The following is a 55079-nucleotide window of genomic DNA, read 5'->3' on the forward strand; positions in this document are numbered from 1 at the left end:
TCCGATCGCGCCATCGCCTTACCAGGGCAAATGCCGCGCTCGCAACTCATAGGGTCACAAGCTCTGAGGTGCGAGCCCTTGCGAGCCTCGAAGGATGCACGGCCCCACTCCGGCCGATCCATCCTTCGAGGCTCGCCCAGCGGCGCAATTGCGCCGCAAGGCTCGCACCTCAGGATGACGGACCTAACATGTCACTCCGCCGCTTGCTCCCGCAGCCGCTGCGCGTAGACGTTGATGATCAGCGCCGCGAGCAGGATCAACCCGCGGATCAGGATCTTGAGGAAGCTGTCGATATTGATGTGGTCGAGGCCGTTGTTGAGCACGCCGAGCACGAACAGGCCGACGATGGTGTTGCCGATGCCGCCGCGGCCGCCGAACAGGCTGGTGCCGCCGACCACCACGGCCGCGATCGAATCCAAGAGATAGGTATCGAATTCGTTCTGCTGGGCGCTGCCGAAATGGGCGACGCCGAGCATGCCGCCGATCCCGGAGCAGACCGCCGAGATCACCATCACGCTGCCGAGGATGAGCTTGACGTTCAGCCCGGCGAATTCGGCGGCCTCGCGGTTGCCGCCGACCATGTAGACGTAGCGGCCGAACCGCGTATAGGTCAGCACCAGATGGCCGCCGAGCAGCATCACCGCGGCGACGATCACGATCCAGGGGATGCCGCCGATCGATCCGGAGCCCAGCGTCGTGATCAGGTCCGGCACCTTGTAGGCGATCTGGCCGCGCACCAGCAGCGCCGAGACGCCGGCCGCAATCTGCATCATGGCCAGCGTCATGATGAAGGAGGGGATGCCGATCATGGTCAGCCCCAGCGCGTTGACGAGGCCGAGCAGTGCGCACAGCGCCAACGCCAGCAGGATCGCGACGATGCCCGGCATCGGGACATTGGCGATGTTGACGTAGGATTCCTGCAGCGTGAAGTACGCCACGGCAATGCCGGTGACGTTGGCGATGCTGGCGATCGACAGGTCGATCTCGGCGCACAGGATCACGAAGGTGAGGCCGACGGCGATGATGCCGGTGACCGAGACTTGCGTGAGGATGTTGCCGACATTGTCGATGGTGGCAAACGACGGGCTCGCGATCGCGAAGAAGGCGCTGAGGAAGATCAGCGTCAGGAACGGCGCGATGTTGCGCATCTGCGAGCGCAGGAAGGGCGCCAGCCCGCGCGACCGCCGGTGATCCGCTCGCGCCGTCGCGCCGTCACTGCTTGCCATCATGTCTCTCCATCAAGCGCGATGAGGTGGTCATCGCGCTTTCTCTGTTTGTTTGAGCATGATCTCATCGGAAAACCGCTTCGCAATTTTCCGGATCATGCTCTAGGCGGCCTCCAGCAGCCGGTCCTTGCTGACCGCTTCGCCCGCGAATTCGCGCACCACCGCGCCGCGCTTCAGCACCAGGATCCGGTCTGCGAGCGACAGCACCGTCTCCGGCTCGGTCGACAGCACGATGATCGCCAGTCCCCTGGCGCGGAGATCGCGCACGATGTTGATCACGTCGTTCTTGGCGCCGACATCCATGCCGCGGGTCGGCTCGCACAGCACCAGGACGCGCGGCGGATAGGCGAGCCATTTCGCCAGCGCCACCTTCTGCTGATTGCCGCCGGACAGCATGCCGAGATCGAGGCCGACCACTGGCGGCCGGATCTGCAATTGCTCGACCTGGCGCTGGGCGATCGCGCGCTCGCGCACCGGCTTGAGCAGCAGCGCCGAGATCCGCTCGAGGATGCTGATCGAGATGTTCTTGTAGACGGGCTCCTGGTGGAACAGCATGGCGCGGCGGCTTTCAGGTACCAGCGCAACGCCGGCCCGCCGGGCGGCTGCGGTGCTGCGGAAGGTCTTGGCGGCGCCGTCGACCACCAGCGTTCCGCCGTCGGGCCGGAGCTTGCCGAACAGGATGCGCGACAGCTCCAACTGCCCGCAGCCCATGAAGCCGTAGATGCCGAGCACTTCCCCGGAGCGGGCCTCGAACGTGACGTCCTGCAGGCTGCGGCGGAGCGAGAGCTGATCGACCTTCAGCACCGCCGCGCCGCCGCCCGGTTGCGGGAGCATGAGGTCGTCGGTGTAGCTGTGCTCCAGCGCCTCGCCGCCGCGGCCGATCATGGCCTCGATCAGCGCGCCCTTGGTGGTGTCCGCGGACGCCGTCTCGGCGATCTTCCGTCCGTTGCGGAACACCGTCACCACGTCGGAGACCCGCAAAATGTCCTCGATGAAATGCGAGATGAAGACGATGCTGGTGCCTTGGTCGCGCAGCTTGTGGAGCGTCGCAAAGAGGCGTTCCACCTCGGGTGGGGAGAGGGCGGAGGTCGGCTCGTCCAGGATGATGATGCGTGCGCCGGAAAACAGCACGCGGGCGATCTCGATCAGCTGCTGCAGGCCGATCGGCAAATCGCCGAGCCGCGTCATCGGGTCGACGTCGATGCCAAACCGTGCCAGCTGCTCGCCGGCCTCGCGCGCCATCCGCCGCCACTGCACGAAGCCGAGGCGGTTGGTGAGCTGGTTGCCGAGGAACACGTTCTCGGCGACCGTGAGATCAGGCGCGACGCTGAGCTCCTGATGCACCATGCCGATGCCGGCGGCGTGTGCGTCGCGGGTGGAGCGGAAGCGGGTCTCCTTGCCGTCCAGCATGAAGCGGCCGGAGAACTCGGGGTGCACGCCGGCGATGATCTTCATCAGCGTGCTCTTGCCGGCGCCGTTCTCGCCGACGAGACCGTGGATCTCGCCGGCGTGCAGCGCGAAGTCGACCCCACGAAGGGCTTCGACGCCGCCGAAGGCCTTCGTGATCTGGTGCAATTCGAGGATCGCCGAGCGTCCCTGCGTCATGAGGCCCGCTCAGATCAGGAAGTGATCCTCCATCCATTGCATGCCGGCGGCGTTGGCCTTGGTCACGACGGGACCGTCGGTCACGACGTTCTTCGGAATGCCCTGGCCGCTCTTCTCGCCGCCGACCACGGCGGCGACACCCGCGACGATCGCGCCGCCATGGATGCGGCAGGACGGATTGCGGACGGTCGCGAACATGCGGCCTTCGCTGACCGCCTGGATCGCCGGCGGCATGGCGTCGACGCCGCCGATCAGGATGTTGGTGCGGTTGCGCGCCTTCATGATGTTGTAGGCGGCGAGCGCCATGTCGTCGTTGTGGAAGAAGGCGGCGTCGATCTGCGAATACTTCGTCAGATAGGTTTCCCAGAGCCGGGCGGTCTTGGAGACGTCCCAGTCGGCGGGCTGGGTATCCAGCACCTCGATGTTCGGGAACTGCTTGATGACCGAGTTGAAGCCCTTGGCGCGGCCCTGCGCGCCGGTGTGGCCGAGCGCGCCCTGGGTCATGATGACCTTGCCCTTGCCGCCGATCGCGTTGCACAGCGCCTGCGTCACCGAGGCGCCCATGAACTCGTTGTCGGGCGCGAGGAACGAGTGGACGTTAATTTGATCGAGAGGAGCAATAAGCGTATCCATGTCGATTACGGGAGTGCCGGCGTCGATCATCTTCTGCACCGGTTGGGTCAGCGTGCCGATACCGAACGCCTGGATGGCGACGAAGTCCCATTTCTGCGACGCCATGTTGTCGATCGCGGCGCGCTGCTTGACGGCATCGAGCTGGCCGTCGAACCAGGTCACCTCGACGTTGAACAGCTTGCCCCAGAACTCGGCGGCCTGCTTGCCCTGTGCGCACCATGTTGCCTGCAGTCCGGCGTTGGAGAATGCCGCCTTCAGCGGCTTTTCCGAGCGTCCCATTTCGGCGGCGAGCGCGGACGTCGTCATGCCCATTCCGCCGAACAGGCCGGCCGCAGCTCCACCTGCCGCCGCCATTTGCAGAAGGTCGCGCCGCGTCGTCGACGCCTTGTCCATCCCCTTGTCGGTCCCTGGCATTGCTTGCTCCCTCTTCGTTTTTCTGACCGTCGGCGTCAGTTGCACGCGCCGCGGATAAGACAAGTGTGTCACAATCGGAACGGTGACGCTACGGCCTCCCGTCCACGAGATGTTTCTGCTGCAGCACGATGGCTTCGATGTCGCCGAGCAGCTTGTGCCACGCAGCATCGATCTCCGCAGTCCACTGCTCGCCGAGAATTTCGCGCAAGCTGTCGGCAATCACGGCGAAGAACGCCACGAACAGTTCGCGCGGCGTGCCGTAGGCGTCGTGCGAGAACACTTCCGATTCGATCAGGCGAAAATGTCCGCGGCGCTCGCCGGCGAAATCGAGGAGGGCTTCGATCGTCAGCTGCAGCATCGAGCCTTTCACAGGCTCGCTGCCTTCGGTGCGAAACATCGCCTGCGTCTCGGGATGTTCGCGAAACAGGCGGCGATACACGAATGGCGTCAGATCATCGCAAGCCGCGGCTGCGAGTTCAAAGCTGCGTTCGATCGGATTCGATGATGGAGTCATAGCGGATTGCGATCATCACATAAAAAAAGAGCAGGGCTGAAAGCCCTGCTCCAAAAATTGTGTCGACCCTATTTGCCCCAAAAATTCGATTTGATCTTGATTGATGGGGTGACGCTGCTTGTGCGCGTCGGGCTCCTCCCGAGACTTGGACCACCAGGACACACCTCGCGGCTGGCCTGAGCCCGAATTGGTAGACTATCTTTCCAGCCTTGTCATCATTTTCGGCAACGATTGTTCAATTTTCGAGCAATTTGCGAAATGATTGGGATGGCGCCACTGGCGGTTGTGACAGGAGATGTAAAACACGTGGCAGGGTAAGGGGATACGACTGATTTCGGAGCCGCCGTGACGCAAGTGCCGCGCTCGGCTATTTCCGTCGGCTGGAAGAAACCGGACGCGTCGGCGATCTCGACTTCCGGCGCTCATGGTGGTTAGTTCCGTCCCGGATGGTTTTGCGATGCGCCGGCGGCTGAAGAATTTTCTGCCCATCGTCCTGGTTGCCCTGCTGGTGCAGATTCTTGCGCCGATCGGGGCCTGCTGGGCGGCGAGCCTTGCCGCGTCCGATCCGCTCGCGGCCGCCACCATCTGCCACGGCGATGCCGGCTCCGGAGCCGGGCAGGGTGACCAGACCAGTCACGACGCCCATGACGGCTGCTGCTCGGCCTGCAGCGTGCTGCAGACAGGTGCGCCGGTTGATAGCCCGCAAGTTGCGGCCCAGGCCGTCGAACGCCTGCCGAGCCGCATCGCCTGGCTTGATTTCGCCTCCGAGCTCGATCGTTCGCGCGCCGGCCTCTCGGCGCAAGCCCGCGCGCCGCCGCTGTTTTCCTGACGACCTTGTCGCTGCCGGTGCGTCCCGCGCCAGCAAGTGCCCTTGAGCAAGCCGGCCGGAGCGCCGGTGTCAGGATTCATCCATGTTTCGCTATCATCCGCTGGAAGCGGCAAGCGTGCTCGCGCTAGGCGCGACGCTTTGCGCATTGCCGTCCGCTGCCGAAGCCCAGGCGCCCAGCACAGAGCTACCCTCCGTCACCGTCGAGGCGCCCCGGACGGCGGTGCGCGCCAAACCGGCGGCGCAGAAGCCGCGCGTTCGTGCGGCGTCCGTCCGGCGGCCACCGAAGCCGGCGGCAGGGCCGGCCGTGACGGCGGCCCCGGCGGCCGGCGCGACGCCGGGGGAGACGCTAGCCGCGATCCGCGACGGTTTGAACCGGGCGCCCACAGGCCAGACGCAGACGACCATCGACCGCAGCCAGTTCGACAACCGACCGGCGTTCTCCGTCGCCGATGTGCTGCGGGACAGTCCGGGCATCTCGATCAAGCAGGGCAACGGCCCGCGTGATTTCGGCATCTCGATCCGCGGGTCGAATGCGCGGAACGGCTTCGGCATCCGCAACCTCGTCATCTTCGACGACGGTTTCCCGGTGACCCAGCCGGACGGCCTGTCGCGCAGCGACCTGATCGATCCGCATGCCTATGGCGCGATCGACGTGGTCCGCGGGCCGTCATCGGCGCTCTACGGCAACTACGCGACCGGTGGGGCGCTGAATTTCCGGACCCGACCGGGCGGCACGATCGACGGCGTCGAGTATGGCGTCGACGGCGGCAGCTTCGGTTACCTCAACAACTATCTCGCCGCGGGCAAGAAGGTCGGCAATTTCGAGGGCTCGCTGTTCGCGAGCGACGCGCGCGGCGACGGCTACATCGGCAATAGCTGGTTCAACACCCAGACCGTCAATTTCCTCGGTACGCTGCAGGTCACGCCGGACGATCGCTTCACGGTGAAGCTGATCAATAACGACCTGACGACGCGCCTGCCGATCCGCTCTTCGCTGAACCAGTTCTACCAGAACCCGTTCCAGCAGGGTTGCACGACCGGCGCGACGGCCGCGCCGGGATGCGCCACCGTGACGTTGTTCAACAACGGATTCAATGCGGCGGCCGGGACCGACAGGGAGACCGCGGTTCAGGCCGGCCTCGGGCGCGACGACCGACGTACCATCGTCGGCGGCCGGTGGGAGCACGACTTCGACAACCAGACCACCTGGCGCAACCAGTTCGTGTTCGACGACCGCAATATCAATCAACCGACGGGATCGACGAGCGCGATAGGCGACTTCCCGTCCTACAACTACATGAGCGATGTCGTCAGACGGGGCGAAATCTTCGGGCTGGATTCGATGACCTATTTCGGCGGCTTCTACAATACGCTCACGGCTTCGAGCGATACGCGCAATGTGATGCCGGGCGGAAATGCGACGCTCGGAAGCCTGTCCAGCAATTTGCTCAGCACGACGACGAATTACGGTGTTCGTGCGCGGGAGGAGCTGAAGCTCACATCTGCGCTGACGGCCGTTGCCGGCATCGGCTGGGAGGCCACCAGTCTGACGGGGCGGAACACCGCCTATAGCTACGCCGGCGCGGCCGGAACCACCACCACGGCGATCACGACGGCGGACCGGCAATTCCAGAATACCGCGCCCGAGCTCGCATTGCTCTACCGGTTGAATAGCGAGTGGCAATTCCGCGGGCGCGTCGCAACCGGATATGGCACGCCGCAGGTCGGCAATTTGTTCGTCCTGCCGAGCGGCGCCTCGGGCAATAACACCCAGCTGCGGACGCAGAAGAATCTCGGCTACGACGTCGGCGCCGACTGGACACCGAACAACGCGCTCAAGCTCAGCGTCACCGGCTTCTACGAGTTCTTCAAGGACGAGCTCGTTTCCCAGGCCACGCCGCTTGCGGGCATCTCCTACACGTTCAACGCGCCGCGATCGGAGCATCGCGGCGTCGAACTGGCCGCCGACTGGAAATTCCTGCCGGGCTGGCGGTTCTCGGCGGCCTACACCTATCTCGACGAGGTCTACACCGAATACGTCGAGAACATCACGAACGGCGCGGTGTTCAGCTTCAATCGCGCCGGCAACAAGATCCCCGGCATCTCACCCAACGAGCTCACGGCGCGGCTAGGCTACGACCAGTTGTCGGGTCCGTTGCAGGGACTTGGCGGGTTCGTCGAAGTCCAGTGGAAGGACAGCTTCTACATGGACAACGCCAACCTCTTGAAGGCGCCGGGCTATGAGCTGGTCAACCTCAACCTGCACTACAAGACTGATCTCGTCTCCGATTACTTCAAGGCGCTGAACCTGTACATCGAGGTGAGGAACGTCTTCGACCGGACCTACGTGGCGTCGGCGAACAACATCTCAAATTCGGTGACCGCGGCCGGCATTCAAAATCCCGCGAGCGTACTGGCGAACTCGACCAACTCGATCTATGCCGGATCGCCGCGCGCCTTCGTGGCGGGCATGAAGATTGCGTTCAAATGAGGAGCGCATCGATGACCTATCGCAAACCGGTCGCCCTGACGCTGCTTGCATCGCTCGTGCTCGCGGCCCTGCCGAGCCTTGCCGTCGCACAGATGAGCCATCAGCACGCCTCTGAAGCTGCCTGCGAAGAGACGGCCCTGCGCTGCGCGACCAAGGTCACGCCCGCCTTTGGGCGGGATGGGACATTGTGGCTGGTGTGGATGGCCGGCGGCCAGATCTCCGTCGCGAGCTCAAAAGACCAAGGCAAGAGCTTTTCCACACCGGTGCAGGTCACCCGGGAGCGGCTCAATCTCGATTGGGGACCGGATGCGCGGCCGAAGCTTGCGATCGATGCCAAGGGCAACATCGCTGTGGCCTTCTCGATCTTCCGCGATCAGAATTTCAACGGTCAGGTGCTGACCACGCGATCGACCGATGGCGGCCGCAGCTTCGATGCGCCGAAGCCGATCACCGCGAGCAATGAGAGCCAACGGTTCGAGGCGATCGGTTTCGATCCTGTGGGGGCGGTGTTTGCCGCGTGGCTCGACAAGCGCAACCGCGTGCCGGCGCAGCAGCGCGGCCAGAAATATGACGGCGCCGGATTGTTTTTCGCGTCATCAGGAGATGGCGGAGCAACTTATTCCGACGCGCGGCTCGTCGCCGACAACACCTGCGAATGCTGCCGCCTCGCTTTGGCGTTCGACGGCGCGGGCCATCCGGTGGTCGTATTCCGGAACATCTTCGAGGGCGGCGTGCGCGACCATGCGATCGTGACGTTCTCCGACCTGGCCACGCCCGGCGAGATACATCGGGTGAGCCGTGACGACTGGCAGATCGCGGCCTGTCCGCATCACGGTCCGAGCCTGACCATATCGCCCGAAGGAACCTACCATGTGACGTGGTACACCAACGGCAAGGCGCGCAAGGGATTGTTCTATGCGCGCTCGCGCGATGGCGGCAAAACCTTCTCCGATCCGCTTCCGGTCGGTCAGCCGAACCGCAGCCCATCCCGGCCGCAGATTATCGCGGGGCCGCAGGGGCTTGTCATGGCCTGGAAGGAATTCGACGGGCAGAAGACGACAGTCGACCTCATGACATCGCACGACGATGGAGCGACATGGTCGAAGCCAACGGTGATTTCGGACACCGCCGACAGTTCCGACCATCCGCTGCTCGTCTCGGACAGCCGGCAGACCTATCTGTCGTGGATGACGAAGGCCGACGGCTACCATTTTCAAGCGATCGAGGGCGAACCATGAAGCGTCATCTGCTCGCTGCGCTGATCCTGTTCGCAACGCTGCCGACCGCATTGGCGGCGGGAGAGGGGGCGCCAAAGCCGTTCGAACGCGGCAGCTGGCAAAAGCTGCTGCATGCGCATGCCGGTCATCCGACCCTGGTGCACTTCTGGGGAGTGACCTGCGGACCATGCAAGGTCGAGCTGCCGCAGCTTGGCAAGTTCATGAAGGATCATCCCGGAATCGATGTCGTCACGATCAGCGCGGATCTGGTTCCCAACCTACCGGAGGCGACGCGATCGATGCTGGATCGCGCCGGCCTCGGCGCGGCCGAAAACTGGATCTTCGACGACGGCTTTGCCGAGCGGTTGAGATTTGAGATCGATCCGGCCTGGCAAGGCGATATCCCGCGAACCATGCTGATTGCGCGGGATGGAACGATCACGACGATCGAAGGATCGGCCGAAATTGCCGATCTGGACAAATGGTCCAGCGCCCAGTCGGCAGCTGCTCGATGACACTTGAATTTCAACTTGAAAGGAAATCCGTCACCATGAAGACGCTCCCCCGCATCCTTGCCCTCGCAGCGCTGACCGCTGCACTCGTGTCGACGTCCGCACGCGCCGAGGACGTCAAGGCCGGCGACCTCGTGATCACGCAGGCCTGGACGCGCGCAACGCCGAACGGCGCCAAGATCGGCGGCGGCTACCTGACGATCGAGAACAAGGGAACGACGCCCGACCGGCTGGTGTCAGGCTCCGGCGATGTTGCCGGCAAGATCGAAGTCCACGAGATGTCGATGGACAATGGCGTGATGAAGATGCGAGCGCTCGACAAGGGCCTCTCCATCGAGCCCGGCAAGACCGTGAAGCTCGCGCCGGGCGGCTATCATCTGATGATGTTCGACCTGAAGAACCCGCTGAAGCAGGGCGACAAGGTACCGGTCACGCTCGAATTCGAAAAGGCCGGCAAGGTCTCGGTCTCGCTTGACGTGCAGGCCGTCGGCGCGCAGGCGCCGGGCGGCGGCGATCGTTCCGGCCATGGCGAGCATTCCGGTCACATGGACATGAAGAAGATGTGAGGGAGCCATGCGATCACAGACGCTCCTCATTGCCACGGCGGCGCTGCTCGCAGCGCAGCCGGCGATCGCGCATATCACGCTCGAAGGAAAGCAGGCGGCGGTCGGATCGTACTACAAGGCGGTGTTCGCCGTGCCGCATGGCTGCGCGGGCTCGGCGACGATCAAGATCCGGGTGCAGATTCCGGAGGGCGTGATCGGAGTAAAGCCGATGCCGAAGGCGGGTTGGACTCTCGATACGGTCACCGGCAAATACGCCGCCCAATACGACTATCACGGCGCCAAGCTTTCCGAGGGCGTCAGGGAAGTCGCCTGGAGCGGTGGCAAGCTTTCGGACCAGAACTACGACGAGTTCGTGATGCAGACGTTTCTCACCGATACCTTGAAGCCCAACACCACGTTGTACTTTCCGGTCGTGCAGGAGTGCGAGCAGGGCGTCAGCCGCTGGATCGATATCCCGGCCGACGGGCAGGGCGGCGGGCACGACCATGGCAGCAAGACACCGGCTCCCGGCGTCAAGCTGCTGCCGAAGTCGTAAGCGATGCGGCTGGTCGCAAACTTCGCAGCGCTGCTCGTGGCGCTGTGTCTTGCGACCTCAGCCCATGCGCATGCCGTCCTGATCGGCGCTGAACCGGCCGACGGTAGTGTGGTGGCTGAAGCACCCAAGATGGTGGTGCTCCGCTTCAACGAAGCGGTGGCGCCAACGGCGGTCAGCCTGCTCGACGCTGCGGGCAAGCCGCGCGACGTCGCGATCCGCGCCGTCGACCAGTCGGTGATGGTGACACTGCCGGCGGGCCTGCCGAAGGGCACGCAGGTGGTCAGCTATCGCGTGGTGTCGCAGGATGGCCATCCGGTCGCGGGCTCGCTGCTGTTTTCGATCGGCGTCGTCACCGGCTCGGCGGCGCCGTCAAGCGACGGCGTGCTCGATGTGTTGATCTGGCTGGCGCGGCTCGGGCTCTATCTGGGGCTGTTTGCCGGCGTCGGCGGCGTGTTCTTTGCGGCCTGGATCGGGCAGGGCTCGGCCGGCGAACCGCTGATCATGTGGTCGCTGAAGATCGGCCTTGTCGGCGCGATCGCGTCGCTTGGATTGCAGGGCGTCGACCTGTTGAACCTGCCGCTCTGGGGCATCGTGACGTGGGCGGCATGGGCCAGCGCCGCCGGCACCAGCCTGTTTCCCGAGCTGCTGCTCGCGATCGCCGCGATGCTGATCGCGGCGATCGCCTGGCGCAGCCCGTCGTTCGGTGCAGCTTTCACCACTGCGATCGCAATGATCTGTGTCGGGCTGTCGTTTGCGGTCAGCGGCCACGCCGCCACCGCCTCGCCGCAATGGCTGACGCGAACCGCGCTGTTCATCCATGGCGTGGGCCTGGCGTTCTGGATGGGCGCGCTGGCGCCGCTCGCGGTACTCGCCTGGCAGCGCAAGGATTCGCTGCTGCGGGTGCTGCGGCATTTTTCGACGCTTGCCGTGCCGGTTGTCGCGTTGATCGCCTTGTCGGGTCTGGCGCTCGCGATCGTCCAGCTCGAAAGTTTCCACGCGCTGATCGACACCGGGTACGGCAACATCCTCGTTGCGAAACTGGTGCTGGTGGTGCTGCTGCTCGGGCTCGCTGCGCTGAACCGGTTGGTATTCACGCCGGCCATCGCGCGCGAGTTTCATCGGACACGACCGCTGCAGCGCTCGATTGCGCTCGAATTCGTGCTGATGATCGCCATTCTCGGCCTCGTCGCACTCTGGCGCTTCACGCCGCCGCCGCGCGTGCTGGCGATGTCGGCCGATGTTCCGCTCGCGGTCCACATCCACACTGATGCCGCGATGTTCCAGGTCCTGATCGCGCCAGGCAAGGTCGGGCCGAACGACTTCGTGCTGCAGCTGATGAGCGGCGATGCCAGCCCGTTTGCGGCCAAGGAGGCGACGCTGACGCTGAGCCTGCCCGAGCGCGGCATCGAACCGATGGAACGCGCCGCCGCGCGCGGTGCCGACGGCTATTGGCACGTGCGCAAGGTGCCGCTGCCGGTCCCGGGCCGCTGGCACATGCAGATCGACGCCCTGGTGACCGATTTCAAGAAAGTGACGCTGGAAGACGATTTCGAGGTGAGGTAAAGCCGCGGTCAGCGCGCTCGGCGCTTCGATGGGACGCAATTCGTTCAAATGGCCGAAAATCGCCTGATTTGAAGGGTTTTTCTTATTTGGCGGCCTTGTGTTTTCACAGCCGATCCGGTTTCACTGCAGCTCTTCCCACGCTTTCCTGATTCCCGAGTAACGCCATGCGATTGTCGCGGTTTTTCCTGCCCATCCTGAAAGAAAACCCGAAAGAGGCGGAGATCGTCTCGCATCGGCTGATGCTGCGCGCGGGCATGATGCGGCAGGAGGCGGCCGGCATTTATGCCTGGCTGCCGCTCGGCTTCCGGGTGCTGAAGAAGATCGAGCAGATCGTTCGCGAGGAACAGGACCGCGCCGGCGCGCTCGAGCTCCTGATGCCGACGCTGCAGCTCGCCGATCTCTGGCGCGAAAGCGGCCGCTACGACGCCTATGGCCCGGAGATGCTGCGCATCCTCGATCGTCACAAGCGCGAGCTGTTGTACGGGCCGACCAACGAGGAAATGATCACGGAGATTTTCCGCTCCTACATCAAGTCCTACAAGAACCTGCCGCTCAACCTCTACCACATCCAGTGGAAATTCCGCGACGAGCAGCGTCCGCGCTTCGGCGTGATGCGCGGCCGCGAGTTCCTGATGAAGGACGCGTATTCGTTCGACCTCGACGAGGCCGGCGCGCGGCGCTCCTACAACAAGATGTTCGTGGCCTATTTGCGCACTTTTGCGCGGATGGGCCTCAAGGCGATCCCGATGCGGGCCGAGACCGGCCCGATCGGCGGCGACCTCAGCCACGAATTCATCGTGCTCGCGGAGACCGGCGAGTCCGGCGTCTACATCAACCGCGATGTGCTGGACCTGCCGGTGCCGGGCAAGGACGTCGATTATGACGGTGATCTGACGCCGATCATCAAGCAGTGGACTTCGGTCTACGCCGCGACCGAGGACGTCCACGAGGCTGCGCGCTTCGAACAGGAAGTGCCTGAGGCAAAGCGGCTGAAGACGCGCGGCATCGAGGTCGGCCAGATATTCTATTTCGGCACCAAATATTCCGACACCATGAAGGCGATGGTGGCCGGTCCCGACGGCGTCGACGTGCCGATCCATGGCGGCTCCTACGGGGTCGGCGTGTCGCGTCTGGTCGGCGCGATCATCGAAGCGTGTCACGATGACGCCGGCATCAAATGGCCCGAGGCCGTCGCGCCGTTCCGCGCCGCGATCCTCAATCTCAAGCAGGGCGATGCCGCGGTCGATGGCGCCTGCGAGCAGCTCTATCGCGAACTCTCGGCGAAGGGCGTCGACGTGCTCTACGACGACACCGACCAGCGTGCCGGCGCCAAGTTCGCCGCGGCCGATCTGATCGGCATCCCGTGGCAGATTCTCGTCGGGCCCAAGGGGCTTGCGGACGGCAAGGTCGAAGTGAAGCGTCGCAGCGACGGCTCACGCGACAACATGAGCCCCGCCGACGTGGTCGCGAAGCTCGCGGGTTAAAGTTTATTCACGCCGCGCTGATCGGCGGGGTAATCCGGCCACATTTGGCCCGAATCATGGGATTATCGACAGATGGATGAGACCATGAGCGAGCCAGTCCGTACCCCGCCCTTTGCGCCATTCGAATGGCTGCTGTCCGGACGCTATTTGCGCGCGCGCCGCAAGGAAGGGTTCATTTCGGTCATCGCCGGCTTTTCGTTCCTCGGCATCATGCTCGGCGTCGCCACGCTGATCGTGGTGATGGCGGTCATGAACGGCTTCCGCAAGGAATTGCTGGACAAGATCCTCGGCCTCAACGGACATATTCTGGTGCAGCCGCTGGAATCGCCGCTGACCGACTGGAAGGATGTCGCCGACCGCATCAGCCAGGTGCAGGGCATCCGCCTCGCCGCGCCCGTCGTCGACGGGCAGGGGCTCGGATCTTCGCCGTTCAACGCCGCCGGTGTCTTCATCCGCGGCATCCGCGCCGACGATCTCAACAACCTCACCTCGATCGCCAAGAACATCAAACAAGGCTCGCTCGAGGGCTTTGATGAGGGGCAGGGCGTCGCGATTGGTCGCCGCCTCGCCGACCAGCTGTCGCTGCATGCCGGCGACATGATCACGCTGGTTTCGCCGAAGGGCGCGGTGACGCCGATGGGCACCACACCGCGCATCAAGCCCTACAAGATCACTGCGGTGTTCGAGATCGGCATGTCGGAATATGATTCGACCTTCGTGTTCATGCCGCTGACCGAGGCGCAGGCCTATTTCAACCGCAACAACGACGTGTCCTCGATCGAGGTGTTCACCACCAATCCGGACAAGATCGAGACCTATCGCAAGCTGGTGACCGAGGCGGCCGGCCGGCCGGTCTTCCTGGTCGACTGGCGGCAGCGCAATTCGACCTTCTTCAACGCGCTTCAGGTCGAACGCAATGTGATGTTCCTGATCCTGACCATGATCGTGCTGGTCGCGGCGCTCAACATCGTCTCGGGATTGATCATGCTGGTGAAGGACAAGGGCCAGGACATCGCGATCCTGCGTACCATGGGCGCCTCGCAGGGTTCGATCATGCGGATATTCCTGATCACCGGCGCATCGATCGGCGTCGTCGGCACGCTGGTCGGTCTGCTGGTCGGCTTGCTGATCTGTTTCAATATCGAAACCATCAGGCAATTCCTGTCGTGGCTCACCAATACGGAACTGTTCGATCCCACGCTGTATTTCCTGTCGAAGCTGCCTGCTGAAATCGATTTTGGCGAGACGCTCGCCGTCGTGATCATGGCGCTGACGCTGTCCTTCCTTGCGACGCTCTACCCGTCGTGGCGCGCCGCGCGCCTCGATCCGGTCGACGCGCTCCGGTACGAATAAGGAGCGCACATGGCGGAGGGGGCGGAAGACACACCGGTCGTCTATCTTCATGACATCAAGCGGGAATATCGGCAGGGTGAAGCGACCCTGACGGTCCTGAACGGCGCCAAGCTCGCGCTGTGGCCCGGTCAATCGGTGGCGCTGGTGGCGCCGTCGGGATCCGGCAAGTCGACATTGCTGCACATCGCGGGCCTGCTGGAGACCCCTGATGACGGGGAAGTCTATGTCGCGGGCACGCCGACCTCGCAGATGTCCGATGTCGACCGCACCCAGATTCGCCGTTCCGATATCGGCTTCGTCTATCAATCGCACCGGCTGCTGCCGGAGTTCTCGGCGCTCGAGAACGTGATGCTGCCGCAGATGATTCGTGGCCTCAAACGCTCCGAAACCGTGAAACGGTCGACCGAGATTCTCTCCTATCTCGGGCTCGGCGACCGCATCACCCATCGTCCGGCCGAACTCTCGGGCGGCGAGCAGCAGCGTGTCGCAATCGCGCGCGCGGTCGCCAACGCGCCCCGGGTGCTGTTCGCGGACGAGCCGACGGGCAATCTCGATCCCGGCACCGCCGACCACGTCTTCAACGCGCTGATGCAACTCGTGAAGGCGACCCGGGTCGCGATGCTGATCGCGACCCACAATCTGGATCTCGCCGCGCGAATGGATCGCCGGGTGTCGCTGTCGAACGGACAGGTTGTCGAGCTCGAATAGTGCGTCATCGCGCGAACCGGGTAATTGTTCGCATGAAGAATGCGCGCTAAGAGCTGGAATCCGTAGCCTTTTTCGCCCTGCTTCACGCGGCTCGGAAAGCGCTTGATCCTCAATAGGCGGGGCGTCTGCCGGGCTGCCTCGGCCGACGGTCGATCGGCGGTCCGGCATAGTAGGGGTTATTGATGCAGATCGCCGCCAGGCCGGACGCCGAGGCCTGGCACTGCGCGATCGACGTGTAGCCGCAGTCGGTATCCTCACCGCCCCATCGGTAGTTGGTCTTGCAGACCGGCGAGGTCGAATCGTATTTCTGGGCGCTGGCAGGTGCCGGCGCCGCCAAGGCCAGGAATGCCGGCAACAGTGCCAGAATCAGACTGCGCATCAGAAATCTCCTCGTCGGTCAGGCGTCGGCAACGCTCATACCGAGCGCGCGCGAATAGGCACCCGCGCGCAGCGCTGGATCAACTCACATTCCCGCGCCGGTGTTTGCCGGATCGGGCGTCAGTGGATGAACAGGTCGAAGAAATTGCCCTCACGGCGGTCCCGCGGGGACACGTGAAGATAGGAGCGCGGGTCGTTGTCGCCGGCATAATAGGGGTTGGCGACGCAGTTCTGCCCGATGCCCGAAGCAGTGGCCAGGCACGCCTCATACGACGGATAGGAGCAGTTGCTCAGGCCGGGATAGCGGTCGCCCTGAATGCAGAACGGGTAACGCACGCCGACGGCATGCGCGGGCGCACTCCCCAGCGTTGCGAGTGCGGCCACCGACGCTGCAGCAGCAAGAATCATCGTCCGCATGTGCATTCCTTTTGCTGCGAAGATTCGACCTTGGCGACGATCCAAATCGGACAAGCCGGTTTCGGTCAACACGATCTTGCGCGCAGCTGCGCAGGCGGACCTGAATTGTGAAGATTGTGCGGCAATTATGTGGCAAAAGTCCCAGGAAGTGCCCGTAATACAGTATTAACTTCAAATTTGAGCGAAGTCGTTTGGCCCTGCCTGTTGCCGCGAAGTTACAGCAATTCCGCCGGGGGCTGCTATGACGGTGTCTCGCGGCCTTGGGGGCCTGTAGAAAAAGTTGGAACGGGAAAATGAAAAAGATTTTGCTTGTCACCGCCAGCATGATCGCGCTCAGCGCGACTGCTGCTTCCGCGGCTGACCTCGCGGCTCGCCCTTACACCAAGGCTCCGCCGCCCATGGTTGCCGCTGTTTATGATTGGACTGGCTTCTACATCGGTATCAACGGCGGTTGGGGCCAGAGCCACGACAACCGTTCGGTCGACGGCTTCGGCGGCGTCGGAAGCTACGACGCCAACGGCGGCACCGTCGGTGGCCAGATCGGCTACCGCTGGCAGGCCGGCGGCTGGGTGTTCGGTCTGGAAGCTCAGGGCAACTGGGCTGACTTCTCCGGCAGCACCGGCAACCTGGTCGTCCCGGGCGGCATCGTTCGCTCGAAGACCGATGCGTTCGGCCTGTTCACCGGTCAGATCGGCTACGCCTGGAACAACGTCCTGCTGTACGCCAAGGGCGGTGCTGCGGTCACCGATCGCAACTACCAGTTCCTGGCTCCCGGCGGCGGTCTGGCGTCCGAAACCGGCTTCGACACCCGTTGGAGCCCGACGGTCGGCGTTGGCCTCGAATTCGCCTTCTCGCAGGGCTGGTCGCTCGGCGTCGAATACAACCACATCTTCGAAGACACCCACGGCGCGACCTTCGTCACCCCGGCTGGTGTTGCAGTGGCTGGCTTCCACACCGGTGGCGACACCGACATGGTCCTCGGCCGTCTGAACTACAAGTTCGGTGGTCCGGTCATCGCGAAGTACTGATCGCTCGCTTAATTCAAGCGGCATCGAAAACCCCGGGCTTCGGCCCGGGGTTTTTTGTTGGCTTGGCGGCGCAGCTCGTCGGCCAGTAGCAGGGGGGTGGGCTTTGCTCGTCCGCTCCGGGATTCGGGTCAGGTTTGATTGGGCGGGGCTTTCCAACCGAACGGTCAGCACCGCATATTCGGGGCATGACGAACGTGCAGCTTATCTCCGAACTGACGTGCCCATCCTGCGGCCATGTCTCCATCGAGACGATGCCGACCGATGCCTGCCGGTTCTTCTACGACTGCAAGGGGTGCGGCACTCGCCTGAAACCGAAAGCAGGAGATTGCTGCGTGTTTTGCTCATACGGAACAATCCCGTGCCCGCCCAAGCAGGCGGGGAATTGCTGCGGTAACTAGCTCCCCGGAACCTCCCGACCAGCTCGCCATCCGGATCAGTTGGCGGCGAGGCATCAGCCGGTCGGGAATTAACCACAGAGGCTGGGGTCTCTGAGGCGTTTAGGGGTCATTTGTGCGCCGCAACGATTCGGACGATCTCATCGTCATCGGTGGTCAAGTAACCAAAGGCCATCCACCCGGCGCACATGCCGAAAATGATCAAGGCAGTTTTTAGCCAGTGGCTCATGGAGCAAATATGCACCCTGTGCCAGCCAATTTCCACCCCGGCCGACTGCCACAATCAAACCGACCCACTACCCAAGCAACGCTGGCAGCCCAGTTTGAGAAGTGATTCAGCACGTCCTACGCTGAGCGCAGCAACGCTTCAAACTATCGAGTCGCTGCCACTTCCTACCACGATTAACCAAGGGAATTCTTTCGCGGGCAGTTTTCAATCTGACCCACGGACCGTTGCTTGACTCCGAGAACAAAAAAGGAACAGTGTTCTGCATACGTTCCAGTTCAGGGAGAGCGGCCATGTTGAAGATTTTCGTGCAGGAAGCTGCAGCGCTGGCATCGATCACGCTGTTCGTCGGGATGATCGCGGTGTGGGCCCAGCTGATCACCCAATTCTGAAAATGCGCCCGCGGGGACTGGGGCATAGCCGACGGCATGGCTTGCCCTTGGGGAAAAGCGGGAGGACTTGCCGCCAGGCCGCGTTCGGCGTGGACTTGGCAGGGTTCAGGCCCCACGATGGGATCGCGAGTCGGGTCTGACGCTTCGAGTTCCGGCCCAGGCGCTCGCTCCATCCCTGACCCAAGAGCTTCCGTAAGCAGCCATGCCGAATGCCGGATTCGTTCATCTTCACGTTCATTCCGCCTATTCGCTGCTGAAGGGCTCGATCAAGATCGCCAAGCTGGGCGAGCTCGCGAAGGCCGACCGCCAGCCGGCGCTGGCGCTGACCGATACCGACAACATGTTCGGGGCGCTGGAATTTTCCGACAAGATGGCCGGCTACGGCATCCAGCCGATCGTCGGCTGCGAGCTGGCGGTGGATTTCGGCGACGTCGATCCGAACACGCGGAGCATCCTTGCGACGACGGGCCCGGCGCGAATCGTGCTGCTGGCGGCGCGCGAGCGCGGCTACCGCAGCCTGATGCGGCTGAACTCGCGGGCGTTCCTGGAGACGCCGGTCAACCAGACCCCGCACATCAAGTTCGATTGGCTCACCGACGACGCCGAAGACCTGATCGCGCTGACCGGCGGCCCCGACGGGCCGATCGCGCTGGCACTCCGGGCCGAACAGGCGGCGCTGGCGACCACCCGCTGCGAGCGCCTCGCCAGCCTGTTCGGCGATCGCCTCTACATCGAATTGCAGCGCCACGGCGCCGACAAGGAACGCCGCACCGAGGGCGGCCTGATCGATCTCGCCTACAGCAAGGGCCTGCCGCTGGTCGCGACCAACGAGCCGTATTTCGCCAGCAATGACGACTACGAATCGCATGATGCGCTGCTCTGCATCGCCGGCGGCCACCTGATCGCCGAGACCAACCGCGAGCAACTGACCCCGGATCATCGCTTCAAGACCCGCGCGGAAATGGCGGTGCTGTTCGCCGACATCCCGGAGGCGCTGGCCTCGACGGTGGAGATCGCCGAGCGCTGCTCGTTCCGGCCGAAGACCCGCAAGCCGATCCTGCCGTTCTTCACGGTGGGGGCCGCCGCCAGCGCCGATGCCGCCGCCGACGAGGCCGCCGAGCTGAAGCGCCAGGCCGAGGAGGGGCTCGCGAATCGCCTGCGGGTGCACGGTCTCTCGCCGGGAATGACCGAGGAGGACTACAGCAAGCGGCTTGCCTTCGAGCTCGACGTCATCACCCGCATGAAATATGCGGGCTACTTCCTGATCGTCTCCGACTTCATCAAATGGGCGAAGGCGCAGGGCATTCCGGTCGGACCGGGCCGCGGCTCCGGCGCGGGCTCGCTGGTCGCCTGGGTGCTCACCATCACCGACCTCGATCCGATGCGGTTCGCGCTGCTGTTCGAGCGCTTCCTCAATCCCGAGCGCGTCTCGATGCCGGACTTCGACATCGACTTCTGCCAGGACCGCCGCGGCGAGGTGATCCAGTACGTGCAGGAGCGCTACGGCCGCGACCAGGTGGCGCAGATCATCACCTTCGGTACGCTGCAGGCGCGCGGCGTGCTGCGCGACGTCGGGCGCGTGCTGCAGATGCCCTATGGGCAGGTCGACAAGCTGACCAAGCTGGTGCCGCAGAATCCCGCAGCACCGGTGACGTTGGCGCAGGCGATCGATGGCGAGCCGAAGCTGCAGGCGTTCCGCGACGAGGATCCGGTGGTGGCGCGTGCGTTCGATATCGCGCAGCGCCTCGAAGGTCTGACGCGCCACGCCTCGACCCATGCCGCCGGCATCGTGATCGGCGACCGGCCGCTGAGCGAGCTGGTGCCGCTCTACCGCGATCCGAAATCCGACATGCCGGTGACCCAGTTCAACATGAAATGGGTCGAGCCGGCGGGCCTCGTGAAATTCGACTTCCTCGGCCTGAAGACGCTGACCGTGCTCGACGTCGCGGTGAAGCTGCTCAAGCAGCGCGACGTTGATGTCGATCTCGCGACGCTGCCGATCGACGATGCGCCGAGCTATCAGATGCTGGCGCGGGGCGACGTCGTCGGCGTGTTCCAGGTGGAAAGCCAGGGCATGCGGCGCGCGCTGATCGACATGCGGCCGGACCGCTTCGAGGACATCATCGCGCTGGTGGCGCTGTATCGCCCGGGCCCGATGGCGAACATCCCGACCTATTGCGCGCGCAAGCACGGTGACGAGGAATCGGAATATCTGCATCCGATCCTGGAGCCGATCCTGAAGGAGACCTTCGGCGTCATCATCTATCAGGAACAGGTGATGCAGATCGCGCAGCAGATGGCGGGCTACTCGCTCGGCCAGGCCGACCTGCTGCGCCGCGCGATGGGCAAGAAGATCCGCGCCGAGATGGACAAGCAGCGCGACATCTTCGTCGCCGGTGCGATGAAGAACGGCGTGGCGAAGGGCCAGGCCGAGACGATCTTCGAGCTGCTCGCCAAGTTCGCCGACTACGGCTTCAACAAGAGCCACGCGGCCGCCTATGCGCTGGTGTCGTACCACACCGCCTATATGAAGGCGCATTACCCGGTCGAATTCCTGGCGGCGTCGATGACGCTCGAACTCAACAACACCGACAAGCTCTCCGAATTTCGTTCCGAGGCGCAGCGGCTCGGCATCAAGGTCGAGGCGCCCAACATCAATCGCTCCGGCGCAACCTTCGAGGTCAGCGACAACACGATCTACTACGCGCTCGCGGCGCTGAAGGGCGTCGGCATCCAGGCGGTCGAGCAGATCATCGAGGAGCGCAACAGGAAGGGCGCCTTCACCTCGCTCGCCGATTTCGCAGCAAGGGTGAGCCCGCGCGCGGTCAACAAGCGGATCATCGAGAGCCTTGCGGCGGCCGGCGCCTTCGACACGCTGGAGCCGAACCGCGCGCGCGTCTTCGCCGGTGCCGATGCGATCCTCGCCGCCTGCCAGCGCAGCCACGAGGCGGCGACCTCGGGCCAGAACGACATGTTCGGCGGCGCGGCGGATGCGCCGAGCATCATGCTGCCGCAGATCGAGCCGTGGCTGCCTGCGGACCGGCTGCGGCGCGAATACGACGCCATCGGCTTCTTCCTGTCGGGTCATCCGCTCGACGATTACGCGACCGCGCTGAAGCGGCTGCGCGTGCAGTCCTGGGCGGAATTCTCGCGCGCGGTGAAGACCGGCGCCACCGCTGGCAAGGTAGCGGCAACCGTGGTGTCGCGCATGGAACGGCGTACCAAGACGGGCAACAAGATGGGCATCATGGGCCTGTCGGACCCGACCGGCCATTTCGAGGCGGTGCTGTTCTCGGAAGGCCTCGCGCAATACCGCGACGTGCTCGAGCCGGGGGCGGCCGTGCTGTTGCAGCTCGGCGCCGAATTGCAGGGCGAGGACGTGCGGGCGAGGGTGCTGCACGCCGAGCCGCTGGATCACGCCGCGGCCAAGACGCAGAAGGGCCTGCGCATCTTCGTCCGCGACACCAAGCCGCTGGATTCGATCGCCCGCCGCCTCAACATGCCGGAAGCCGCGCCCGCCCCGGGCGGCGGCGCCAAGGCACCGGCCGTGAAGCCGGTCGCCGCGCCGCCACCGGCGGCAGGGGCCGATGGCGACGTCTCGCTGGTGATGATGCTGGACCTCGAAACCGAGGTGGAGATGAAGCTGCCCGGCCGCTACAAGGTCTCGCCGCAGATCGCCGGCGCGATCAAGGCGGTGGCGGGCGTGGTCGACGTGCAGACCCTCTAAAGGGGGATTTCGGGCGCCAAACAGGGCCGTTTCGGCACGATTTGAGTCAGGCCGGCCGGTGTAACCGGCCGTATTTCCTTGCTTCTCGCGCAAATCGCGCTATATAGCGCGCCATCTCACACGGAAACATGGCTCTCAAGGCCGTCCGGTGGCAACCGGGCCATTCAGGCACGTTTGCTCACACGTTTCCGGAGGAACCAACCGGAGAATTAGATCTATGTCGCTGCCCGAATTCAACATGCGTCAGCTTTTGGAAGCCGGCGTTCACTTTGGCCACCAGGCCCACCGCTGGAATCCGAAGATGCAGGATTACATCTTCGGCGCCCGCAACAACATCCACATCATCGACCTCGCGCAGACCGTGCCGATGCTGCACCGTGCCCTGCAGGCGGTCAGCGATACCGTCGCCAAGGGCGGCCGCATCCTGTTCGTCGGCACCAAGCGTTCGGCCCAGGACGGCGTTGCCGACGCTGCCAAGCGTTCGGCGCAGTATTTCGTCAACTCGCGCTGGCTCGGCGGCACGCTGACCAACTGGAAGACGATCTCGGCCTCGATCAAGCGCCTGCGTCATCTCGACGACGTGCTGTCCTCGGGCGAAGCCAACTCCTACACCAAGAAGGAGCGGCTGACGCTGCAGCGCGAGCGCGACAAGCTCGACCGTTCGCTCGGCGGCATCAAGGACATGGGCGGTCTTCCCGACATGATCTTCGTGATCGACACCAACAAGGAAGACATCGCGATCCAGGAAGCCCAGCGGCTCAACATCCCGGTCGCCGCGATCGTCGACACCAATTCGGACCCGAAGGGCATCACCTATGTGGTGCCGGGCAATGACGACGCCGGCCGCGCGATCTCGCTGTATTGCGATCTCGTGGCGCGCGCCGCCATCGACGGCATCTCGCGCGCTCAGGGCGATTCCGGAATCGACATCGGCGCGTCGGCGACGCCCGTGCAAGAAGACCTTCCGGCGGCTGCGCCGTCCGGCTTCCAGGGCCTCGCCGGCCCGCGCGGCACCGCCGACAACCTCAAGAAGCTCACCGGCGTGTCCGGTGCGATCGAGAAGAAGCTCAACGACCTCGGCATCTTCCACTACTGGCAGCTCGCCGAGCTCGACCACGACACCGCGCACAAGATCGGCGAAGAAGTCGGTCTGCCGAGCCGTGCCGACGCCTGGGTCGCCCAGGCCAAGACGCTCGCCGAAGCGGAATAAAGGTTACGCGGCGTGGCCGGGTCTCGCCCGGCCGCCGCTTCTATTCCACGAACAACGATTTCCCTGTCGCAGACAGCGGCGCCATCGGGCGCCGCGGTTTCTGTACAGGCAAGAAGGGCATTGAACGATGGCAACGATCACAGCAGCGATGGTCAAGGAGCTCCGCGAGTCGACCGGCGCGGGCATGATGGATTGCAAGGCGGCGCTGACCGAGAACAACGGCGACATGCAGGAAGCGCAGGATTGGCTGCGCAAGAAGGGCCTCTCCAAGGCCGCCAAGAAGGCCGGCCGCGTCGCGGCCGAGGGCCTGATCGGCGCGCTGACCTCCGGCACCAAGGGCGTGCTCGTCGAGGTCAATTCCGAGACCGACTTCGTTGCGCGCAATGAGCAGTTCCAGGGCTTGGTCAAGATGATCGCCCAGGTCGCGCTGCACAACGGGGCCGATGTCGAGACCATCAAGGCGGCCAAGGTCGGCGACGTCACCGTCGAGACCGCGATCTCCGACGCCATCGCGACCATCGGCGAGAACATGACGCTGCGCCGCGCCGCTTCGCTCGAGGTGAGCAAGGGCGTGGTGTCGAGCTATGTCCACAACGCGGTCGTCGAGGGCGCCGGCAAGATCGGCGTGATCGTGGCGCTGGAGTCCGCCGGCAAGGCCGACGAGCTCGCGGTGCTCGGCCGCCAGCTCGCCATGCACGTGGCGGCGGCGAAGCCGCTGGCGCTCGACCCGGCCGGGCTCGATCCGGAGACCGTCAAGCGCGAGAAGGACGTGCTGGCCGACAAGTACCGCCAGCAGGGCAAGCCGGAGAACGTCATCGAGAAGATCGTCGATTCCGGCCTGAAGACCTACTACAAAGAGGTCTGCCTGCTCGATCAGGCCTTCATCCACGACAGCGGCAAGTCGGTTGCCCAGGCGGTGAAGGAAGCTGAGGGTAAGGTCGGCGGGGCGATCAAAATCGCTGGCTTTGTGAACTATGCTCTCGGTGAGGGAATCGAGAAGCAGGAAAGCGACTTCGCCGCCGAAGTCGCGGCCGCCAGCGGCAAGAAGTAACCGCTGACACCAGAGGGCCTCCGGCGCTTTGCGCCGGAAGCCTGCCTGCGCGGGATAGGAAAGCGATCGCATCATGGCTGAGCCGATCTATCGTCGCGTGGTGATCAAGCTGTCCGGCGAATATCTGGCCGGTTCCAACGGGTTCGGTATCGATCAACCGACGGTCGATCGCGTCGCCGACGACCTGATCGCAGCCCGTAAGCTAGGCATCGAGGTCGCCGTCGTGATCGGCGGCGGCAACATCGTCCGCGGCGTCGAGGTGTCCTCGCGCGGCGTCTCCCGGCCGACCGGCGACACCATGGGCATGCTTGCCACCATGATGAACTGCCTCGCGCTGGAGGCGGCGATCGAGCGCAAGGGAACCCCGGCGCGGACCCTATCGGCATTCGTGATGCCGGAGATCTCCGAGCTGTTCACCCGTAGTGCAACGCACAAATATCTCGCCGAGGGACGCATCGTCCTGCTCGGCGGTGGAACCGGCAACCCGTTCTTCACGACCGACACCACAGCCGTGCTCCGCGCGGCCGAAATCGGCGCGCAGGCGGTGCTGAAGGCCACCAATGTCGACGGCGTCTACAGCGCCGATCCGAAGAAGGACCCCAAAGCCAAGCGCTTCGACCGCCTGACCCATTCGCAGGCGATCGAGGGCGGCTACAAGGTCATGGACGCGACCGCTTTCGCGCTTGCCCGCGAGACGTCGCTGCCTATCATCGTGTTCTCGATCGCGGAGCCCGGTTCGATCGGTGCGATTCTGCGCGGTACCGGACACGGCACGGTCGTCGCCGGCTGATGCCGCGCCTCCGGGCGTCGACAGCCGGTTTCTAGGGAAGGGAGAACGTCATGGCCGCACCTGGTTTTGACATCAACGACGTGAAGCGCCGCATGCAGGGCGCCACACAATCGCTCAAGCACGAGCTCGGCGGTTTGCGCACCGGCCGTGCTGCGGCCTCCATGCTGGAGCCGGTCCAGGTCGAGGCTTACGGCTCGCATATGCCGCTCAACCAGGTTGCGACCATCAGCGTGCCCGAGCCGCGCCTGCTCTCGGTGCAGGTCTGGGACAAGACGATGGTGAAGGCGGTCGAAAAGGCGATCGTCGATTCCAATCTCGGCCTGTCGCCGGCGACCGAAGGTCAGGTGTTGCGCTTGCGGATTCCCGAACTCAACGAGGAGCGCCGCAAGGAGCTCGTCAAGGTCGCGCACAAATACGCCGAAGCGGCAAAGGTCGCGGTGCGCCACGTGCGCCGCGACGGTCTCGACGTGATCAAGAAGCTCGAGAAGAATCACGAGATCTCCGAGGACGATCAGGAGCGCCTGTCGAACGAGGTGCAGAAGGCGACCGACGGCATGATCGCCGAAATCGATCAGCTGCTCGCCGCCAAGGAAAAGGAAATCCTGACGGTCTGAAGGCCTACGGGAACCAGCCGATGTCGAATGCCGCCGCCCCAGCAACTGATGGACCGGATCGCTCCGGCAGTCCGTTGCATGTGGCTGTTATCATGGACGGCAACGGGCGCTGGGCCAAGTCGCGCGGCCTGCCGCGCGTCGAGGGCCACCGCCGCGGCGTCGAGGCGCTGCGCCGCGTGGTGCGTGCAGCCCATGAAATCGGCATCGTCTATCTCACGATCTTTTCCTTCAGCTCGGAGAACTGGTCGCGGCCGGCCAGCGAGATCGGCGATTTGTTCGGCCTGTTGCGCCGCTTCATCCGCAACGATCTGGCGACGCTGCACCGCGATGGGGTGCGGGTACGCGTGATCGGTGAGCGTGACGGCCTTGACGCCGACATCTGCGCGCTGCTCAACGAAGCCGAGGAGCTGACCAGGAATAATGACAAACTCAACCTCGTGGTCGCCTTCAACTACGGTTCGCGCGCGGAGATCGCTTCCGCAGCGCGGCGCCTTGCGCGCGAGGTCGCCGAAGGCAAGCGCGACGCCAGTTCCATCGATGCCGACACGCTCGGGCAATATCTCGATGCGCCCGACATCCCGGATCCTGATCTGATTATCCGCACCAGCGGCGAGCAGCGTCTGTCCAACTTCCTGATGTGGCAGGCGGCCTATAGCGAGCTCGTGTTCGTGCCGATTCACTGGCCGGATTTCGACAAGGCGGCGCTCGAAGGCGCGATTGCGGAATACGGCAGGCGCGAGCGCCGGTTCGGCGGACTCGCTGCGAAAACCGGATCGTGACCGAGGGCGAGGCCGCGCCGGCGGCAGCAAACGAACAGGCGCCGGCGGCTACAAGCGAGCAGGGGTCGCGCAATCTCGTGATGCGCGTGGTTGCCGCGCTGGTTTTGGCGCCGATCGCGATCGCACTAGCTTATCTGGGTGGCGTCGCGTGGTCGCTGCTGGTGACGTTGGTGGCGATCGGATTGTACGTGGAATGGCTCGTTGTCACCGGGCTTGGGAGGGACCTGCGCGTCACGGTGCCTGGTGCTCTCGCGCTGCTGCTTGCCGGACTTTGCCTGATGGCCGGCCGCATTGATGCGGCCCTGGACATACTCCTGGTCGGTGTGGTTGCCGTCGCACTGACGTCCGGCGCGCGGCGCAACTGGGCCATTGCGGGATTGCTCTATGCGGCAGGGGCCGAGATCGCATCGGTCCTGCTGCGCCTCGACGCGGCGAAGGGCTTTGCTGCGCTGATGTTCGTGTTGCTGATCGTGTGGGTCACCGATATCGGCGGCTACTTCGCCGGCCGCAGCATCGGCGGGCCGAAGCTCTGGGTCCGGGTCAGCCCGAAGAAGACGTGGGCGGGCGCGGTCGGCGGCTTCGTGGCGAGCCTGCTGATCGCTGCCGGCTTTGCCGCCTTCGAGATCGGCTCGACCGGTCCGCTCTTGATCCTCGGCGCCGTTTTGTCGGTGGTCTCGCAACTCGGCGATCTCTTCGAATCCGCGGTGAAGCGGCGGTTCGGCGTGAAGGATTCGAGCCACATCATTCCCGGTCACGGCGGCCTCCTGGACCGCCTGGACGGATTTGTCGCGGCCGTCATTGTGGCGGCGATTTTCGGGTTTCTCCGTGGTGGCGCCGATGGCGTCGGGCGCGGTCTTATGGTTTGGTGATGAGATGAGCGCAGTTCCGTTGCGTAACAACAAGGCCGCGGCGGTGTCCGCCGTGCGGACCGTAACCGTCCTCGGTGCCACCGGCTCGATCGGCGACAGCACCATGGATCTGCTGCGCGGCGCGCGCGACCGCTACCGGGTCGAGGCGCTGACCGCGAACAGCAATGTCGAGGGCCTCGCCAAGCTGGCCAAGGAATTCGGCGCGCGGTTCGCCGCCATTGCCGACCCGGCGAAGCTTTCGGAGCTGAAGGACGCGCTGGCCGGAACCCGGACCGAATGCGGGGCCGGGGAGAGCGCGATCATCGAGGCGGCCGCGCGGCCTGCCGATTGGGTGATGGCGGCGGTCAGCGGCGCGGCCGGGCTGAAGCCCGCGCTTGCCGCGGTCGATCGCGGCGCCACCGTCGCGCTCGCCAACAAGGAATGTTTGGTCTGCGCCGGCGATATCTTCATGGAGCGGGCCAAGAAGGCCGGCGCCTGCATTCTGCCGGCGGACTCCGAGCACAATGCGCTGTTCCAGGCGCTGGCTTCCGGCAATCGCGAGGAACTGACGCGGGTGATCATCACCGCGTCCGGCGGGCCGTTCCGCACTTGGGCGCCCGCCGACATCGAGCAGGCGACGCTGGAACAGGCGCTGAAACATCCCAACTGGAGCATGGGGCAGAAGATCACGATCGATTCCGCGTCGATGATGAACAAGGGCCTCGAGGTGATCGAGGCGTCCTATCTGTTCGCTTTGGCGCCCGACGAGATCGACGTGCTGGTGCACCCGCAGTCGATCATCCACGGCATGGTCGAGTTCTCCGACCGTTCGGTGGTGGCGCAACTCGGTACGCCCGACATGCGGATCCCGATCGCGCATTGCCTCGGCTGGCCCGACCGCGTCGTCGGCCCGTCCGCCAAGCTCGACCTCGCCAAGATCGGACAGCTCACCTTCGAGGCGCCGGACTTTGAGCGCTTCCCGGGACTGCGGCTGGCATATGAGGCGCTGCGGATGGGGCACGGCGCGACGACGGTCTACAACGCCGCGAACGAGATCGCGGTCGCCGCGTTTATCGCCGGCAAGATCAAGTTCGGCGCGATCGCCCGGCTGGTCGAGGCGACGATGAACGATTGGATCAAGTCAGGGAATCAGCCACCACTGCGCTCGGCGGATGATGCGATTTCCGTTGACCATATCGCGCGAAATAAAGCTGCCGCCCTATTGCCTCAAATTGCCTTAAAGGCAACCTAGAGGGTTGGGGGCGGAGCCTTTGGCTCTTGTCGAGGGAAATCGAATGCCCGAGTATTTTATTCATAGTATCAATGCGTTGAGTCATGGGCTTCTCGGTACCATCGTTCCCTTCCTCTTCGTCTTGACCATCGTCGTCTTCTTCCATGAGCTCGGCCACTTCCTGGTCGCGCGCTGGGCTGGCGTGAAGGTGTTGACGTTCTCGCTGGGCTTCGGGCCGGAGCTCGCCGGCTTCAACGACCGGCATGGCACGCGCTGGAAGATCTCGGCGATACCGCTCGGCGGTTACGTCAAATTCTTCGGCGACGACAGCGAGGCATCGACGCCGTCGACCGAGACGCTCGCCGCCATGACGGCGGAGGAGCGCGAAGGCAGCTTCCATCACAAATCGGTCGGAAAGCGCACTGCCATCGTCGCGGCCGGGCCGGTGGCGAACTTCATTCTCGGCGCCCTGATTTTTGCGGGCATGGCGCTCTACTACGGCAAGCCGAGCACGATTGCCCGGGTCGACGGCCTGGTGGCCGAAAGCGTCGCCGCGAACGCCGGCTTTAAGGTCGGTGATGTCGTCGTGGATATCGACGGCAGCGCGATCCAGAGCTTCGCCGACATGCAGCGGATTGTAGCCTCGAACGCGGGTTCAGAGCTTGGGTTCAAGGTGAAGCGCGATGGCGCGATCGTCGCGCTCAAGGCGACGCCGGCGCTCAGGGAGGTCAAGGACCCCTTCGGCAATGCCCACCGAATCGGCGTGCTGGGAATCGAGCATAAGGCTCAGGTCGGCGAGGCGACCAGCGCCTCGGTCGGCGTGCTGGAGGCCCTGAAGATCGGCGTCGAGCAGGTTTGGTACATCATTTCCAGCACGTTCAAGTTCCTCGGGTCGCTGTTCGTTGGAACCGGCAATCCAGCCGAGGTGAGCGGGGTCATTGGAATCGCGAAGCTGTCGGGGCAGGCCGCGAGCGCCGGGTTCCAGTTCGTGATCAATCTTTGCGCCATCCTGTCGGTCTCGATCGGCCTGCTGAACCTGTTTCCGATCCCGCTTTTGGATGGCGGACACCTGCTTTTCTACAGTGCGGAGGCGCTGCGGGGACGCCCGCTGTCGGAGCGGACGCAAGAGGTGGGTTTCCGAATCGGGCTGGGTCTGGTCCTGATGTTGATGGTGTTTGCGACGTATAACGACATCCTCAGGATCGCCGGGTCCTGAAACGGGCTTTTTTGTGGCGTTGCCAATGGGCAACGTCTTGGAACGAAAATGGAAATGTTCAGCTCTAGTAAGTTTGCCCCCTTGGCAAATTTGGTTACAAGCTGAGCGGCAGGTTGGGAATCTGTCGGGTCGTTGGGGAACGATCTGGCATCGTTAAGATAAGGGCGCGTTGCGCATGATGTTTGGAATGCGAGTGAGGGGGGGGCTGTTCGCCGCCTTGGTCATGTTCGCCGCGCCGGTGGTTGCCACCTTGGCGACCGTAGCTGTGTCTGTGTCTGCGTCGGCGCAGACCGTCGATTCGATCACGGTGGAGGGGAACCGCCGTGTCGAGCTTGAAACCATCCGCTCCTACTTCCATCCCGGGCCGGGCGGTCGGCTGGGCCAGGCCCAGATCGACGACGGTCTGAAGGCGCTGATCGAGACCGGCCTGTTCCAGGACGTCCATATCGACCAGCGGGGCGGGCGCCTCGTCGTGGTCGTGGTCGAGAACCCGGTGATCGGCCGCGTTGCCTTCGAGGGCAACAAGAAGATCAAGGACGAACAGCTCACCGCTGAAGTGCAGTCCAAGCCGCGCGGCACGTTCTCGCGTCCGATGGTCCAGTCGGACGCCCTGCGCATCGCCGAAATCTACCGCCGGTCCGGCCGCTATGACGTGCGGGTCAATCCGCAGATCATCGAGCAGCCGAACAACCGCGTCGACCTGATCTTCGAGGTCAATGAAGGCGTGAAGACTGGCGTCCGGTCGATCGAGTTCATCGGCAACAGCGCCTATTCGGCGTCCCGTCTGCGCGACGTCATCAAGACCCGCGAATCGAACATCCTGAGCTTCCTCGGCGGCAACGACGTCTACGACCCCGACCGGGTCGAGGCCGATCGCGACCTGCTGCGTCGCTTCTACCTCAAGAACGGCTATGCCGACGTCCAGGTCGTGGCCGCGCTGACCGAATACGATCCCGACAAGAAGGGCTTCCTGGTTACCTTCAAGATCGAGGAAGGCCAGCAGTACCGCGTCGCGTCCGTCAACTATACGTCGTCGATCGCAACGCTCGACCCGAACGCGCTGCGCACCTACTCGCGCGTCAATGTCGGCTCGCTCTACAATGCCGAGGCGCTGGAGAAATCGGTCGAGGAGATGCAGATCGAGGCATCGCGCCGCGGCTACGCCTTCGCGGTGGTCCGGCCGCGCGGCGATCGCAACTTCGACAATCACACGGTGTCGATCACCTTCGCGATCGACGAAGGTCCGCGCACCTATATCGAGCGCATCAACATCCGCGGCAACAGCCGTACCCGCGACTACGTGATCCGCCGCGAGTTCGATATCTCGGAAGGCGACGCCTACAACCGTGCGTTGGTCGACCGTGCCGAGCGCCGGCTGAAGAACCTCGACTTCTTCAAGACGGTGAAGATCACCACCGAGCCGGGCTCCTCCAGCGATCGCGTCATCCTGATTGTCGATCTCGAGGAGAAGTCGACCGGCGACTTCTCGGTGTCGGGCGGTTACTCGACCACCGACGGCGCGCTGGCCGAAGTCAGCGTCTCCGAGCGCAACCTGCTCGGCCGCGGCCTGTACGCGAAGGCGTCGGTGACCTACGGCCAGTATGCCCGCGGCTACTCGCTGTCGTTCGTCGAGCCCTATCTGCTCGACTACCGCGTCGCGCTCGGCCTCGACCTCTATCAGCGCCAGCAGCTGTCCAACAGCTACATCGCGTACGGCACCAAGACGCTGGGCTTCAGCCCGCGGCTCGGCTTCAGCCTGCGGGAAGATCTGTCGCTGCAGCTGCGCTACTCGATCTACCAGCAGGAAATCACCCTGCCGTCGACGCTGAACAACTGTAACAACGTGCCGCTCCTGCCGGATGGAACGCCCAATCCCGCGTTCAATCCGAGCCCGGCCTATGCGAACCTGAACGGGATCAGCCTGGTGTCGACCAATGGTCTCGGCTGCTTCTTTGACGGCGAAGCCTCCCTGCCGGTCCGCAAGGAGCTGGCGGGCGGCAAGACCCTCACATCGGCGCTGGGTTACACGCTCAACTACAACACCCTCGACAACAACAAGAACCCGACCGACGGTCTGATCGTCGACTTCAAGCAGGACTTCGCCGGTGTTGGCGGTGACGTCAGCTACATCAAGACCGCGATCGACGCGAAGTACTACACCCCGCTGGTCTCCGACATCGTCGGCGTGATCCACGCCCAGGGCGGCATCCTGAACAAGCTCGGGACCTCGGATCTGCGCATGCTCGATCACTTCCAGATGGGCCCGAACCTGGTCCGCGGCTTCGCGCCGAACGGTATCGGTCCGCGTGACATCAACCCGTACGGCACCATGGACGCCATCGGCGGCACCAAGTACTGGGGCGTGTCGGCGGAACTGCAGATGCCGTTCTGGTTCCTGCCGAAGGAAGTCGGGCTCAAGGGCGCGGTCTATGCCGACGCCGGCGGCCTGTACGATTACCAAGGCCCGACCTCGTGGGCGGCGACCGGCGAAGTCAACGTGCCTGGCTGTATCAGGCCGACGAACAATCCGCCGTCCCCGGGTACGTGCCTTGGCCTGAGCTACGACGACAGCAAGGTTGTCCGTACCTCGGTCGGTGTCGGCCTGATCTGGCAGTCACCGTTCGGTCCGCTGCGCTTCGACTACGCGGTGCCGCTGACCAAGGGTGCGTTTGACCGCACGCAAGAATTCCGGTTTGGCGGCGGTACGACGTTCTAAGACCGATTGCCAACCGGACTGCGACGGATGGAATGGCGCAGCCGATCTTCTTCAAGAGTCCTCCTTCGTCATCGCTGGCTGAAATAGCCGCGCTGACGAAGGCGCAACTGGTCGACCCCGAGAGGGGCGCGCTTCAGATCAGGGGGCTGGCCTCGCTCGACGAGGCCGGTCCGATGCATCTCGCCTTTTTCGACAATCTGAAATACGCCGACCAGCTTGCCGCGACCAAGGCCGGCGCGTGTCTGGTCAGCCCGCGCTTCGAGGCGCAGGTGCCGAAGGGCACCGCCGTGCTGCGGGCGGCGAAGCCGTTCCAGGCGTTCGTCGAGCTCGCCCGGCAATGGCACGCCGATGCCCTGCGGCCGCAATCCTGGTTCGACACCGAGGGCATCGCGCCGTCGGCAATTATCGATCCCACCGCGCGCCTCGAGGACGGCGTCATTGTCGATCCGCTGGTCGTGATCGGCCCGCGGGTCGAGATCGGCTCGGGCACCATCATCGGCGCCGGCGCGGTGATCGGGGCCGACGTCAAGATCGGCCGCGACTGCAATGTCGGCGCCAAGACCACCATTCAGTTCGCGCTGATCGGCAACAACGTCCTGATCCATCCCGGCTGCAATATCGGCCAGGACGGCTACGGCTTCATCTTCTTCGGGCCGGCCGGCCATGTGAAGGTGCCGCAAACCGGCCGCGTGGTGATCCAGAACAATGTCGAGGTCGGCGCCGCCTCGACCATCGACCGCGGTTCCCTGCGCGACACCGTGATCGGCGAGGGCACCAAAATCGACAACCAGGTCCAGATCGGCCACAATGTGACGATCGGCCGGCACTGCCTGCTGGCGGCCCAGATCGGGCTCGCCGGCAGCCTGACGATCGGCGACAATGTCGCGCTCGGCGCCAAGGTGGGCATCAACAACCACCTCAAGATCGGCGACGGCGCCCAGGTGACGGCGATGAGCGCGGTCAAGGACGACATCCCGGCCAACGGTCGCTGGGGCGGGCATTTCGCCAAGCCGACCAAGCAGTGGTTCAGGGAAATTATCGCAGTGGAGCGTCTGGTGCGCGACAACGAAGCCAAAGGTGAGGGGCAGGAGTGATGGAGGAGGCACCGGTCAAATTCGAGCTGGTGGATATCAACGATATCCTGAAGACGCTCCCGCATCGCTTTCCGATGTTGCTGATCGACCGGGTGATCAAGATCCGCACCGACTACAGCGGCATCGGCATCAAGAACGTCACCTTCAACGAGCCGCCGTTCCAGGGGCATTTCCCGGACCGCCCGGTCTACCCCGGCGTGATGATGATCGAGGCGATGGCCCAGACCGCCGGCGTCATCGGCATCAAGTCGGTCGAGGGCACCGAGAAGCCGCGCGCGGTGTATTTCCTCACCATCGACAAGTGCAAGTTCAGGAAGCCGGTGATGCCCGGCGACACCATCGAGTATCACATGCGCTCGCTCGGCCGGCGCAAGACGATGTGGTGGTTTCACGGCGATGCCAAGGTCAACGGCCAGGTCGTCGCCGAGGCCGATGTCGGTGCGATGCTCACGGATTAGGCCGCGCCGGGCTCACGACGTTGTGCAGCTGTAGCGGCCGTCCGCGCCCGCGATCCGCAGGACGCGATTGAGGAAGACGCCCATCGACGGCGCGTTCATCAGCGCGTCGTAGGTTTCGGCAGGGACGCCGCAATAGTGCTGGTAGCTGCCTCGGACCGCGACCAGCAGCGCGCGCTGATCCGCCCTGTAGCAGACCCGCTGGACGATCGTGCTGCGGTTGATGTCGCGGCATTCGAAGCTCGAGAGATCGACCGTCGTGCTGTGGCCGAGATCGACCGTCTCCGGGCCGACTGGCGCAGAAAGCAGGCTGAGGATCAGCGCGGCGGCCCGGACCATGATTGGTTGCGACCTTCTCGTTTGCAACAGGCGGTCATGATACGTCACTGGACAGGGCGGGCAAAGTCGCGCTAACGACCGCCCCAATCGACAGCCTGGTGCCTCGATAGCACCTTGGCGCCATTAACGAATTCCGGACCGAAACTTCATGAGCATGATCGACCCGACTGCGCGGATTGCCGATGGCGCTGTGATCGGGGCCGGCACCGAGATCGGTCCGTACTGCATCATCGGCCCCAACGTCGTGCTCGGCGAGAACTGCAAGCTGATCGCGCATGTCACGATCAGCGGGCATACCAGGATCGGCGCCGGCTGCATCATCTCGCCGTTCGCGGCGCTCGGCGGGCCGCCGCAGGATCTCAGTTATCGCGGTGAGCCGACCCGCCTCGAAGTCGGCGAAGCCTGCACCATCCGCGAGGGCGTGACGATGAATGTCGGCACGGTCAAGGGCGGCGGGCTCACGCGCGTCGGCGATCGCGGCTTCTTCATGAACAACAGCCACGTCGGCCATGACTGCATGGTCGGCAATGGCGTGATCTTCGCGACGTCGGCGACGCTCGGCGGCCACTGCGAGATCGGCGACTTCGTCTATATCGGCGGCCTGTCGGCTGTGCACCAGTTCACCCGCGTCGGCTCGCAGGTGATGATCGGTGGCGTCTGCGGCGTACGCGGCGACATCATCCCGTTCGGCCTCGCCAACGGTCAGTACGCGGTGCTCGAAGGACTCAACATCATCGGCATGCGGCGCCGCCAGTTCACCAAGGCGCGGCTGGCGACGGTGCGCGCGTTCTATCAAAAGCTGTTCCACGGCCCCGGCATCTTCGCCGAGCGGCTGGCCTCGGTGCAGCCGCTGGCCGGCGAGGATCCCGCGATTGCGGAAATCCTGGCCTTCATCGAGGGCGGCAAGCTGCGCCCGCTCTGCCTTCCCGCCGATACCGATTGAGCAGGGGATGGCCGCCAGCATGACATCAGCGGCTCCCTCGCTTTCCTCGCCGGTCGGCGTCATCGCCGGCGGCGGCGCCATGCCGTTCGCGGTCGCCGAGTCCCTGGCTGCGCGCGGCATCACGCCGGTGCTGTTCGCGCTGCGCGGCGCCTGCGATCCGGCGCGCGCGCAGCGGTTTCGTCACCGCTGGATCTCGGTCGGCCAGCTCGGGCGGGCGACCCGGCTGTTCCGTGACGAAGGCTGCCGCGATCTGATCTTCATCGGCACCCTGGTGCGCCCCGCGCTGTCGGAGATCCGGCTCGACTGGGGTACGCTGCGCCTGCTCGGCCACGTCGTTCGCGCTTTTCGCGGCGGCGACGATCATTTGCTGTCGAGCGTTGGCCGCATCCTCGAGCAGCAGGGATTCCGCATGGTCGGGATCAAGGATGTCGCGCCCGATCTGTTGATGCCGGAGGGTGCCGTGACGCGCGCGGCGCCCGACAGCACGGCGCTCGCCGATATCGCGCGCGGACGCGGCGTGCTCGACGCGCTCGGCCCGTTCGACATCGGTCAGGCGGCCGTCGTGATCGACGGTCATGTGGTGGCGGTCGAGGATATCGAGGGCACCGACGGGCTGCTCGCGCGCGTCGCGCGGCTGCGCACCGAGGGCCGTATTCGTGCCAAGGCCGGCCGCGGCGTGCTGGTGAAGGCGCCGAAGAGCAGGCAGGATTTGCGCTTCGATCTGCCGACCATCGGCCCGCGGACGGTCGACGGCGCGGCAGCCGCCGGTATCGCCGGCATCGCCGTGATCGCCGGCAATACGCTGGCCGCCGAGCCGCAGGCTTTGGTCGAGGCCGCCGACGCCAGGGGGCTGTTTGTCATCGGACTGGCGGGCTGATGCAGCTGCGCAGCCCCGGCACCGCTCGCAAGATCTTCCTCATCGCGACCGAGGAATCCGGCGACCGCCTCGGCGCGGCGCTGATGCAGGTGTTGCGCCAGCGCCTCGGCGATGCCGTGCAGTTTTCCGGCGTCGGCGGCCAGGCGATGGCTGCTCAGGGCATCGCCCCGCTGTTTCCGATCGAGGAACTCTCGATCATCGGCTTTGCCGCCGTCGTGAAGCAACTGCCGAAAATCCTGCGATTGATCCGGCGCACAGCCGATGCCGTGCTCGCCGACGCGCCTGACATGCTCGTCATCATCGACAGCCCCGATTTCACCCACCGCGTCGCCCGTCGTGTCCGCGCCCGCAACCCGAACATTCCGATCGTCGATTACGTGTCGCCGTCGGTCTGGGCCTGGCGGCCGGGCAGGGCGCGCGCGATGCGACGCTATGTCGATCACGTGCTGGCGCTGTTGCCGTTCGAGCCGGAGGAATATCGCAAGCTGCAGGGACCGCCGTGCAGCTATGTCGGCCATCCCCTGACCGAGCAGCTTGCCTCGCTGCGGCCGAACGAGGACGAGCAGAAGCGGCGCGATGCGCAGCCTCAGGTCCTGCTGGTGTTGCCCGGAAGCCGGCGCAGCGAGATCAGGCATCATCTCGCGCTGTTCGGCGCGGCGCTCGGCCGGCTCAGCAAGCAAACCCCGTTCGAGCTCGTGCTCCCCACCCTGCCGCATCTCGAGGCGATGGTGCGCGAAGGCGTCGCGTCGTGGCCGGTAGTGCCGCGGCTCGCGATCGGCGAGACCGAGAAGCGCGCCGCGTTCCGCGTCGCCCGCGCTGCGCTCGCGAAGTCGGGCACGGTGACGCTGGAGCTCGCGCTGTCAGGCATTCCCATGGTGACGGCCTATCGCGTCGGCGCCGCCGAGGCGTTCATCCTGCGCCGCGCGATCCGGGTGTCCTCGGTGATCCTCGCCAATCTCGTGATCGGCAGCGATATCATTCCCGAGTTCCTGCAGGAGGACTGCACACCGGACAAGCTCGCGGCGGCGCTGGGCGACGTGCTTGCGGATTCGCCCGATCGTCTGCGGCAGCTCGTGGGGTTCGCGACGATGGACGGGAAGATGTCGACTGGCGACCAGCCGCCGAGCGTCCGCGCTGCCGACATCGTGCTGGCGGAGATGGACCGCCGTTCGGCCTAGCCAATCGATCGTGTCCTCGTTCAGTGGCGACATGCCGCTGCAACGATCCCGCTTGCGTTGAATATTTAGACCGTACTAATATTAGCAGAAGGTAATATTGACACGGAGCCAGCCATGAAGATCGACCCGGTCGCCTATGTCGGAGCCGTCATTCGCGAAGTCGCCTTCCGGGAACGCGACGGCAAGCCGGCGCGGGCGGTGATCGCGACCCGCAGCTACGACACCGAGATCGCCGATCTCTGGGATGTGCTGACCAACCCCGAACGCATTCCGCGCTGGTTCCTGCCGATCTCGGGCGACCTGAGGCTTGGCGGCCGCTATCAGTTCCAGGGCCACGCGGGCGGCGAGATCACGACGTGCGAGCCGCCGCGCCGGCTCGCCGTCACGTGGGAGTCCATGGGTACGGTCAGCTGGGTTACCGTGACACTGGTCGAGAATGGCCCGGACGCCACGCGCCTGGAATTGGAACACCTCTCAGTAATCGAGGGCGACTTCTGGGACCGCTACGGGGCCGGTGCTGTCGGCGTCGGCTGGGATCTCGCGCTGCTCGGGCTCGCGCTCTATCTGGCCATGCCGCCCGGCGAGGAATTCGACCGCGCCGCCGCGTCGGCGTGGCCGGCCACCGACGACGGCAAGGAATTCATCCGCCGCTCCAGCGAGGACTGGTGCCGGGCCTCGATCGCGGCGGGCACCGAGGAGGCAGCGGCGCGCAGATCAGCCGCAAATACCACGGCGGCCTATTGCGGCGAGCCGGAGCCGGTGAGCGGAGGCTAGAGCATGATCCGGAAAAGTGTGAAGCGGTTTTCCCTCGCGACAAACGCGAAGCGTTTGCGCGGAGATCATGCTCAAACAAAGAGCTAAAGCGGGATGACGATGCAATCTCATCGCGCTTTAGCGACCTTGCACGCCTTCGACATCCTCGGAGATCCCGTCCGCCGGCGCATCCTGGAATTATTGGCGACCGGCGAGCACAGTTCGGGTGACGTCGTTGCGGTCGTGCAGCGCGAGTTCGGCATCACCCAGTCGGCGGTCTCGCAGCAATTGCGGATCTTGCGCGACGCCGGTTTCGCGTCGGTGCGCGCCGAGGGCACCCGCCGCATCTACGCGGTCGAGCCGGCGCGGCTGCGCGAGGTCGATGACTGGCTCGACCGGTTCCGGGCGTTCTGGCTGCCGCGCCTTGACGCGATCGCGACCGAAGTCGCGCGGGGCAAACGAAAACGGCGCCATCAGGAATGATGGCGCCGTCCCGGATTCTCTTGAGCGATGCAGCTTACTTGCGCTTGTCGATCTGCACATAGTCGCGGCGCGCGACGCCGGTGTAGAGCTGGCGCGGACGGCCGATCTTCTGCTGCGGATCCTCGATCATCTCGCTCCACTGGCTGATCCAGCCGACGGTGCGGGCGACCGCGAACAGCACGGTGAACATCGAGACCGGGAAGCCCATCGCCTTCAGCGTGATGCCCGAATAGAAGTCGACGTTCGGATAGAGCTTGCGATCGATGAAGTAGGGATCGCTGAGCGCGATCTTCTCGAGCTCCATCGCGACCTTGAGCATCGGATCGTCGCCGTGGCCGGTCTCCTTCAGCACCGCGTGACACATCTTCTGCATGATCTTGGCGCGCGGATCGTAGTTCTTGTAGACGCGGTGGCCGAAGCCCATCAGGCGAACTTCGCTGTTCTTGTCCTTCACCTTGGCGATGAAGTCCGGAATGTTTTCGACCTTGCCGATGCCGTAGAGCATGTTGAGCGCGGCCTCGTTGGCGCCGCCATGCGCCGGGCCCCACAGGCAGGCGATGCCGGCCGCGATGCAGGCGAACGGGTTGGCGCCCGAGGAGCCGGCAATGCGCACCGTCGAGGTCGAGGCGTTCTGCTCGTGGTCGGCGTGCAGGATGAAGATCTTGTCGAGCGCGTCGGCGAGCACCGGGTTGATCTTGTAGTCCTCGCAGGGCACCGCGAAGCACATGTTGAGGAAGTTCTCGGCAAACGAGAGCGAGTTCTTCGGATACACGAAGGGCTGGCCGACCGTGTACTTGTAGGCCATCGCCGCCAGCGTCGGCACCTTCGCGATCATGCGCATCGAGGCGATCATGCGCTGCCGCGGATCGTTGATGTCGGTGGAGTCGTGATAGAACGCGGCCAGCGCGCCGACGGCGGCGACCATGATCGCCATCGGATGAGCGTCGCGGCGGAAGCCCTGGAAGAACCGCGCCATCTGCTCATGCACCATCGTGTGATGGATCACGCGATGGTCGAAGTCCTTCTTCTGCGCCGGGGTCGGAAGATCCCCGTACAGCAGCAGGTAGCAGGTCTCGAGGAAGTCGCCGTGCTCGGCGAGCTGCTCGATCGGATAGCCGCGGTATTCGAGCACGCCGGCGTCGCCGTCGATGTAGGTGATCTTCGACTGGCAGCTGCCGGTCGAGGTGAAGCCGGGGTCGTAGGTGAACACCCCGGCTTGGCCGTAGAGCTTGGCGATGTCGATGACATCAGGCCCAACCGTGCCGCTCAGGATCGGGAAATCGTAGTTCTTGTTGCCGATGGTGAGTGTGGCTGTCTTGCTGGATTTTGCGTCCATCGTGATATCCCCGATGAATTCGTTGCGAAAACCGACCTTGCCCAGTCGCTAAATTGCGGCCCATGGCGGGGCGGAACGGCTTGTGGAGAAAGCGTCCGGGATTGGGTAGCTCATTGCCATGTGCGCTGCAAGATGGACCCTGGAGGGGGTCCATGCAGGATCACGCCGCCTGATCGGCGAGGCGGGCAAGGCACTCCTGGCGTCCCAGCACGGCCAGCACGTCGAATATGCCCGGCGACGTTGTACGTCCGGTCAGCGCCACCCGCAGCGGCTGGGCGACGGCGCCGAGTTTCAGGTTGTTCTGCTCGGCGAAATTCCGCATCGCGGTCTCGGTGGCTTCCGCCGTCCAGTCGTTGACGGCTTCCAGCGCGGTGCGCAGGCGGCCGATCAACGCGCGCGTTTCCGGCGTCAGCAGCGCCGCCGCTTTCGGATCGAGCGCGAGCGGACGATCGGCGAAGATGAAGTAGGCGCCCGCGATCAGTTCGATCAGCGTCTTGGCGCGCTCCTTCAGGCTCGGCATCGCCCGCAGCAATTGCGCACGGGTCGCGTCGTTGAGCTTGGCCTTCAGCGCGGCGCCCTCGGGAACATAATCCAGCACGCTCTCGAACTGGGTCACGAGGGATTGATCGTCGCTCTGCCGGATATAGTGACCGTTGAGGTTCTCCAGCTTGGCGAAATCGAACCGCGCCGCAGAACGGCCGATGCCCGAGAGATCGAACGCGTCGATCATCTCCTGGGTCGAGAAGATCTCCTGGTCGCCATGGCTCCAGCCGAGCCGGACGAGGTAGTTGCGCAAGGCGGCCGGCAGGTAGCCGAGCGCGCGGTAGGCATCGACGCCGAGCGCGCCATGGCGCTTCGACAGTTTCGAGCCATCGGGACCGTGGATCAGCGGAATGTGGGACATGCTCGGCAGTTCCCACTCCAGCGCGTCGTAGATCTGCTTCTGACGCGCGGCGTTGATCAGGTGGTCGTCGCCACGGATGATGTGAGTGACGCCCATATCGTGGTCGTCGACCACGACTGCGAGCATGTAGGTCGGGGTGCCGTCGCCGCGGAGCAGGACGAGGTCGTCGAGATTCTCGTTCTGCCAGACCACGCGGCCCTGCACCTGGTCCTCGATCACGGTTTCGCCGGTCTGCGGCGCCTTGAGGCGGATGGTCGGCTTGATGCCAGCGGGTGCGGTGGCCGGATCGCGGTCACGCCACATGCCGTCATAGAGGCGGGTGCGGCCCTCGGCGCGCGCCTTCTCGCGCATCGCGGTGAGCTCTTCCGGCGAGGCATAGCAGTAATAGGCGCGCCCGGCGGCGAGCAGGCTTTCGGCGACCTCGCGATGGCGGGTGGCGCGGCTGAACTGGTAGATGACCTCGCCGTCCCAATCGAGCTCGAGCCACTTCAGGCCGTCCAGGATGGCGTCGATCGCCTCCTTGGTCGAGCGTTCACGGTCGGTGTCCTCGATCCGGAGCAGCATTTTGCCGCCGAGCTTCCTGGCATAGAGCCAGTTGAACAGCGCGGTGCGGGCACCTCCGATATGGAGGAAGCCGGTCGGTGAGGGGGCGAAGCGGGTAACGACGGAATTGGTCATGATCGAGCGAGACGTATGCGGGAACGGCCGTGGTGTATAACAGGAACCGGACATAACTAAAGCCCTGGTTGACCTTTTGCCCGCCAAACCGGGCCTGAAACCAGACTTGAAACCAGGCTTGAAACCAGACTTGGCCGGACGGCACGAATTTGGCAGAAGGTTGAGCTGACTCCTCCAGGGAACCCTTTGATGACGACTGACACGACGGCAGAGGCAGGGCGCGACTTCATCCGCGACATCGTCCAGGCCGATCTCTCCTCCCACAAGCACAACCGGATCGTGACCCGTTTTCCGCCGGAGCCGAACGGCTACCTGCATATCGGCCACGCCAAGTCGATCGCCCTGAATTTCGGCATCGCGCAGGAGTTCGGCGGCCAGTGCAATTTGCGCTTCGACGACACCAATCCGACCAAGGAGGAGCAGGAGTACATCGACTCCATCCAGGCCGACGTCCATTGGCTCGGCTACGACTGGGGAGCCAACCTGTTCTTTGCGTCGGACTATTTCGAGCGCCTGTACGATTGGGCCGAGGGCCTGATCAAGGCCGGCTATGCCTATGTCGATGATCAGTCGCAGGAGGAGATCCGCACTTCCCGCGGCACGCTGACCGAGCCCGGCAAGAACTCGCCGTTCCGCGACCGCTCGGTCGAGGAGAACCTCGACCTGTTCCGCCGCATGAAGGCCGGAGAGTTCTCGAATGGCGCCCGCGTGCTGCGCGCCAAGATCGACATGGCCGCCGGCAACATCAACCTGCGCGACCCCGTGCTCTACCGCATCCTGCACGCCCACCATCCGCGCACCGGCGACAAATGGTCGATCTATCCGAGCTACGACTACGCGCACGGCCAGTCGGACGCGATTGAGGGCATCACCCATTCGATCTGTACGCTGGAGTTCGAGGATCACCGCCCGCTCTATGAGTGGCTGCTCGACAAGCTGCCGGTGCCCTCGAAGCCGCGCCAGTACGAAATGGCACGGCTGAACCTGACCTATACGCTGCTGTCCAAGCGTGTGCTGACCCAGCTCGTCCGCGACGGCCACGTCTCGGGCTGGGACGATCCGCGCATGCCGACCATTGCCGGCTTGAAGCGGCGCGGCGTGCCGCCGGCGGCGGTGCGCGAATTCATCAAGCGCATCGGCGTCGCCAAGGCCAACAGCGTGGTCGATGTCGGCATGCTCGAATTCTGCATCCGCGAGGAGCTGAACCGCACGGCACTGCGCCGGATGGCGGTGCTGCGGCCGCTCAAGGTGGTGATCGAGAACTATCCGGAAGGGCAGGTCGAGGAGATCGAGGCGATCAACCATCCCGACAATCCGGAAGCCGGCACCCGCAAGATCGCGTTCGGCCGCGAGCTCTATATCGAGCGCGACGACTTCATGGAGAATCCGCCGAAGAAGTTCTACCGCCTCTCGCCCGGCAACGAGGTGCGGCTGCGCTATGCCTACTTCATCAAGTGCACCGGCGTGGTGAAGGACGACGCCGGCGAGATCGTCGAACTCCGCGCGACCTACGATCCCTTAACCAAGGGCGGCAACGCGCCCGACGGCCGCAAGGTCAAGGCGACGATGCACTGGTTGCCCGCGGCGCAGTCGAAGCCGGCGGAGATCCGTATCTACAATCAGCTGTTCGCCAATCCGAGCCCGAACGCGGCCGATTTCGCCGCCGACCTCAATCCGCAGTCGCTCGAAGTGCTGAAGGATGCGCGCGTCGAGCCGGCGATCGCCGAGAGTAATTCACCCGACCCGATGCAATTCGAGCGGCAGGGCTATTTCGTGCGCGATGCGGATTCGACGCCGGACCGGCTGGTGTTCAACCGAACCATCGGCCTGCGCGACACCTTCGCCAAGGAAGTCGGCGGCAAGGGCTAGCCGGGAGGAAGCGCGTCCCGCGCGGACAAGCGGACTGGGGGATCTATGCCCGATGAATCCGACGAGATTGCCTCCGCCACCATCGCCAGATGGTCGGCGGGTTTCAGCAGGCTCGATGCGAATGCGTTAAGCGCGCTCTATTCGAAGGGCGCGTTCTTCTTCGGCTCGAATCCGACGCTGTATCGCGGCCGCGACGGCGTCAAAGCCTACTTTGACGGTCTGCCGCGCTGGCACGCGCCGCGCGTTCAGTTCAGCGATGTCAGGGCAGAACGGGTCAACGCCGATCTCGTCAACATGGCGGGCATCGCGTCATTCTTCCTCGACGGCGATGCGCCCTCGCTCGCCGTCAAGATCACCTGGGTGATCGCGCGCGAGGACGGCGACTGGAAGATCGTCTGCCACCACGTCTCGTCGCAGACACCGCTGATCTAGATGTCGTAGTACAAATGGAACTCGTAGGGATGAGGTCGCAATCTGATGGGATCGACCTCCTTCTTCCGCTTGTAGTCGAGCCATGTTTCGATCACGTCGGCGGTGAAGACATCGTTGCGCAGCAGGAATGCGTGATCGCGTTCGAGCGCGTCCAGCGCCTGATCCAGCGACCCCGGCGTCGACTTCACCTCCTTCGCCTCGGCGGGCGGCAGGTCGTAGAGGTTCTTGTCGATCGGGCTGCCCGGGTCGATCTTGTTGCGAATTCCGTCGAGGCCGGCCATCAGCATCGCGGCGAAAGCCAGATAGGGATTGCAGGAGGGATCCGGCGAACGAAATTCGACACGCTTGGCCTTCGGGTTCGGCGAATACATCGGAATGCGGCAGCAGGCTGAACGGTTGCGCTGGGAATAGACCAGGTTGATCGGAGCCTCATAGCCCGGCACCAGACGCCGATAGGAGTTCGTGGTCGGGGCGCAAAGCCCGCACAATGCCCAGGCATGTGTCAACAGGCCGCCGATATAGTGGCGGGCGAGCTGGCTCAGTTCGGCATAGTCGCCCCTGTCGTAGAACAGATTGGTCTCGCCCTTCCACAACGACTGATGAACGTGCATTCCGGAAGCGTTGTCCTCGAACAGCGGTTTCGGCATGAACGTTGCGGTCATGCCGTTCTGGCGGGCGGTGTTCTTCACCACGTATTTGTAGATCATCAGATTGTCCGCCATGCGCGCGAGCGTGGTGAAGCGCATGTCGATTTCGTTCTGCCCACCGGTCGCGACTTCATGGTGATGGGCTTCGATCTGGATGCCCAGCTGTTCCATGGTCAACACCATTTCGGTACGGAGCGCCTGCATGCTGTCCGTCGGGGGCACTGGAAAGTATCCCTCTTTCGGGCGTGGCTTGTGTCCCAGGTTGGGCGCTTCGTTTGTGCCCGTGTTCCAGCTGCCTTCACCGGAATCGATGTCGTGGAAAGCGTAGTTGATGCCCTGTCCGTAGCGCACGCTGTCGAACACGAAGAACTCGGCCTCTGGACCGAAGTAGCTGGTATCGGCGTGGCCCGTGGCCTTCAGGTGGGTTTCAGCTTTTTGGGCGATGTAGCGGGCATCGCGGCTATAGGATTGACCGGTCACGGGGTCGCGGATGTTGCAGATCAATACCAGGGTGGATGAAGGGGAATACGGGTCGAGGAAAGCCGTGGTCGGGTCCGGGACGACCAGCATGTCGCTTTCCTGGATTTCCTGAAAGCCGCGGATCGATGAGCCGTCGAATCCAATCCCTTCGCTGAGGGCGTCTGCGCTCGCCGCGCTCGGCGGGACGGAAAAATGTTGCCATACCCCCGGCAGGTCGGTGAAGCGCAGATCGATCATCTGCACTTTCTCGTCCTTGATTGCCTTCACGAGATCTTCGGCTGTTGCGCATGTCGGAAACATGGCTTCACTCCTGTTATTGGAGAGCCGCGTCGTTGAGATTGTGCTGCCGTTCAGCCCCCGCGAGGCGGCTTGAGGAAGATCCTGCTCCACGTTCTGCGCTGCGAGCTGGCAGCCTCAGCTTTGGTGCGGACCGCGCATCAGCTTCATGGCGTCTTCGATATGGCGCCAGGTTCTGGCCAGCTCGGCCTCGCCTTTTGCTTCAAGCTCGATGGCGTTTTGGGCAGCTTCCGCAATGGCCTTGGCGCCATGTGCCTCGAGCAACTGCCGCGCATAGTTGTGGATTTCGATTTCTCGCATGGCGTCATACTCCTCTCGTCCTGAGCGCAACCGCAAATACCGGTCGGGCCGCGAACCGCAGACGTTGACACCTGGTCAAGCGCCCACAGTGTGCATCTTGCTGCGGCGCGATTGCAAGAGCGCTTTCCGGGCGCCCGGACCGCAGCATGGTCGTCGGTTCGCGGATCAGCAGCGGCAACACATCGCAGGTCGGACAGATGCTTTTTTGTCCGCGCCGCACCATGTCTTCGGAAGAAGGAGGTGAGGATCATGCGCATTCAACACTGGCAGGATGCTGCCAGCCTGTTGGTAGGCGCCTGGCTGGTCGCATCGCCGTTTGCACTGGGCTTTTCCGGGGCAGCTCTCTGGATCTCCATCGCGCTCGGATTGGGCGTCGTGCTGTTCGCCCTGGAGGCATTCATCATTCCGTCCTATCTGGAGGAATGGGGCGAGATGCTGATGGGGTTGGCTCTGGTGGTGGCACCCTGGACGTTCAACTACCAGCAGGGATCGGTCACGACGAGCAGCGTGCTCGCCGGCGTCGTGGTGATCGTGCTCGCGTGCTGGGAGCTGGCGATGGATCGTGATTTCGCCACCTGGTGGCACGATCGCTGGCATCACCGAGCTGGCTGAGAGGCAGCTGATTGAGACGTTGGCCTGACCGCCAACCCAAGGCGGCCGGAGAGGTTGGAACTGCGCAGCGCCGGATCCCCTCCGTGCCGCATCGGCGTAACGCGGATGCAGGTTCGACGAAGACATCATGCCCGAGACGGCGAGTACGGGACGATTCAGAAGCGTCGTCCCGCACGCGCTGGACGGCGGCCACGGCTCCTGCTGCAGGGTGAGAGTGTTTCGAGCGAAGTGGATACCGGTTCACGTAAGGAAAACGCGTCAAAACAAGATTCTGGAGTCCCCGTTCCGCTTCCATCGGAACGGGGCTCCAGTCGTCCGTCAGCAAGGTGACTCCGTCACGATGCGGCTTTCGCCTCGATCTGCTCCCAAATTCTGGTCTTGCGTGTCTCGGGCATGATGAAGACGGCGATCACGAAGCACACTGCGGGAACGACGATCGGGTAGATCAGCGCGTAGCCGATGCTGCCGGTCGCTGCGAAGGCGGCTGATGTGATGAACGGCACCAATCCGCCGCCCCAACCATTGCCGATATGATACGGCACCGAGACCGAGGTGTACCTGATCCTGGCCGGGAAAAACTCCGCCAGAAACGCGCCGACCGGCCCGTACACCATCCCGACGTAGCAAACGAGGATGAAGATGATGAAGACGGCGACCGGATAGTTGATGTGTCCCGGCTGCGTGACCATGCCGAGCCACAGATACAGCGGATAGTAGGTGATCGCGGCAAGCAGCATGCCTCCGAGGATCACCGATTTGCGGCCGATCTGATCCGACAGCCAACCAAAGAAGATCAGGCTCGGCGTTGCGATCAACAGTGCGGTTCCCACGATGTAGGCCGAGGTAACCGCATCGACCTTGGAGACCTGCTGCAGGAAGTACAGTGCCCAGAATTGACCACTGTACCAGACCACGCCCTGTCCAATCAGGACGACGATCGCGATCAAGATGTACTTGATGTTGGAGCTGAGGAATGCTTCCCGCCAGGGATTCCTGGTCATCTGTCCGCGTGCCTTGATCTCCTGGAAAATCGGCGTCTCCTGGAGCTGGAGGCGGATGTAGATGGCGATGGCCACCAGCAGGAACGAGACCAGGAACGGTACGCGCCACGCCCATGCGTCAAAGGCCTGATTGCCGGCCCAGGTTCGGGTCAGAACGATTACGGCCAGCGACACCACGATCCCGAGCGTCGGCGAGGTTTGTAGCCAGCCTGTGTAGTAGCCGCGGTGGTCATCCGGAACATGCTCGGCGACGTAGGTGATGGCGCCGCCATATTCGCCGCCCAGGCAGAGACCCTGGATCATCCGCAAGCCGAACAGAACGAATGCGGCCGTCAGGCCGATCGATTCATAGGTTGGGATGAGTCCGATCGCGCCCGTTCCCAGGCCCATTCCGCTCAAGGTAACAAGGAATGTATATTTGCGGCCGACCCGATCGCCCATCCATCCGAACAGGAAGGCCCCCAGCGGGCGAATCAGGAATCCCGCAGTGAACAGCGCGATCGTGCTCAGCAGGGCTGCGACGGGGTGGGATTGCTCAAAGAACTTGACCGACAGAACCGCGGCCAGACTGCCAAAAATATAAAAGTCGTACCATTCAATGATGTTTCCCACTGACGCAGCAACAATCACGCGACGAAAATCACTCGGTACTTGAATTGCCATGTGCTGCTCCTCTCAAATGCAAACGCTACGCCTCGCGTTTTTCAGCGATCTGTCCGCTCGCGGAGTGCGCGTGGTGCACGGCGTTGCAGGCGAGATTTTGCGAGTTCGTCCGCAACGCCTGATCTCAGGGGAGTTGTGGCCACCTGAGAGGAGCTCCAGCGGCCTTCAAGTGCCGCGAGCCGTCACTGCCTCATCCCCGTCTCTTTGGGAGTGGAGGCATCAGGACAGTCTAATCCCAACGGGATTGGTATCTTATGAGACTTTCGGCTCGATCGATTTGACGCAGGCGGCAGCTGTGGCCCGGCGCCAGGTCGGCGAGGCGCAGGACGATCCAGCTACCCGGGCGTTGCCGGGGCGGTATTCTGCATCCGTTCCGCTAGTCGGGTGACGGGGCCATCCGCTAGCCTGCCGCCCGGCAGGGATCGCAAGCGGAATGGCGGAGCAAGGCACGACGCCGGGCGGCAAACGCGGCTACGCGGGGACGTGGCCGCCGCGCGCAGTTGCGCCGGTCGGCGGCTATCTCCCGACGCGCGTCAGCATCTGGAAGCCTTTCGTCGAGACATCGCGGCAATGGGCGCGCGCGGAAGCGGGGGCGGGCCGGTTGTTGCCCTGGGTGCCGGTGGCGTTCGGCACCGGCATCGCCTTCTATTTTGCGGCCGAGCACGAGCCGGTGCTGTCGGTCGCGGCCACCGTCGCAATCCTGCTCTGCCTGCTGGCGCTGCTGCTGCGGCGGCGCAGCGTGTTTCCCGTCATCGCGATGCTGGCCGCGGTGGCCGCAGGCTTTGCGACGGCGACCTGGAAGACGGCGCGCGTTGCTCACACGGTGCTGGCGCGGCCGATGTTCTCGGTGGCGCTGACCGGCTTCGTCGAGACGCGCGACATCCGCGAGAAGACCGATCGTTTCGTGCTGCGCGTGGTTTCGATGGAGAGCCCGCGCGACATGACGAAGCTCGATCGTGTCCGGCTCTCGGTGAAGAAGGGCACCGCGCCCGATGTCGGCAGCTTCGTTGAGTTGAAGGCGCGGCTGTTGCCGCCGCTCGGGCCGCAGCGCCCGGGCTCCTATGATTTCGGACGCGACCTGTATTTCCAGGGCATCGGCGCCTCCGGCTTCGTGATGGGCGCGGTCAGGACCAGGGAGCCGCCTGCGACCGGCGGCTTTGCGCTGCGCTACGCCGCCTTCATGCAAGGCCTGCGCGACGCCATCGACGCGCGTATTCGCACCACGCTCGACGGCGACCAGCGCGCGATCGCAACCGCGCTGCTCACCGGCCGGCGCGATGCGATCTCGACGCCGGTCAACGATGCGATGTTCATCTCGGGGCTCGGCCATGTGCTGTCGATCTCCGGCTACCATATGGCCGTGGTCGCCGGCGTCGTGTTCTTCGCGGTGCGCGCGCTGCTCGCGCTGTTTCCGGCGCTGACGGCGGGGCATCCGATCAAGAAATGGGCCGCGGCGGCAGCGCTGGTCGCCGCGGCGTTCTATCTGTTGCTGTCGGGCGCGGAGGTCGCGACGCAACGGTCGTTCTTCATGACCGCCGTGGTGCTGCTCGCCGTGATCGTCGACCGCCGCGCGATCACCTTCCGTACGCTGGCGGTGGCGGCGCTGATCGTGCTTGCGATCGCGCCGGAAGCGCTGGTGCATCCCAGTTTCCAGATGTCGTTTGCCGCGACGCTCGGGCTGGTGGCGCTGGTGCAGATCGGGCTGCCGAACCTATTCGCGTCGCCCGACCATTCGGCGACCGCGCGCGTCGCGCTGTGGGGCGGACGTGAGCTCACGATGCTGATGCTGGCCTCGCTGGTGGCAGGGCTTGCGACGACGCCCTACGCCGCCTTCCATTTCCACCGCGTGACGCCCTACGGGCTGCTCGCGAACCTCGCGGCAATGCCTGTCGTGTCGGCGGTCGTGATGCCGGCCGGCCTGCTGGGGCTCCTCGCCATGCCGTTCGGCTTCGACGGCGTGTTCTGGGCGATCATGGGCCTTGGCATCGACTGGATGATCCTGGTGACGCAATGGGTCGCCGCACTCCCGGGCGCGGTCGGCCGCATGGCGGCGTTCGGCATCGGGCCGCTGATCGCAGCGAGTGCCGGCATCATCCTGCTCGGGCTGCTGCGCACGCCGCTGCGTTGGTCTGGCGCCGTGCTGCTGGTGATGGCCTCGGTTTGGGCGCTCAGGGTGCCGCAGCCGGACGTGCTGATCTCCGGTGACGGCCGCAACGTCGCGGTGCGTGGCGGTGACGGGCGGCTGCATTTGATGCACAGCGCCAAGGATGCGTTCCTGGTCAAGGAGTGGTTGGCGGCGGACGCCGACGCGCGGACCGCCACCGATGCGTCGCTCGGCGAGGGCGTCTCCTGCGATGCCGGCGGCTGCGTGACCCGGGGACCTGGCGGCGCCTTCGTCGCACTCGCGACCCGGCCAGAGGCGCTGGCGGACGACTGCGAGCGCGCAGGCCTGATCGTGACGGCGCGGCCGGCGCCGCAGGGCTGCGGGGCATCGGTAATCGATGCCGAGCGGCTGCGCCGCCACGGCGCGCTGGTGCTGCGACGGATCAGCGACGGCTACGCCGTCGATGCGGTGAAGCCCGGCGGGATCGACCGGCCGTGGTCGCCGGCGGTTCCGGGCGACGGCGAGAGCGAGACGACGCTGCGCGCGCCGGCCGCCGCGCCGCGGCCCGCCGTGGACGCGACGCCGGCCGAGACCGATCTGCAGGGCGATGATTAGCGGTGGTCCGGTGAGGGGCCGCTCGGCAGCTCGAACAGGCCGAGATGGTATTCGTCGGAATCGGGGCCGGCGTCGGGCTTCTTGACGAGGGTAAAGGAAGCCTCGGGAAATTGCTCCCAGACTTTCAGGTCGTCGGCCGTCACCGTCAGCCAACCGAACCGGAACATGTAGCGGCCCGGTTCCGTGACGCGTCCAGCCTTTTGCCATGTGACCTTATCGACCACCGCGCACGTCCTCCGTGCCCGATGATGCGCCAAGGCGCCGGCCGACGCAAACCTCCTCCTGCGCCCCGGAAGCGGGAGTCCGGGGTCGCCCGAAATTGCTTAGGTCATCCGCCGCCGAACAGCTCATTCCGCGGCGACGATGCGCTCAACCCAAGAACAGCGTTGCGAATGCGGAGGGCCGCCGCTCCACAACCTTCGGCTTCTGCTCGACCGGCGGATGCAGCGCCGGCAATTGCAGCACGCTGACGCGCTGTCCCTCGACCAGCTGGGTCACCAGCACATGGCTGCCGTCGGGGAATTCGACCGCATCATGATGCCGATCGGGCACGTCGGGCTCGACTTCGTTGAACACGCCGACGCGATAGTTCAGCGTCTTGGTCCAGATCCAGCGGCTGTCGTAGCGAACGTTCTCGGCGAAAGCGAGCTCGGTGCCCGGCAGCATGCAGACCGCGACAGTGGGATCGTTCTCCGAAGCAAAGCCGCGGGTCGACGTGCCGCGGAACGTCGTCGTGATCAGCGTCTCTCCGACAATGGCGGGGCGCGATGCCACGGCGTGCAGACTATAGTCACACATCGGATGGCTCCTCATTTCGAGGTAGCGACCCGTGCCTCTCCTTGAGGCATTAGGGCCTCTACCAGAGTGGACGATAGCGAACGAGCTTCTGCTCGTTTCTGGGCGATTGTACGACTGGTCCGAGACCGCCTCCGATCACAAACACGCGACGCTGCGCGAGAGGTATCGGAGCGCATCGGGCAGGCCGTACGCTACACTATCATGCAAGGAACGATCCGACGTGTTGCTCGTTCCCGGCCGCCGCAAGTATTTGCAATTCAGTATTTGCGATAAAGGCCGATCAGCTTGCCCTGGATGCGGACCCGGTTCGGCGGCAGGATGCGCACTTCATAGGCGGTGTTGGCCGGCTCGAGCGCGATCGATGCGCCGCGGCGGCGGAAGCGCTTCAGGGTGGCTTCCTCCTCGTCGATCAGCGCCACCACGATGTCGCCGGTATTGGCGACGTCGTTGCGCTGGATCAGCGCCATGTCGCCGTCGAGGATGCCGGCATCGACCATCGAGTCGCCGCGCACTTCGAGTGCATAGTGCTCGCCGGCGCCGAGCATGTCGGGCGGCACGCTGATGGTGTGGCTGCGGGTCTGCAGCGCCTCGATCGGCGTACCGGCGGCGATCCGGCCCATCACGGGGACCGCGACCGGACGGTTGCCGTCGTCCTCGGCGATCGGCGGCGTGCTGGCGCGCCGGCCGAGGGTGCCTTCGATGACGCTGGGCGTGAAGCCGCGGCGGCCGTTGCCGCCGCCGGCCGAGAGTTCGGGCAGCTTGATGACCTCTATGGCGCGGGCGCGGTTCGGCAGGCGGCGGATGAAGCCGCGCTCCTCCAGCGCAGTGATCAGGCGGTGGATACCGGACTTCGAGCGCAGGTCGAGCGCATCCTTCATCTCGTCGAAGGAGGGCGGTACGCCGGCCTCTTTCAGACGTTCATTGATGAAACGCAGAAGTTCGTACTGTTTGCGCGTGAGCATCTCGAGTATTCCCCCGGTTGATAGCGTCGTTCGATTCCGAGACTCTTCTGGTGGGGCCTGCAGGCGGGGCCTGACCTCAGGAGCATGTGCTCGTTGCACCTGCTTCCACGCGGCTTCCCGATTGTAGACACCAGTACTCGAAACAAATCATGAACGGACACTATATGTTCGATATGTGTTCCGCAACCACTTAATTTCCGGTGAACGGATCAGGCAACGCACAAGCGGCGGGGCGCAAAAACCCTATTCGGGCAGTGTCAGGATCTCGCATTCGCTGCCTTTGACGGCCGCAGCCGCGAACGGCGGACGCACGAGAAGTGCCCGTGCCGCAGCGAGATTCCCGAGCAGCGACGAGTCCTGCTGCGTCACCGGCATTGCGATCAGCGTCCCGTCCTCGCGCGCTTCGAGACGTGCACGCAGATAGTCCTCGCGCTGGTCGTTGGCGGCGAGGTCGCGGCCGAGCAGGGCGCTCGTGCGGCGATGATGGATCACTTTCCGGCCGTTCAGCGCCCGAATCAACGGCACCAGGAACAGGAAGGCGCAGACATAGGACGACACCGGATTGCCGGGCAGGCCGATCACCCGCATCGCGCCGAGCCGGCCATGCATCATCGGCTTGCCGGGCCGCATCGCAATCCGCCAGAACGTCATGTCGACGCCCTCGGCCTCCAGCGACCGCTTGACGAGATCGTGGTCGCCGACCGAGGCGCCGCCTGTCGTGATGAGGACGTCGGCGCCGGCCTCGCGCGCCCGGCGAATGCCGGCCGTGGTCGCCTCCACCGTGTCGGCGGCAACGCCGAGGTCGATGGTCTCGGCGCCCTCGGCGCGCGCCAGCGCCCGCAGCGCGTAGCCGTTGGAATAGACGATCTGGCCGGGGCCGGGTTGCGAGCCCGGCATCACCAGCTCGTCGCCGGTCGCCAGCACCGCGACCTTCGGGCGGCGGCGCACCGCAAGTTCCGGATAGTTCATGGCGGCCGCCAGCGACAGCGCGCGGTCGGACAGGCGGCTGCCGCCGCTGAGCAGCACCTCGCCGGCACGGAAGTCGACCCCGGCCGGGCGGATGTGCCGCCCGACGCTGGCGGCCTCCGTGATCGTGATGTGGTCGCCGTCGACGGCGGTGTCTTCCTGGATGATAACCGCGTCGGCGCCATTGGGGATCACGCCGCCGGTGAAGATCCGCACCGCCTCGCCGGCGCCGACCGTCCGCTCGAACGGCCGGCCGGCGGCGACTTCGCCGATCACCTTGAGCCGGGCCTTTAGATCAGCCGCATCGGCGGCGCGCACCGCATAGCCGTCCATCGCCGACATCGGCTGCGGCGGCTGGGTGCGCAGCGCGGCGAGGTCGTGCGCCAGGGTGCGGTGGTAGGCGGCATCGAGCGCGATCATCTCCTCCGGCAGCGGTTCGGCGCCGGCGAGGACGGCGGACAGGGCATCGGCAACCGGCATCAGGGCCACGCTCAGAGCTCCTCAATTCCTAATGTTCAAATACCAAGTGCGGTCAAAGCCCTTGCCACGTCATCCGTCGATGTCACGTGGATAGCATGAAGGCCGCGCGCCCGCGCACCTTCGATATTGGCGGCCAGGTCGTCGAAAAACAGGATCCGCGACGCCGGCACGCCGATGGCTTTTACCACATGATCGTAAGCCTCGGCGTCGGGTTTGCGGAAGCCGATGCTCGAGGACAGGAAGACGTTGCGGAAATGGCTGAGCAGCTCGGCATGGGCGACCGAGAAATGCGCGACATGGGCCGGATTGGTGTTGGAGAAGGCGTAGAGCGGCATCCGCTCGGCGGCCGCCGCGAGCAGCGGGGCGATGCCCGGCATCTCGCCGGTGAAGATCGCATTCCAGCCTTCGAGGAACTGGGCGTCCGTGATGTCGATGCCGAGTGTCCGGCGCAGGTTTTCGAAGAACGCCGCGTCGTCGATCCGGCCGATCTCGTGATGCTTGAAACTGTCGTCGACGACAAAGCGGGTGGCGAGCTCGGCGGGCGCACAGCCGGCATGCTGCGCCCAGTGCGCCATCACCTTCTCAAAGTTGATGTCGAGCACGACGCGGCCGATATCGAACAGCAGCACGTCGACGGAGTTGGGAGAGAATTGCGAGGTCATTGCATGAAACCGTGTACGAGAATTGCGGGCAGGCGGCAATGTCCTCGATTTCAGTGACCGGTGTGTGGATTGTACGTGGCGTTGCATTCATCGCGAGACTGTTCCCGCGCACACCACCGTCGTCCCGGCGAAGGCCGGGACGACGGTGAGGTTGGTTCGCGATTCAAGACGTCAAAAACCGCGGTGTCATCACCTGCGCATGCGGGTGATCCAGTATTCCAGAGACGCCGATGCTCGAGCGGAGGGGCCGCGGCGAAGCAGAAGGCGTGACCCTTCCAGAAGGAAGAACGAACGCCAGCTCGCGCCATATCCACCGCCGTCGTCCCGGCGAAGGCCGGGACCCATAACCACCGCATTTGATCAGGAACGGGATCGTGACCCCAGCGTCGGGCAACAATTCGCATTTGGGGTAATGGGTCCCTGTGTCTTGGAAGTCTGTCAGGATGAGGGTGGGCGGGAAGCCGTTGGGTCCTTGGCGCTTGA

50 protein-coding genes are annotated in these 55079 nt (G+C 64.5%); 33 read left to right on the plus strand and 17 right to left on the minus strand.

Annotated features, from left to right (window positions below):
• Positions 1–191: 191 nt before the first annotated feature.
• The 4 genes from QJT82_RS35940 to QJT82_RS35955 all read right to left on the minus strand — a co-directional run bounded on the left by QJT82_RS35940 (position 192) and on the right by QJT82_RS35955 (position 4392).
• Positions 192–1226, minus strand: coding sequence for an ABC transporter permease (locus QJT82_RS35940; RefSeq protein ID WP_028339635.1), 1035 nt, complete (start codon positions 1224–1226; stop codon positions 192–194).
• Positions 1227–1328: 102 nt separating this feature from the next.
• Positions 1329–2831, minus strand: coding sequence for a sugar ABC transporter ATP-binding protein (locus QJT82_RS35945; protein ID WP_028339636.1), 1503 nt, complete (start codon positions 2829–2831; stop codon positions 1329–1331).
• A 9-nt stretch (positions 2832–2840) separates the two neighbouring features.
• Positions 2841–3878: a sugar ABC transporter substrate-binding protein gene (locus tag QJT82_RS35950; protein WP_016848453.1), complete on the minus strand. Its 1038-nt coding sequence runs from the start codon at positions 3876–3878 to the stop codon at positions 2841–2843.
• 88 nt (positions 3879–3966) lie between these two features.
• A complete protein-coding gene (locus tag QJT82_RS35955; protein WP_028339638.1) occupies positions 3967–4392 on the minus strand; it encodes a globin in 426 nt (141 codons plus the stop codon).
• 427 nt (positions 4393–4819) lie between these two features.
• Between QJT82_RS35955 and QJT82_RS35960 the strand changes: the two genes are divergently transcribed.
• From QJT82_RS35960 to QJT82_RS36005, 10 genes are all read left to right on the plus strand, one after another.
• Positions 4820–5221: a DUF2946 domain-containing protein gene (locus QJT82_RS35960; RefSeq protein ID WP_259266154.1), complete on the plus strand. Its 402-nt coding sequence runs from the start codon at positions 4820–4822 to the stop codon at positions 5219–5221.
• An 82-nt stretch (positions 5222–5303) separates the two neighbouring features.
• The gene (locus QJT82_RS35965; RefSeq protein WP_028339640.1) at positions 5304–7712 is read left to right on the plus strand and encodes a TonB-dependent receptor; all 2409 of its coding nucleotides are present in this window, start codon (positions 5304–5306) and stop codon (positions 7710–7712) included.
• An 11-nt stretch (positions 7713–7723) separates the two neighbouring features.
• Positions 7724–8950 carry a sialidase family protein gene (locus QJT82_RS35970; RefSeq protein WP_028339641.1) on the plus strand — a complete coding sequence of 409 codons (1227 nt, stop codon included), beginning with the start codon at positions 7724–7726 and terminating at the stop codon, positions 8948–8950.
• Positions 8947–9444 carry a TlpA disulfide reductase family protein gene (locus tag QJT82_RS35975; RefSeq protein ID WP_028339642.1) on the plus strand — a complete coding sequence of 166 codons (498 nt, stop codon included), beginning with the start codon at positions 8947–8949 and terminating at the stop codon, positions 9442–9444. Before QJT82_RS35970 ends, QJT82_RS35975 begins: the two co-directional genes overlap by 4 nt.
• Positions 9445–9479: 35 nt before the next feature.
• A complete protein-coding gene (locus QJT82_RS35980) occupies positions 9480–10007 on the plus strand; it encodes a copper chaperone PCu(A)C (RefSeq protein ID WP_028339643.1) in 528 nt (175 codons plus the stop codon).
• Between the two features lie 7 nt (positions 10008–10014).
• Positions 10015–10542 (plus strand): YcnI family protein, encoded by a 528-nt coding sequence (locus QJT82_RS35985; RefSeq protein WP_028339644.1) that lies wholly within the window; start codon positions 10015–10017, stop codon positions 10540–10542.
• Between the two features lie 3 nt (positions 10543–10545).
• Entirely contained in the window at positions 10546–12105 is a 1560-nt protein-coding gene (locus QJT82_RS35990; protein ID WP_264641817.1) for a copper resistance protein CopC/CopD, read from the plus strand.
• Between the two features lie 164 nt (positions 12106–12269).
• Positions 12270–13589 (plus strand): proline--tRNA ligase, encoded by a 1320-nt coding sequence (gene proS, locus QJT82_RS35995; RefSeq protein WP_028339646.1) that lies wholly within the window; start codon positions 12270–12272, stop codon positions 13587–13589.
• A gap of 72 nt (positions 13590–13661) precedes the next feature.
• Positions 13662–14942, plus strand: coding sequence for a lipoprotein-releasing ABC transporter permease subunit (locus QJT82_RS36000; protein WP_028339647.1), 1281 nt, complete (start codon positions 13662–13664; stop codon positions 14940–14942).
• Between the two features lie 9 nt (positions 14943–14951).
• Positions 14952–15650 (plus strand): ABC transporter ATP-binding protein, encoded by a 699-nt coding sequence (locus QJT82_RS36005; RefSeq protein ID WP_028339648.1) that lies wholly within the window; start codon positions 14952–14954, stop codon positions 15648–15650.
• A 109-nt stretch (positions 15651–15759) separates the two neighbouring features.
• Here QJT82_RS36005 and QJT82_RS36010 read toward each other — a convergent pair whose 3' ends face one another.
• Both QJT82_RS36010 and QJT82_RS36015 read right to left on the minus strand, forming a co-directional pair.
• Entirely contained in the window at positions 15760–16029 is a 270-nt protein-coding gene (locus QJT82_RS36010) for a DUF3551 domain-containing protein (protein WP_028339649.1), read from the minus strand.
• A gap of 119 nt (positions 16030–16148) precedes the next feature.
• Positions 16149–16514, minus strand: a complete 366-nt coding sequence (locus tag QJT82_RS36015; protein WP_245288676.1) for a DUF3551 domain-containing protein — start codon at positions 16512–16514, stop codon at positions 16149–16151.
• 224 nt (positions 16515–16738) lie between these two features.
• On the opposite strand from QJT82_RS36015, the gene QJT82_RS36020 reads away from it, so the two are divergent.
• The 14 genes from QJT82_RS36020 to fabZ all read left to right on the plus strand — a co-directional run bounded on the left by QJT82_RS36020 (position 16739) and on the right by fabZ (position 34220).
• Positions 16739–17473, plus strand: a complete 735-nt coding sequence (locus QJT82_RS36020; protein ID WP_028339651.1) for an outer membrane beta-barrel protein — start codon at positions 16739–16741, stop codon at positions 17471–17473.
• Positions 17474–17667: 194 nt separating this feature from the next.
• Complete coding sequence (locus QJT82_RS36025) at positions 17668–17871, plus strand: GDCCVxC domain-containing (seleno)protein (RefSeq protein ID WP_080686684.1); 204 nt, start codon at positions 17668–17670, stop codon at positions 17869–17871.
• 817 nt (positions 17872–18688) lie between these two features.
• Positions 18689–22213: a DNA polymerase III subunit alpha gene (gene dnaE, locus QJT82_RS36030; RefSeq protein WP_028339652.1), complete on the plus strand. Its 3525-nt coding sequence runs from the start codon at positions 18689–18691 to the stop codon at positions 22211–22213.
• A gap of 217 nt (positions 22214–22430) precedes the next feature.
• Positions 22431–23423 (plus strand): 30S ribosomal protein S2, encoded by a 993-nt coding sequence (locus QJT82_RS36035; protein WP_028339653.1) that lies wholly within the window; start codon positions 22431–22433, stop codon positions 23421–23423.
• A 127-nt stretch (positions 23424–23550) separates the two neighbouring features.
• Positions 23551–24474: a translation elongation factor Ts gene (gene tsf / locus QJT82_RS36040; RefSeq protein ID WP_028339654.1), complete on the plus strand. Its 924-nt coding sequence runs from the start codon at positions 23551–23553 to the stop codon at positions 24472–24474.
• 73 nt (positions 24475–24547) lie between these two features.
• On the plus strand, positions 24548–25264 hold the full coding sequence (gene pyrH / locus QJT82_RS36045) for a UMP kinase (protein WP_028339655.1): 717 nt from the start codon (positions 24548–24550) through the stop codon (positions 25262–25264).
• Positions 25265–25314: 50 nt separating this feature from the next.
• The gene (gene frr / locus QJT82_RS36050) at positions 25315–25878 is read left to right on the plus strand and encodes a ribosome recycling factor (protein WP_016844334.1); all 564 of its coding nucleotides are present in this window, start codon (positions 25315–25317) and stop codon (positions 25876–25878) included.
• A gap of 20 nt (positions 25879–25898) precedes the next feature.
• Positions 25899–26657: an isoprenyl transferase gene (locus QJT82_RS36055; RefSeq protein ID WP_028339656.1), complete on the plus strand. Its 759-nt coding sequence runs from the start codon at positions 25899–25901 to the stop codon at positions 26655–26657.
• Positions 26654–27526, plus strand: coding sequence for a phosphatidate cytidylyltransferase (locus QJT82_RS36060; RefSeq protein ID WP_028339657.1), 873 nt, complete (start codon positions 26654–26656; stop codon positions 27524–27526). Before QJT82_RS36055 ends, QJT82_RS36060 begins: the two co-directional genes overlap by 4 nt.
• A 4-nt stretch (positions 27527–27530) precedes the next feature.
• Positions 27531–28757: a 1-deoxy-D-xylulose-5-phosphate reductoisomerase gene (gene dxr / locus QJT82_RS36065; protein WP_028339658.1), complete on the plus strand. Its 1227-nt coding sequence runs from the start codon at positions 27531–27533 to the stop codon at positions 28755–28757.
• Between the two features lie 43 nt (positions 28758–28800).
• Positions 28801–29952, plus strand: coding sequence for an RIP metalloprotease RseP (gene rseP, locus QJT82_RS36070; protein ID WP_028339659.1), 1152 nt, complete (start codon positions 28801–28803; stop codon positions 29950–29952).
• 175 nt (positions 29953–30127) lie between these two features.
• Positions 30128–32668: an outer membrane protein assembly factor BamA gene (gene bamA, locus QJT82_RS36075; protein WP_028339660.1), complete on the plus strand. Its 2541-nt coding sequence runs from the start codon at positions 30128–30130 to the stop codon at positions 32666–32668.
• A gap of 32 nt (positions 32669–32700) precedes the next feature.
• Entirely contained in the window at positions 32701–33762 is a 1062-nt protein-coding gene (lpxD, locus tag QJT82_RS36080) for a UDP-3-O-(3-hydroxymyristoyl)glucosamine N-acyltransferase (protein ID WP_028339661.1), read from the plus strand.
• Positions 33762–34220 (plus strand): 3-hydroxyacyl-ACP dehydratase FabZ, encoded by a 459-nt coding sequence (gene fabZ, locus QJT82_RS36085; RefSeq protein ID WP_016841580.1) that lies wholly within the window; start codon positions 33762–33764, stop codon positions 34218–34220. The genes lpxD and fabZ overlap by 1 nt, the downstream gene beginning before the upstream one ends.
• A 12-nt stretch (positions 34221–34232) precedes the next feature.
• Here fabZ and QJT82_RS36090 read toward each other — a convergent pair whose 3' ends face one another.
• Positions 34233–34556, minus strand: a complete 324-nt coding sequence (locus QJT82_RS36090; RefSeq protein ID WP_028339662.1) for a KTSC domain-containing protein — start codon at positions 34554–34556, stop codon at positions 34233–34235.
• 148 nt (positions 34557–34704) lie between these two features.
• Here QJT82_RS36090 and lpxA point away from each other — a divergent pair, with 148 nt between their 5' ends.
• From lpxA to QJT82_RS36115, 5 genes are all read left to right on the plus strand, one after another.
• Positions 34705–35499 (plus strand): acyl-ACP--UDP-N-acetylglucosamine O-acyltransferase, encoded by a 795-nt coding sequence (lpxA, locus tag QJT82_RS36095; RefSeq protein ID WP_028339663.1) that lies wholly within the window; start codon positions 34705–34707, stop codon positions 35497–35499.
• Positions 35500–35518: 19 nt separating this feature from the next.
• On the plus strand, positions 35519–36376 hold the full coding sequence (gene lpxI / locus QJT82_RS36100; RefSeq protein WP_035631173.1) for a UDP-2,3-diacylglucosamine diphosphatase LpxI: 858 nt from the start codon (positions 35519–35521) through the stop codon (positions 36374–36376).
• Positions 36376–37554: a lipid-A-disaccharide synthase gene (gene lpxB, locus QJT82_RS36105; protein ID WP_028339665.1), complete on the plus strand. Its 1179-nt coding sequence runs from the start codon at positions 36376–36378 to the stop codon at positions 37552–37554. Before lpxI ends, lpxB begins: the two co-directional genes overlap by 1 nt.
• A gap of 114 nt (positions 37555–37668) precedes the next feature.
• A complete protein-coding gene (locus tag QJT82_RS36110) occupies positions 37669–38328 on the plus strand; it encodes an SRPBCC family protein (RefSeq protein WP_028339666.1) in 660 nt (219 codons plus the stop codon).
• Between the two features lie 126 nt (positions 38329–38454).
• On the plus strand, positions 38455–38790 hold the full coding sequence (locus tag QJT82_RS36115) for a metalloregulator ArsR/SmtB family transcription factor (RefSeq protein ID WP_018271835.1): 336 nt from the start codon (positions 38455–38457) through the stop codon (positions 38788–38790).
• A gap of 34 nt (positions 38791–38824) precedes the next feature.
• On the opposite strand, the gene gltA is transcribed toward QJT82_RS36115, so the two are convergent.
• Both gltA and gltX read right to left on the minus strand, forming a co-directional pair.
• Positions 38825–40126: a citrate synthase gene (gene gltA / locus QJT82_RS36120; RefSeq protein WP_028339667.1), complete on the minus strand. Its 1302-nt coding sequence runs from the start codon at positions 40124–40126 to the stop codon at positions 38825–38827.
• 160 nt (positions 40127–40286) lie between these two features.
• On the minus strand, positions 40287–41708 hold the full coding sequence (gene gltX / locus QJT82_RS36125) for a glutamate--tRNA ligase (RefSeq protein WP_028339668.1): 1422 nt from the start codon (positions 41706–41708) through the stop codon (positions 40287–40289).
• Positions 41709–41897: 189 nt separating this feature from the next.
• On the opposite strand from gltX, the gene QJT82_RS36130 reads away from it, so the two are divergent.
• Both QJT82_RS36130 and QJT82_RS36135 read left to right on the plus strand, forming a co-directional pair.
• Complete coding sequence (locus QJT82_RS36130; protein ID WP_028339669.1) at positions 41898–43577, plus strand: glutamine--tRNA ligase/YqeY domain fusion protein; 1680 nt, start codon at positions 41898–41900, stop codon at positions 43575–43577.
• A 45-nt stretch (positions 43578–43622) separates the two neighbouring features.
• Entirely contained in the window at positions 43623–44009 is a 387-nt protein-coding gene (locus QJT82_RS36135; RefSeq protein WP_028339670.1) for a nuclear transport factor 2 family protein, read from the plus strand.
• On the opposite strand, the gene glnA is transcribed toward QJT82_RS36135, so the two are convergent.
• Both glnA and QJT82_RS36145 read right to left on the minus strand, forming a co-directional pair.
• Entirely contained in the window at positions 44006–45436 is a 1431-nt protein-coding gene (glnA, locus tag QJT82_RS36140; protein WP_028339671.1) for a type I glutamate--ammonia ligase, read from the minus strand. The genes QJT82_RS36135 and glnA overlap by 4 nt on opposite strands.
• Before the next feature lie 114 nt (positions 45437–45550).
• The gene (locus QJT82_RS36145) at positions 45551–45733 is read right to left on the minus strand and encodes a hypothetical protein (protein ID WP_028339672.1); all 183 of its coding nucleotides are present in this window, start codon (positions 45731–45733) and stop codon (positions 45551–45553) included.
• A 249-nt stretch (positions 45734–45982) separates the two neighbouring features.
• Between QJT82_RS36145 and QJT82_RS36150 the strand changes: the two genes are divergently transcribed.
• Positions 45983–46345, plus strand: a complete 363-nt coding sequence (locus tag QJT82_RS36150; RefSeq protein ID WP_028339673.1) for an SPW repeat protein — start codon at positions 45983–45985, stop codon at positions 46343–46345.
• Between the two features lie 335 nt (positions 46346–46680).
• Here the strand turns inward: QJT82_RS36150 and QJT82_RS36155 are convergent, their stop codons facing one another.
• The gene (locus QJT82_RS36155) at positions 46681–48009 is read right to left on the minus strand and encodes an MFS transporter (RefSeq protein WP_028339674.1); all 1329 of its coding nucleotides are present in this window, start codon (positions 48007–48009) and stop codon (positions 46681–46683) included.
• Between the two features lie 433 nt (positions 48010–48442).
• On the opposite strand from QJT82_RS36155, the gene QJT82_RS36160 reads away from it, so the two are divergent.
• Positions 48443–50728 (plus strand): ComEC/Rec2 family competence protein, encoded by a 2286-nt coding sequence (locus QJT82_RS36160; RefSeq protein ID WP_028339675.1) that lies wholly within the window; start codon positions 48443–48445, stop codon positions 50726–50728.
• Here the strand turns inward: QJT82_RS36160 and QJT82_RS36165 are convergent.
• The 5 genes from QJT82_RS36165 to QJT82_RS36185 all read right to left on the minus strand — a co-directional run bounded on the left by QJT82_RS36165 (position 50725) and on the right by QJT82_RS36185 (position 54596).
• Complete coding sequence (locus QJT82_RS36165; RefSeq protein ID WP_028339676.1) at positions 50725–50952, minus strand: hypothetical protein; 228 nt, start codon at positions 50950–50952, stop codon at positions 50725–50727. The genes QJT82_RS36160 and QJT82_RS36165 overlap by 4 nt on opposite strands.
• Positions 50953–51097: 145 nt before the next feature.
• Positions 51098–51526, minus strand: a complete 429-nt coding sequence (locus QJT82_RS36170; protein ID WP_026192810.1) for a hypothetical protein — start codon at positions 51524–51526, stop codon at positions 51098–51100.
• Positions 51527–51783: 257 nt separating this feature from the next.
• Positions 51784–52488 carry a transcriptional repressor LexA gene (gene lexA, locus QJT82_RS36175; RefSeq protein WP_016841600.1) on the minus strand — a complete coding sequence of 235 codons (705 nt, stop codon included), beginning with the start codon at positions 52486–52488 and terminating at the stop codon, positions 51784–51786.
• 243 nt (positions 52489–52731) lie between these two features.
• Positions 52732–53943, minus strand: a complete 1212-nt coding sequence (gene glp / locus QJT82_RS36180) for a gephyrin-like molybdotransferase Glp (RefSeq protein WP_028339677.1) — start codon at positions 53941–53943, stop codon at positions 52732–52734.
• A 26-nt stretch (positions 53944–53969) separates the two neighbouring features.
• A complete protein-coding gene (locus QJT82_RS36185) occupies positions 53970–54596 on the minus strand; it encodes an HAD family phosphatase (RefSeq protein WP_028339678.1) in 627 nt (208 codons plus the stop codon).
• Positions 54597–55079: the final 483 nt, after the last annotated feature.

It is taken from the genome of Bradyrhizobium sp. Mp19, from assembly GCF_029952935.1.
GTDB lineage: Bacteria > Pseudomonadota > Alphaproteobacteria > Rhizobiales > Xanthobacteraceae > Bradyrhizobium > Bradyrhizobium elkanii.

What these genes read in the sequence shown, in the direction of transcription:
- QJT82_RS35940 (WP_028339635.1), bottom strand. Translation starts at nt 1,226, where the DNA reads ATGGCAAGCAGTGACGGCGCGACGGCGCGAGCGGATCACCGGCGGTCG.
- QJT82_RS35945 (WP_028339636.1), bottom strand. Translation starts at nt 2,831, where the DNA reads ATGACGCAGGGACGCTCGGCGATCCTCGAATTGCACCAGATCACGAAG.
- QJT82_RS35950 (WP_016848453.1), bottom strand. Translation starts at nt 3,878, where the DNA reads ATGCCAGGGACCGACAAGGGGATGGACAAGGCGTCGACGACGCGGCGC.
- QJT82_RS35955 (WP_028339638.1), bottom strand. Translation starts at nt 4,392, where the DNA reads ATGACTCCATCATCGAATCCGATCGAACGCAGCTTTGAACTCGCAGCC.
- QJT82_RS35965 (WP_028339640.1), top strand. Translation starts at nt 5,304, where the DNA reads ATGTTTCGCTATCATCCGCTGGAAGCGGCAAGCGTGCTCGCGCTAGGC.
- QJT82_RS35970 (WP_028339641.1), top strand. Translation starts at nt 7,724, where the DNA reads ATGACCTATCGCAAACCGGTCGCCCTGACGCTGCTTGCATCGCTCGTG.
- QJT82_RS35975 (WP_028339642.1), top strand. Translation starts at nt 8,947, where the DNA reads ATGAAGCGTCATCTGCTCGCTGCGCTGATCCTGTTCGCAACGCTGCCG.
- QJT82_RS35980 (WP_028339643.1), top strand. Translation starts at nt 9,480, where the DNA reads ATGAAGACGCTCCCCCGCATCCTTGCCCTCGCAGCGCTGACCGCTGCA.
- QJT82_RS35985 (WP_028339644.1), top strand. Translation starts at nt 10,015, where the DNA reads ATGCGATCACAGACGCTCCTCATTGCCACGGCGGCGCTGCTCGCAGCG.
- QJT82_RS35990 (WP_264641817.1), top strand. Translation starts at nt 10,546, where the DNA reads ATGCGGCTGGTCGCAAACTTCGCAGCGCTGCTCGTGGCGCTGTGTCTT.
- proS (WP_028339646.1), top strand. Translation starts at nt 12,270, where the DNA reads ATGCGATTGTCGCGGTTTTTCCTGCCCATCCTGAAAGAAAACCCGAAA.
- QJT82_RS36000 (WP_028339647.1), top strand. Translation starts at nt 13,662, where the DNA reads ATGGATGAGACCATGAGCGAGCCAGTCCGTACCCCGCCCTTTGCGCCA.
- QJT82_RS36005 (WP_028339648.1), top strand. Translation starts at nt 14,952, where the DNA reads ATGGCGGAGGGGGCGGAAGACACACCGGTCGTCTATCTTCATGACATC.
- QJT82_RS36010 (WP_028339649.1), bottom strand. Translation starts at nt 16,029, where the DNA reads ATGCGCAGTCTGATTCTGGCACTGTTGCCGGCATTCCTGGCCTTGGCG.
- QJT82_RS36020 (WP_028339651.1), top strand. Translation starts at nt 16,739, where the DNA reads ATGAAAAAGATTTTGCTTGTCACCGCCAGCATGATCGCGCTCAGCGCG.
- dnaE (WP_028339652.1), top strand. Translation starts at nt 18,689, where the DNA reads ATGCCGAATGCCGGATTCGTTCATCTTCACGTTCATTCCGCCTATTCG.
- QJT82_RS36035 (WP_028339653.1), top strand. Translation starts at nt 22,431, where the DNA reads ATGTCGCTGCCCGAATTCAACATGCGTCAGCTTTTGGAAGCCGGCGTT.
- tsf (WP_028339654.1), top strand. Translation starts at nt 23,551, where the DNA reads ATGGCAACGATCACAGCAGCGATGGTCAAGGAGCTCCGCGAGTCGACC.
- pyrH (WP_028339655.1), top strand. Translation starts at nt 24,548, where the DNA reads ATGGCTGAGCCGATCTATCGTCGCGTGGTGATCAAGCTGTCCGGCGAA.
- frr (WP_016844334.1), top strand. Translation starts at nt 25,315, where the DNA reads ATGGCCGCACCTGGTTTTGACATCAACGACGTGAAGCGCCGCATGCAG.
- QJT82_RS36055 (WP_028339656.1), top strand. Translation starts at nt 25,899, where the DNA reads ATGTCGAATGCCGCCGCCCCAGCAACTGATGGACCGGATCGCTCCGGC.
- dxr (WP_028339658.1), top strand. Translation starts at nt 27,531, where the DNA reads ATGAGCGCAGTTCCGTTGCGTAACAACAAGGCCGCGGCGGTGTCCGCC.
- rseP (WP_028339659.1), top strand. Translation starts at nt 28,801, where the DNA reads ATGCCCGAGTATTTTATTCATAGTATCAATGCGTTGAGTCATGGGCTT.
- bamA (WP_028339660.1), top strand. Translation starts at nt 30,128, where the DNA reads ATGATGTTTGGAATGCGAGTGAGGGGGGGGCTGTTCGCCGCCTTGGTC.
- lpxD (WP_028339661.1), top strand. Translation starts at nt 32,701, where the DNA reads ATGGCGCAGCCGATCTTCTTCAAGAGTCCTCCTTCGTCATCGCTGGCT.
- fabZ (WP_016841580.1), top strand. Translation starts at nt 33,762, where the DNA reads ATGGAGGAGGCACCGGTCAAATTCGAGCTGGTGGATATCAACGATATC.
- QJT82_RS36090 (WP_028339662.1), bottom strand. Translation starts at nt 34,556, where the DNA reads ATGGTCCGGGCCGCCGCGCTGATCCTCAGCCTGCTTTCTGCGCCAGTC.
- lpxA (WP_028339663.1), top strand. Translation starts at nt 34,705, where the DNA reads ATGAGCATGATCGACCCGACTGCGCGGATTGCCGATGGCGCTGTGATC.
- lpxI (WP_035631173.1), top strand. Translation starts at nt 35,519, where the DNA reads ATGACATCAGCGGCTCCCTCGCTTTCCTCGCCGGTCGGCGTCATCGCC.
- lpxB (WP_028339665.1), top strand. Translation starts at nt 36,376, where the DNA reads ATGCAGCTGCGCAGCCCCGGCACCGCTCGCAAGATCTTCCTCATCGCG.
- QJT82_RS36110 (WP_028339666.1), top strand. Translation starts at nt 37,669, where the DNA reads ATGAAGATCGACCCGGTCGCCTATGTCGGAGCCGTCATTCGCGAAGTC.
- gltA (WP_028339667.1), bottom strand. Translation starts at nt 40,126, where the DNA reads ATGGACGCAAAATCCAGCAAGACAGCCACACTCACCATCGGCAACAAG.
- gltX (WP_028339668.1), bottom strand. Translation starts at nt 41,708, where the DNA reads ATGACCAATTCCGTCGTTACCCGCTTCGCCCCCTCACCGACCGGCTTC.
- QJT82_RS36130 (WP_028339669.1), top strand. Translation starts at nt 41,898, where the DNA reads ATGACGACTGACACGACGGCAGAGGCAGGGCGCGACTTCATCCGCGAC.
- QJT82_RS36135 (WP_028339670.1), top strand. Translation starts at nt 43,623, where the DNA reads ATGCCCGATGAATCCGACGAGATTGCCTCCGCCACCATCGCCAGATGG.
- glnA (WP_028339671.1), bottom strand. Translation starts at nt 45,436, where the DNA reads ATGTTTCCGACATGCGCAACAGCCGAAGATCTCGTGAAGGCAATCAAG.
- QJT82_RS36145 (WP_028339672.1), bottom strand. Translation starts at nt 45,733, where the DNA reads ATGCGAGAAATCGAAATCCACAACTATGCGCGGCAGTTGCTCGAGGCA.
- QJT82_RS36150 (WP_028339673.1), top strand. Translation starts at nt 45,983, where the DNA reads ATGCGCATTCAACACTGGCAGGATGCTGCCAGCCTGTTGGTAGGCGCC.
- QJT82_RS36155 (WP_028339674.1), bottom strand. Translation starts at nt 48,009, where the DNA reads ATGGCAATTCAAGTACCGAGTGATTTTCGTCGCGTGATTGTTGCTGCG.
- QJT82_RS36160 (WP_028339675.1), top strand. Translation starts at nt 48,443, where the DNA reads ATGGCGGAGCAAGGCACGACGCCGGGCGGCAAACGCGGCTACGCGGGG.
- QJT82_RS36170 (WP_026192810.1), bottom strand. Translation starts at nt 51,526, where the DNA reads ATGTGTGACTATAGTCTGCACGCCGTGGCATCGCGCCCCGCCATTGTC.
- lexA (WP_016841600.1), bottom strand. Translation starts at nt 52,488, where the DNA reads ATGCTCACGCGCAAACAGTACGAACTTCTGCGTTTCATCAATGAACGT.
- QJT82_RS36185 (WP_028339678.1), bottom strand. Translation starts at nt 54,596, where the DNA reads ATGACCTCGCAATTCTCTCCCAACTCCGTCGACGTGCTGCTGTTCGAT.